The sequence below is a fragment of the Phreatobacter sp. genome (genome assembly GCF_022843985.1).
GTDB lineage: Bacteria > Pseudomonadota > Alphaproteobacteria > Rhizobiales > Phreatobacteraceae > Phreatobacter.
The window spans coordinates 55,070-96,665 of record NZ_JALHMP010000016.1 but is presented as its reverse complement, the minus strand read 5'-3'; the positions used below and the strand labels follow the sequence as shown (position 1 = coordinate 96,665).

41 protein-coding genes and 1 pseudogene are annotated in these 41,596 nt (G+C 64.7%); 13 read left to right on the top strand and 29 right to left on the bottom strand.

Features of this window, described 5'->3' with window-relative positions:
• The coding region (locus tag Q0C57_RS12845) for a hypothetical protein (RefSeq protein WP_296576824.1) at positions 1-214 on the bottom strand (214 nt) is incomplete at its 3' end.
• A 438-nt stretch (positions 215-652) separates the two neighbouring features.
• On the opposite strand from Q0C57_RS12845, the gene Q0C57_RS12840 reads away from it, so the two are divergent.
• Positions 653-949: a hypothetical protein gene (locus Q0C57_RS12840; RefSeq protein WP_296576823.1), complete on the top strand. Its 297-nt coding sequence runs from the start codon at positions 653-655 to the stop codon at positions 947-949.
• A 242-nt stretch (positions 950-1,191) separates the two neighbouring features.
• Positions 1,192-1,530 (top strand): PilZ domain-containing protein, encoded by a 339-nt coding sequence (locus tag Q0C57_RS21135; protein ID WP_366937829.1) that lies wholly within the window; start codon positions 1,192-1,194, stop codon positions 1,528-1,530.
• Here the strand turns inward: Q0C57_RS21135 and Q0C57_RS12835 are convergent.
• Positions 1,525-2,754, bottom strand: coding sequence for a diguanylate cyclase (locus Q0C57_RS12835; protein ID WP_296576822.1), 1,230 nt, complete (start codon positions 2,752-2,754; stop codon positions 1,525-1,527). The two genes, Q0C57_RS21135 and Q0C57_RS12835, sit on opposite strands and share 6 nt — an antisense overlap.
• A 24-nt stretch (positions 2,755-2,778) precedes the next feature.
• On the bottom strand, positions 2,779-3,570 hold the full coding sequence (locus Q0C57_RS12830) for a response regulator (protein ID WP_296576821.1): 792 nt from the start codon (positions 3,568-3,570) through the stop codon (positions 2,779-2,781).
• 126 nt (positions 3,571-3,696) lie between these two features.
• Between Q0C57_RS12830 and Q0C57_RS12825 the strand changes: the two genes are divergently transcribed.
• Positions 3,697-3,942 (top strand): hypothetical protein, encoded by a 246-nt coding sequence (locus tag Q0C57_RS12825; RefSeq protein WP_296576820.1) that lies wholly within the window; start codon positions 3,697-3,699, stop codon positions 3,940-3,942.
• 15 nt (positions 3,943-3,957) lie between these two features.
• Here the strand turns inward: Q0C57_RS12825 and Q0C57_RS12820 are convergent, their stop codons facing one another.
• From Q0C57_RS12820 to Q0C57_RS12790, 7 genes and pseudogenes are all read right to left on the bottom strand, one after another.
• Positions 3,958-4,173 (bottom strand): hypothetical protein, encoded by a 216-nt coding sequence (locus tag Q0C57_RS12820; RefSeq protein WP_296576819.1) that lies wholly within the window; start codon positions 4,171-4,173, stop codon positions 3,958-3,960.
• Between the two features lie 200 nt (positions 4,174-4,373).
• Positions 4,374-4,913 (bottom strand): annotated as a pseudogene (locus Q0C57_RS12815) (transposase); the annotation flags it as partial.
• Between the two features lie 147 nt (positions 4,914-5,060).
• A complete protein-coding gene (locus tag Q0C57_RS12810) occupies positions 5,061-5,372 on the bottom strand; it encodes a hypothetical protein (RefSeq protein WP_296576818.1) in 312 nt (103 codons plus the stop codon).
• 10 nt (positions 5,373-5,382) lie between these two features.
• Complete coding sequence (locus Q0C57_RS12805; protein ID WP_296576817.1) at positions 5,383-7,404, bottom strand: hypothetical protein; 2,022 nt, start codon at positions 7,402-7,404, stop codon at positions 5,383-5,385.
• Positions 7,397-9,259: a hypothetical protein gene (locus Q0C57_RS12800; RefSeq protein ID WP_296576816.1), complete on the bottom strand. Its 1,863-nt coding sequence runs from the start codon at positions 9,257-9,259 to the stop codon at positions 7,397-7,399. Before Q0C57_RS12800 ends, Q0C57_RS12805 begins: the two co-directional genes overlap by 8 nt.
• A gap of 388 nt (positions 9,260-9,647) precedes the next feature.
• On the bottom strand, positions 9,648-10,742 hold the full coding sequence (locus Q0C57_RS12795) for a site-specific integrase (RefSeq protein WP_296576815.1): 1,095 nt from the start codon (positions 10,740-10,742) through the stop codon (positions 9,648-9,650).
• A 266-nt stretch (positions 10,743-11,008) separates the two neighbouring features.
• Positions 11,009-11,341, bottom strand: a complete 333-nt coding sequence (locus Q0C57_RS12790; protein WP_296576814.1) for a L,D-transpeptidase — start codon at positions 11,339-11,341, stop codon at positions 11,009-11,011.
• A gap of 260 nt (positions 11,342-11,601) precedes the next feature.
• On the opposite strand from Q0C57_RS12790, the gene mepA reads away from it, so the two are divergent.
• Complete coding sequence (mepA, locus tag Q0C57_RS12785) at positions 11,602-12,519, top strand: penicillin-insensitive murein endopeptidase (protein WP_296576813.1); 918 nt, start codon at positions 11,602-11,604, stop codon at positions 12,517-12,519.
• A gap of 29 nt (positions 12,520-12,548) precedes the next feature.
• Here the strand turns inward: mepA and Q0C57_RS12780 are convergent, their stop codons facing one another.
• The 5 genes from Q0C57_RS12780 to ppdK all read right to left on the bottom strand — a co-directional run bounded on the left by Q0C57_RS12780 (position 12,549) and on the right by ppdK (position 19,533).
• The gene (locus Q0C57_RS12780; protein ID WP_296576812.1) at positions 12,549-13,790 is read right to left on the bottom strand and encodes an MFS transporter; all 1,242 of its coding nucleotides are present in this window, start codon (positions 13,788-13,790) and stop codon (positions 12,549-12,551) included.
• Between the two features lie 150 nt (positions 13,791-13,940).
• Positions 13,941-15,392, bottom strand: coding sequence for a cell wall hydrolase (locus Q0C57_RS12775; RefSeq protein ID WP_296576811.1), 1,452 nt, complete (start codon positions 15,390-15,392; stop codon positions 13,941-13,943).
• A 153-nt stretch (positions 15,393-15,545) separates the two neighbouring features.
• Entirely contained in the window at positions 15,546-16,475 is a 930-nt protein-coding gene (locus Q0C57_RS12770) for a methylmalonyl Co-A mutase-associated GTPase MeaB (protein ID WP_296576810.1), read from the bottom strand.
• Between the two features lie 5 nt (positions 16,476-16,480).
• On the bottom strand, positions 16,481-16,768 hold the full coding sequence (locus Q0C57_RS12765) for a hypothetical protein (RefSeq protein ID WP_296576809.1): 288 nt from the start codon (positions 16,766-16,768) through the stop codon (positions 16,481-16,483).
• An 86-nt stretch (positions 16,769-16,854) separates the two neighbouring features.
• Positions 16,855-19,533, bottom strand: a complete 2,679-nt coding sequence (gene ppdK / locus Q0C57_RS12760; protein ID WP_296576808.1) for a pyruvate, phosphate dikinase — start codon at positions 19,531-19,533, stop codon at positions 16,855-16,857.
• A 205-nt stretch (positions 19,534-19,738) separates the two neighbouring features.
• Between ppdK and Q0C57_RS12755 the strand changes: the two genes are divergently transcribed.
• From Q0C57_RS12755 to Q0C57_RS12735, 5 genes are all read left to right on the top strand, one after another.
• Positions 19,739-20,323, top strand: a complete 585-nt coding sequence (locus tag Q0C57_RS12755; RefSeq protein ID WP_296576807.1) for a glycosyltransferase — start codon at positions 19,739-19,741, stop codon at positions 20,321-20,323.
• 133 nt (positions 20,324-20,456) lie between these two features.
• A complete protein-coding gene (locus tag Q0C57_RS12750) occupies positions 20,457-21,596 on the top strand; it encodes a DUF2336 domain-containing protein (protein ID WP_296576806.1) in 1,140 nt (379 codons plus the stop codon).
• Positions 21,597-21,685: 89 nt separating this feature from the next.
• On the top strand, positions 21,686-22,060 hold the full coding sequence (locus Q0C57_RS12745) for a DUF423 domain-containing protein (protein ID WP_296576805.1): 375 nt from the start codon (positions 21,686-21,688) through the stop codon (positions 22,058-22,060).
• Between the two features lie 104 nt (positions 22,061-22,164).
• Positions 22,165-23,403 carry an MFS transporter gene (locus Q0C57_RS12740; RefSeq protein WP_296576804.1) on the top strand — a complete coding sequence of 413 codons (1,239 nt, stop codon included), beginning with the start codon at positions 22,165-22,167 and terminating at the stop codon, positions 23,401-23,403.
• A gap of 64 nt (positions 23,404-23,467) precedes the next feature.
• Complete coding sequence (locus Q0C57_RS12735) at positions 23,468-24,070, top strand: hypothetical protein (protein WP_296576803.1); 603 nt, start codon at positions 23,468-23,470, stop codon at positions 24,068-24,070.
• 4 nt (positions 24,071-24,074) lie between these two features.
• Here the strand turns inward: Q0C57_RS12735 and Q0C57_RS12730 are convergent, their stop codons facing one another.
• From Q0C57_RS12730 to Q0C57_RS12680, 11 genes are all read right to left on the bottom strand, one after another.
• Complete coding sequence (locus Q0C57_RS12730; RefSeq protein ID WP_296576802.1) at positions 24,075-25,049, bottom strand: type II secretion system F family protein; 975 nt, start codon at positions 25,047-25,049, stop codon at positions 24,075-24,077.
• 16 nt (positions 25,050-25,065) lie between these two features.
• A complete protein-coding gene (locus tag Q0C57_RS12725) occupies positions 25,066-26,046 on the bottom strand; it encodes a type II secretion system F family protein (RefSeq protein ID WP_296576801.1) in 981 nt (326 codons plus the stop codon).
• 4 nt (positions 26,047-26,050) lie between these two features.
• Complete coding sequence (locus tag Q0C57_RS12720) at positions 26,051-27,517, bottom strand: CpaF family protein (protein ID WP_296576800.1); 1,467 nt, start codon at positions 27,515-27,517, stop codon at positions 26,051-26,053.
• A 27-nt stretch (positions 27,518-27,544) separates the two neighbouring features.
• Positions 27,545-28,813: a P-loop NTPase gene (locus tag Q0C57_RS12715; protein ID WP_296576799.1), complete on the bottom strand. Its 1,269-nt coding sequence runs from the start codon at positions 28,811-28,813 to the stop codon at positions 27,545-27,547.
• A gap of 4 nt (positions 28,814-28,817) precedes the next feature.
• On the bottom strand, positions 28,818-29,258 hold the full coding sequence (locus Q0C57_RS12710) for a CpaD family pilus assembly lipoprotein (protein ID WP_296576798.1): 441 nt from the start codon (positions 29,256-29,258) through the stop codon (positions 28,818-28,820).
• Between the two features lie 28 nt (positions 29,259-29,286).
• The gene (locus tag Q0C57_RS12705; RefSeq protein WP_296576797.1) at positions 29,287-30,783 is read right to left on the bottom strand and encodes a type II and III secretion system protein family protein; all 1,497 of its coding nucleotides are present in this window, start codon (positions 30,781-30,783) and stop codon (positions 29,287-29,289) included.
• Complete coding sequence (cpaB, locus tag Q0C57_RS12700) at positions 30,783-31,628, bottom strand: Flp pilus assembly protein CpaB (protein WP_296576796.1); 846 nt, start codon at positions 31,626-31,628, stop codon at positions 30,783-30,785. Before cpaB ends, Q0C57_RS12705 begins: the two co-directional genes overlap by 1 nt.
• Positions 31,629-31,766: 138 nt before the next feature.
• Positions 31,767-32,273 (bottom strand): prepilin peptidase, encoded by a 507-nt coding sequence (locus Q0C57_RS12695; protein ID WP_296576795.1) that lies wholly within the window; start codon positions 32,271-32,273, stop codon positions 31,767-31,769.
• Between the two features lie 49 nt (positions 32,274-32,322).
• Positions 32,323-32,499 (bottom strand): hypothetical protein, encoded by a 177-nt coding sequence (locus tag Q0C57_RS12690; protein ID WP_296576794.1) that lies wholly within the window; start codon positions 32,497-32,499, stop codon positions 32,323-32,325.
• A gap of 70 nt (positions 32,500-32,569) precedes the next feature.
• Entirely contained in the window at positions 32,570-32,734 is a 165-nt protein-coding gene (locus Q0C57_RS12685) for a Flp family type IVb pilin (protein ID WP_296576793.1), read from the bottom strand.
• Between the two features lie 393 nt (positions 32,735-33,127).
• On the bottom strand, positions 33,128-33,292 hold the full coding sequence (locus tag Q0C57_RS12680; protein ID WP_296576792.1) for a Flp family type IVb pilin: 165 nt from the start codon (positions 33,290-33,292) through the stop codon (positions 33,128-33,130).
• A 291-nt stretch (positions 33,293-33,583) separates the two neighbouring features.
• Between Q0C57_RS12680 and Q0C57_RS12675 the strand changes: the two genes are divergently transcribed.
• The 3 genes from Q0C57_RS12675 to Q0C57_RS12665 all read left to right on the top strand — a co-directional run bounded on the left by Q0C57_RS12675 (position 33,584) and on the right by Q0C57_RS12665 (position 35,714).
• A complete protein-coding gene (locus tag Q0C57_RS12675; protein ID WP_296576791.1) occupies positions 33,584-34,369 on the top strand; it encodes a pilus assembly protein N-terminal domain-containing protein in 786 nt (261 codons plus the stop codon).
• A gap of 131 nt (positions 34,370-34,500) precedes the next feature.
• Entirely contained in the window at positions 34,501-35,094 is a 594-nt protein-coding gene (locus Q0C57_RS12670; protein WP_366937828.1) for a TadE/TadG family type IV pilus assembly protein, read from the top strand.
• 11 nt (positions 35,095-35,105) lie between these two features.
• Entirely contained in the window at positions 35,106-35,714 is a 609-nt protein-coding gene (locus Q0C57_RS12665; protein WP_296576790.1) for a TadE/TadG family type IV pilus assembly protein, read from the top strand.
• Position 35,715: 1 nt separating this feature from the next.
• Here the strand turns inward: Q0C57_RS12665 and Q0C57_RS12660 are convergent, their stop codons facing one another.
• Entirely contained in the window at positions 35,716-36,960 is a 1,245-nt protein-coding gene (locus tag Q0C57_RS12660; protein ID WP_296576789.1) for a TIGR03862 family flavoprotein, read from the bottom strand.
• Positions 36,957-38,456, bottom strand: coding sequence for a glycerol-3-phosphate dehydrogenase (gene glpD / locus Q0C57_RS12655; protein ID WP_296576788.1), 1,500 nt, complete (start codon positions 38,454-38,456; stop codon positions 36,957-36,959). Before glpD ends, Q0C57_RS12660 begins: the two co-directional genes overlap by 4 nt.
• A gap of 126 nt (positions 38,457-38,582) precedes the next feature.
• Between glpD and glpK the strand changes: the two genes are divergently transcribed.
• Complete coding sequence (glpK, locus tag Q0C57_RS12650; RefSeq protein WP_296576787.1) at positions 38,583-40,094, top strand: glycerol kinase GlpK; 1,512 nt, start codon at positions 38,583-38,585, stop codon at positions 40,092-40,094.
• 16 nt (positions 40,095-40,110) lie between these two features.
• Here the strand turns inward: glpK and Q0C57_RS12645 are convergent, their stop codons facing one another.
• Entirely contained in the window at positions 40,111-41,538 is a 1,428-nt protein-coding gene (locus Q0C57_RS12645) for a short-chain fatty acyl-CoA regulator family protein (RefSeq protein ID WP_296576786.1), read from the bottom strand.
• Positions 41,539-41,596 lie beyond the last annotated feature (58 nt).

The window sequence follows — 41,596 nt, the reverse complement described above, 5'->3', positions numbered from 1 at the left end:
GAGCCTGCGCTTGACTGGCACGCGCTCCCGTCAGCGCCAACGCCGATGCGCCGGCCAGAAACGAACGACGGTCCACTCCAGCTTTCAGATTTCCAATCATCACGCCCTCGCATTCGCCGGATTGACGGCACGTTGGCGTACCGAGGTCTCTCAGATATTTCCGCCGGGTAACAAATTGCATCAGGAAACCGACCGTTGACTTGCGCTGGCTCAACCGGCGACGGCCCGCGAGACGCTTCCGGCGTCCGTAACGATGCGATTAAGGCACCATCTCGTGCAGGCTGGCCCAAGCGCGCGGGAAATCGTCGCCAGACCCATGGTCTCGGGCAGACGATAGTCGATGAACACCGTAAGCCGGGAACCGGTGCCTTCCAGAGGGATATCGAACCCCATCCTGTACCAGGCGAGGATCAACAGGCGCGGTGAGCCCGTGGTCTCCCAGACCTTTCGGACCGGCGGAGCGCGCTCCGTAGCGGGAAACTAAGGGCGTGGCTCTTCAAGCGCCTAACGCACAGGGCAAGCAGTTTGCACTCCATTGGATTTGCTTCAGACGACGCGCAAGGTCCTAGAGATTCAGTGGCCAAAGTCTGCTTGGCTGGAACTCTCGCGCTCTGTAACGTAGGAAACACATCTCTATGATGTGAGACGCCCCATGGCCGATGAGTTCAAGCTGATCCCCTTCCCTCGCCTCAACTCCGAAGAGGGAGTAACGAACGCGGAGAAACTGTGGAAGGATCTCGACGGCCTGATGCATGCCGCTGCCCGCGCGGCCCAAACCACTGCCGCGGCTGAGCTCGATCCGAATCTGAAATTTCAAATGGTGAGCAAGCTGCGGAGTGTGGCTCAGGATACCTGCGAGCTGTGTTTGTCGCTGGCCGACGCGGTCGACGCGCCCGAGCAGGTGAAGCGCCGCCTTCAGGAAATCCTTGCCAGTCTTCGGCAGGATTGAAGCCAACGGAGGCCCTCAATTTCCATCGGCGCTAACGCCGGGGAGGAACGTCCAAGCCCCTGGCGGAATTGGGAGGCCTCGCCCGTGAGGTTGCCCGCAGACATGTCCGCCTCGCTTGTTGAAGCTGGCCGTGGCAAAGTGGACTGCGGCAGTGACGCTGCGTCACCTCTGTCACTTGCGGCCAACCCGCGTTGGTGATATGGTTGCCGATGGAAGAGTCAGGAGGCCGAAAGCTGGAGTGAATGACGAGTCAAAAGCGCAGATCACAGCGCAGGAAACTGGGCTATCCCGGCTACATCATGAGCCTCGATCATGCCCTGCTGGGTCCTTGCGCCGTCGTGGACATTTCCGAATCCGGGATGTTGATCACAGTCGATCCGGAGATCGTTCCCGATCAGTTTCTGATGCTTTTCACGGGTCCACGGGGTGGCGTCGTCAGGGCCTGCACACTCGTCCGTCGAGCAGAAACTGCTGTAGGGGTGACGTACCAAGCTGTCCAGGCGGCGGACGCAGTGACCTCCCTGGAAAAGCTCGCGGCCATGACCTCTCGCGTCAAAAACGAGACATGGAAACTGTCATAGATCTCGACCGCGATCGGCTTCATTCATGTGTAGCGTCTGGAGGGGAACGACTCGGAGCCCGGGTCGCGTATCACGGACCAGCGAAATGGGCTCCGCCTCAACGCGATTGCGACCGGCAAGTTTGGCGCGATATAGGCCGCGATCGGCGCGACGGAGAGCATCATTCAGATCCTCTGCCTCCGTTACCATCGTCCATCCAATGCTGCCGGTGACCGGGCGGCCGAGGCCACAATCGGCGGCCTCGATCGCGAGCCGCAGGGATTCGCAGCACACGGCAGCAACGGTGGGATGGCATGCAGGAAGAAGGACGACGAACTCCTCACCGCCCACTCGCGAGACAAAGCCGTTCCTTGGCCGGGCGCCCTCCAGTGCCCGCGAGACAGCCTGGATTGTCCGGTCGCCCGCGTCATGGCCCCACTGATCATTGACTGTCTTGAAGTGGTCGATATCGACAATCGCAAGGGCCAATGGATGCTCGTCGCGCCATCTCTTTTTCTTCGCCTCAAACTCCTGGTGCAAGGAGCGGCGATTGGGAAGTCCCGTGAGTGAATCCCGGAATGCTGCGTCGCGATTCTGCGAAACGACGGTCTGCAAGACATTTATCAGCAGGGTCAGGCCTACCGCGATCAGCAGAGCCCCCGTCGCCGATTGGGAAAGCATCGCATAGCGGCTGCTCAGGTAGTCGCCCGCGGTCAGCCCCGAGCCGAGATATGAGGCCGCGAACGGTTTGAGCAGGAAATGTCCGGCGATGACAGAGAAGATGATGGCCAGCGTGACGTCCAGGGCGGTGCGACGGCCATGGTGAATGACCGTAGCGGCACAAACTGCTGCCGCAATGGCAAAGGGAGTCTGATAGATGAACTCATAGATCAAGTCGTCGCGCCTGCCGCCCCAGATCGCGAGGCGTGCGACAAATCCAACAACCACGACCAGTCCCGCCGCGCGCCACCATGGCTCCTTCTTGTAGAAGATCGACAGCGCGGGGCCGACCAGCACAAGGGCGAGCAGGAAGCTGCCGTAGCTCAAGATCATGAATGCGGTGGGGTCGGCCGCGAGTGGCAGCACCAGCTCGGCCAGCGGGGTGAACATGCCCACCGCGTAGCTCAAGGCCAGCCACCGCACGCGGCGAAAGTCGGGATTGAGCTGTGCGATCATCAGGAAGCTGGCCGTGAACATGCCGGCTACCAGGATGTTCAGAACGATGGGGAGCGCAGCATTGGGCATGGGAAACCGAGGGCGCGTGTTTCCTCACTCTGCAAGCGAGGGGTGCTCCAGACCGTAAAGATCATGGAGCAACACGTCGAGTTCCCGGGGTCCGAAAGGCTTCTGGAGTGTGCGTACCCCGGACAGCTCCGCCAAGGCGGCTGTGTCGCCGGATACCAGCACGATCTTCACCTTGCTGCTGAAGGCCCGGAAAATTCGGGCCGTCGACAAACCGTCGAGGATCCCCATGTTGAGATCGATGAACACGAAGTCAGAGGGCGAGCGGGCGAATTTCTCGATACCGCTTATACCGTCAGGAGCTTCGTCGACCAGCACGCGGAACATCGACCGCTCGAAAATCCGCGTCATCAATCTTCGCGCGGTCCCGCTGTCGTCGATGAGCAGCGCCGTCGACGGGCTGCTGATCCTCTGAAACGCGTCCAGCACGCGGTGAACATCAGAGGTCTGCAGAGGCTTGCCTATGAACTCGTAAGCGCCGAGCGCCTTGGCCTCAGCTCGATCCACTGCCGTCTGGCTACCCGACACGACGACCACAAAGGTTCGCATGCCGCATTCGCGGGCCTGCGCCACCGCTTCGAGGCCGGATGATGTGCCCAGCGCAATGTCCACAAAAGCGATGTCGTACCGGTTAGAACCCAGTTCGGCGATGAGCTGGGAAGCGGTTGAAACCTCGACCACATCGGTCGGAAAGCGGTAGTCCGCGAGCGCGCGGCGCAGGTCGCGGCGACACCCTTCATTGTCTTCGGCAACCAGAACACTCCAATGGCTGTCGACGAACTGGATGTCGTCCAACGACAGGGGGCCTGGATCGGTCATGGCGTTCTGTCCCCAAAAATCACCTGTCAGCTGCCGATCTATAGCGCAACTGTGATTCACGATGCAAAAATGTGGATACGGCGATCGACCTTTTGCCCGCGAACCCATTGGTAACGGCTTCGAGGGATGCTCATCAATCTGCCAGGCTTGGAGCCCTCCCGGATGCAGCACCACTTTGATCAGAGCACGGACGACAACCGCATCCCAGACCAGCGAGCCGATGAGGCGCTGGAGAGAAAGATTGCTGCCGTCATGCAGATCGCAAACTCCTGCGATCGGGACGAACTCGATCCAACGACGAAACGCCAGATCCAGGAGTTGATATCGTTGATCGCATTGGCGTCGAGGGAGAATGATCTCAGGCTGGATTAGAACACCCGCGGAGCCTCAATTGAGTGCGTTACCACGAAGGGCCGCCAATCCGGCAGCAACCATCTCGTCGTGCGTGAGGCGGCCGGCTACGGCCGCGGCGAGGATGGCGAGGGCAATATCTGTTTCCTTATGGATCTGCCCGCTAACGCCAGCGGCGGCTGAGCATTCGGCGGCGGCCTTGCGCATAGCCTCCAATTGCTCGGCGGTAAAATCCCCTTTGAAGAACGGCATCGCGCATTCTCGATTGGTAGCCGCGGCTTCCGACACCACTAGGCTTCTTGGCGGATTGAGAGCGGATCTGCATCAACATTTTTGGGAAGTCACGCTTGACGCATATCCGGGAGAACTCGTCAATGTCCTCCACCGCCTGTTTCCGACTGAACGAATGGCTTCGTGACGCCCAAGCCATGGAGCAACGGGCTATCACGATGCTCAATGCGGTTAAACCTGCAGTCAATCCCTTCCGCCAGCACGTCCCGCCAGACGCGTCTTGCGCCAAAGGTGCGCGCTGAGCCGATGAAGCTCGCCCGTACCTTGGCGCCGATCTCCTCATCCTCCAAGGCTGCGCTGGCTGGGCTTCCGGCTTAGCGAGGGTTGGAAGCCCGACCGCGACACATCCAGCGCTTCGCAAAGCCATGCCGCCGGCCAGATCCCCCGGTGCTTCGCAATGAACGCGGACCTCATGCCACGTCGTTCGCGAAGTAGGCTACGGCCATTGTTGGGATGTCACGCTCCGCCTTGAGATTAGCGACCTCCCGCCACGGTTTCTCGATCTCGAGCTGCTCCGGCTTGATCTGACCATGACCCGGAAAGGCCTGGCAGGGATCGGACGCCAGCTCCCGCACCCACTTGCGCAGCACGTTCTCCTGCACGTCGAGATCGCGCGCTGCCTGAGCGACCGATACACCCCGCTCCTTGATCAGCCGAACCGCCTCAACTTTGAACCCCCGCGAAAACTTTCGTCGTTGCAACTCCCACCTCCGGCTTCATGAAACACCCATTCTCGGGGTCCACGAAACCTGCAGCAGACGAATGGCTCCATCCTACTTGGAAGTTGAAGCATCCGGCAAAACCGGGGCGGCTCACTGCGGCACTCGCGTTGATCCCTTCACCGGTGCTCACAATCCTCCCTTCAGCTCCATCAAGTCAAGCATCAAGCGGCGGGAGGTCTCCACTGCAATATCCCGCTCTTTCCTCATCTGGTCGCGCTCATCCCTGAGTTTTCGAAGCACGTCACTGGTAGAGGATGGCTTTTTGGGGAGACCGTCGGACGATTGAATCTCACGAAGTCTGGCAATAACCGATTCAATCGGAAACTTGTACAGGTAACTCCGAGCGTAGCCTGCTTCCTCCGCAAGCGATGTCATATCGATCTTGACCTGATTTCCCTCTTTAATGCGCCTCTGCACCAAGCGGTTGAGCGCCGTCATGAATATCATTTCAGCGCGCTCTCGTGACGCCGGCTTTTTTTTCCTGATCATCGTCAGCTCCGTTGAACCAGCTTAGCACAAGATCGCATGCCTCGATCCGTCGAGACAGGACGTATCTGAGATGATCATTGGGAAGGCGCCCTTCCTTCGCGTCGATAAGCTCGCTCTTCCTCCGTTCCCAGAATGGAAGGTGATGGGGTGCAACAGCGAAGTTCTTGCACGACCTGCAGAGGTCTGGTGTTCTTCGTCCAAAAGCGGGGGTGATCCGTGCTTCGTGGGCTAGGACGCAGCTCGCACCATCGGTCCGAAATACGCAGAAGCCGAAATGCGACTCGAACAGGCTGAGGCTGGTCCGCTTCGCCATCTCCGCGCAGTACGACCGCTTGCTCGCCTCGTCCAGATTACTGAGGCGTGGCCGGATTGATGCTGCGAGCCTAGACAATGCCTGTTCGACGGGTCCTGCCACGCGGAGCTCCCCGGAAATAACATCAGCGATGAATGAGCCTGCCTGTTCGATAGCCACATTGGTCCATTGATCCAACGTGCCGGGGTTGGGTTTTATGTAAGCTCTTTCCGTCGTTGCCATGGACAAATGCTGGAGGTGATTGCTTAAGGCGGGTAGCAGTTCCGGATTCATCCGGAACATGTACCTGGAAAATGACTTGCGCCACACCTGGGGGGTCACCACTTGTCCCAGGCTCAGATCGGTGCCAAGCGCCTCCTGGACCAAGTTAGCCTGGTGATCCCTCAGCAGGTCAGAATAGACCCCCGTTAAGTCCCACATTCTGTCGATGTGGACGAACAACTCGTCCTTAAAGTGAATGACGCGCCAGCTATGAAACAGTTGAGCAATCAGCGCGACGGCCTCGACCGGCGGCGGATAATAACTAGTGCCCACTGGCCGCAATCCGAAAACCCATTCAGCGGGTTCAGGAACATCCCTGTTCTTATAGATGCGTCCGTGTAGCCTGAAAATTTCGAACATGCCGTCACTGGTCAGAGACGTTGTGACACAGCCCAGCTCAATCGGACTGCAACCTTCAGGATGATCCACTTCAGATGAGTAGCGAAGCCCGGCGAGCTCCGATGGCCTAATCGCGATAAGCGCGTGAATGACGACGGCCGCGGCAGCAACGAGCCTGCTGACATGACCCCGGAAGGCCTTGGCCAGACCAGCATCCAAGCTTGCGCCCTCGCCGTGGAGAAACTCCCGCCAGCCTGCCTCTTCCAGAAGTTCGTCGTAGTCGGACAAACCCTCGGGGTCCCGCCTCTCGACAACGAGGTTCAACAGCTCGACCGTCCTACAAGCGGCCTTCGAGCTAACGAGCGAGTACGCGTGATTGACTACCCTCGCAAAAATAGGGTCGGGAAGTTCGCGCACCGATCCAGGGGCGACAAGCGCCATCCGCTCCGCGAATGTGATCGGTGTTATACCTCCAAACGGATCTTCTTCCGCGGGGGCTGGCAGTCCCACCCCCTCGAGCGCTTGTCTTGCGTGATGGATTACACTGATAATGGATAGGTAGCTAACGATACCCCCTCTCGTCCTTGGGCGCCGATCGTGCTTATAATTCCATTCCTTGCAATTCTTCGTCTCTTCTTGCGCGTCTGATCCTTCGGCCATCCACTCTGTCAGCGACCGTCTGTACAGCGCGATAATCTCAGGGGTGACGCAGGAAAAGTCGCGGTAGCCATTTATATTCATCCACCTGACAAAGAAGAACAATTTATTGTGGATGTTTTTGATAGAATTGTATTTGGGCGCGCTCTTCGACGGCGGCGAAGCTAGCCAGCACCAAATGATCCGCCGGCAGCTATCGAGAAGGTCAACGTTTGCTGGGTCTGTCAGTAACGAACCGTTGCCTATCGGCGCCCGCCAGTCGATGCGGTATGAGGCATTTGCCAGCCCCGGCGTCTCCTGCGGAAAACTCCACCGCAACCCGTTCCACCGACTGCCTCCGGGCAAGCGGGCGTTTTGCAACTCATCGATCGTCCAGTTCTGAAATTGGGTTAGTGCGGTTCGGTTAGTCATGAAGAAAGTCCGCATCAAGGGGTTTTCGAACCGTCCGGATCCTCGACGCCGCAGCGAGCACCTCAATGTGAAAACGCGGCAGCCAGACACTTTCGAGGGCGTCGAGCTGCTGACGCCAAAAAATAACCCGTCGGGGATCGGCGTCCTGGCGACCTATCCAAGTCCTGATCGCATCCGACAACAAAACAAGATCACAGGCAGACGACGGGAGCGAAACGTCGACGCAAGCCTGCGGACAAGTCGGACAGGATCCGTAGGCCGCACACATGCCCGGTAGCTGCAAAAGATCTTCTGGTGGCCGGTACGGATCGAGACACGCGAACCCAGGGGTTGCCCCCGAGAGGGTTGCCATTGGTCGATCCCGCGAGTCTCTTCGCATGTCGGTCCGCGCATCGCGGAGCCTTCGCTCCATCGCTTCGCCGAGCATCTCCTGCCTCGGACCTTTTGTATGGTCCCGGCTATAATCTTCCGTTGTGCCCGAACCACGATGGCCCATAACGCGCTGCACGGTTGGGACATCGTCTCCAGAAACAGCAAACGCGAGATTAGAGAAGCTGGCCCGCATAGTCCGCAAAGTGAGGCCCTCTATGCCGGCTCGTCTCCCGAAGTCCGCAAGCATGCGATTTTCGGCGCCATTCTTCTGTGGGTCGAACGGACGCACACGCCCCTGACCGGCCCCCATCGTCCTTTCAAACAAGAAAAGACTATCCTTGTCCTGAGGGAGGGCCCGTTCTCGTGCCAGGGAAGTGACAAACTCAATCTTCTTCAGAAGCCAAGGCCCCGAAAATGGACTTTCGCTCTTGGCAAATGCAGCGAACGGCTGCCTGATGGAGCGTAGCTTAGTACCGTAGACTTCCACATTGTCTTCAGTTTCGCGGATATCCGAGATCTTCAGAGTGCGAAGAGTGCTTGGGTTAAACCCCGTCCGAAACGCTAAGAGGAGCTCAAATGCCTGCAGATCCTCCACAAACGGGCCCGGGAAGAGTTGTCCTCTATGTTCGCGCCGGGAAATAACCTCATTAATCTCTGCTCTTGCCAAACGCTCAAGGTCTGCCGCCTCCACCGGTGTCAGGCCCTGATCCGCGTTACCCCTCTGATTCCTTCCCGATGTCCACCGTTCCGGCGGCCACGGAATCTTGGACTTCAACACAGGGCCCTGGGCCGCTAAATCCTCGACGAGAGTCAACGTGCGCTTAATGGTTGACCATACTCCGCGCTTAGTGGCTTTCTGTCCATCCCCTGCACTGATACTTTCAGCAATTGCCGCTAAATGCGATCTACTGAGATCGTTCAGGCCTGTGATGTCGGGGTGTGCTTCCAAATACCGGAGCAAAGGCTGGATATTTGTGAGTGCGGCATGGATGGACCCTGGCACCAAACGGGCGGCATCGGAACGGAAAGCGGCTGCGATCTGCTCCTGCAGCGGACCAAGCTGTTCGATCTTATCGATCCTGCGGCCATTCCGCGCGGCCTGGGGTTCAGCTTTAGGGCGATCATCGGAATATGGGATCGAAAACCGGGTCCCGACGGTTTTGCCGTCATATACGGCAAGCTGCATCGCGCCAACCATCAGCCGGTCGGCCAATCGGACGCACTTCCGCCGATACTGCGCTTCGCGCCCCAACTTTTCCAGCTTGTCCTTAAACTCCTTGACCATAATCGAACTGAGCTGGTCAGCATTTTCGAGAAGACTTTCAGGATCAGTCTCTTCGAGATATTTAACAAAGACCCTTATCAGGGGAATATCAAGCACTGGGAATTGGCATTCTCCATTGCTGCATTTTGCTTCGAGCGCGCGCGTTAGATATTGCCCAAACTCGCCGCGCGTTGCCAAACGCTGAAGAGTGGTGGCCACTGCCCCACTCCGGGGGTCATGCAACGGACGACGCATGCCAATAGGTCCAACATCGTAACCATCCGCCCTTGCTAAGTTTTGAGCTAGATTAACGATGGCAACGCACGAATTCCGTCTATGGTCGAGCGTCGTTTGGCTAAGACGAACAGCTCTGATTGATTCGTCGTAAAGCCCCACTAATTCGTCTCCAAGAAACGACGCATCCCGCGATGCGAAGTCCTGGAGCGCCACATACCGGAGGAATGCGAATACCCCGATTCGCATCTTGGCAGGCAGGAAACGAGAATCCGAAGATGGAAGTGAGAGAGCCCTACCGAGGTAAAGGCCGGTCTGACCCTTTTCTGCCAGGCCAAGTTCGCTCAGCAGACTTGAAGCTGATAGGCCCACTTTATTGGCTCCCCGACAAAATACCTTCAATGGCCTCGAACTGCGCGCCCCTCAATCTCACTTCGTCCTCCGCTATTGCGGATCCATAAATCTCTTTTGTCGTAGATACGCTTCCATGACCAAGATTGTCAGCAATGGCGCGCCAGATCTGATCCGATGCCAAGCCGCACGACTTATAGTGTCGGTAAGCCATCATCACGTATGTATGTCTCGTGTGATGAAATGTGTGCTTCGAAACGTCTACAGTAATGGCCTCACCGGTTCGAGAATTGAAACGGACTATTGATCGTGTATGCCCGCACGCCATCTGAGCCACCGCTATCATTTCGCACGCCCGTCGCTGCTGGAACGCCTTCCCTATCGAATGCTTCTTCGCGTTGAAGCCGTTAAGGAACAGGGCGTTCGGCTCTCTGTATCCCGGCACACTGCCACGAGCCGCTTGAACAATCTTCTGTCGCTCGCCGTTTGTGTATGAAATCAACTTTTCTTTAAGGTACGCAGGAATGAAGATTGTTCGACCCGTCGCGTCCGTTCTGCGTCCCTTGGCTCTTGTCAAGACCAGCGCTGCGCCGTCCCCGTCGGGCGCCCATCCCACTACCTGCCGAAACTGCAGACTTAGGATCTCGTCCAACCTTGCCCCCGTAACGAAGCCCATCAATGTGATCAGCCAATTGCGTTTGACAACCGGGTCGCGACTGTTGCCCCGATCGTTCTCCAGATACTTGAGTACGGATGTCATCTCTTCGCGAGAGAACGGAATGACTTTCTGTCGATGCTGACCTCGGGGTCTCGACGACCGAGGCAGGGGTATGCTGAAGGGCTCGGGGCGGGGAAGAGGCGCGCTTAGCCATCGTTCGAAGTGAAGGGCGACGTCGACCCGGCCAATGATAGTCGCACGTGCGAGGGGGCGGCTCGTACGGACTGAAAGGGCCTCGTCCAGCGAACGCCTGTATTTCAGAATCAATCGACCAGGCTGTTCAGCCGCCTGGGCGTCTTTGAACCGCAGCCAGGCGAGTAGCTGTTCGCATCGCGTCAACAGCGTTTTCGCGCTGAGTTGGTTCTGGGCATAGCGGTGAATGAACTGCAGCGCCTCCAAGTGTGGGCTCTGCGAACATGTCTCGACAATGTAGGGGTACGACAGGTTGGTGTCTGTCGCCCGGGGTCCAACTGTCGTGGTCAGCGACGGAGGTAATCGAACGGGACCGGCGATTCTGTATGCCATCGCAGCGTTCCCTGTTCCCGGGCGGCTACGCTAGGGAACGCGTATTTTCGGCGCTATGCAAGCGATTTCAAAGTGATGGTCGATACGTGGGAACAGTGCTGTATAGCGTGCTAGGGTGCCCACTTGCCAACGACTGTTCTCTATTTCGCCCCGATGGCGGGCAAATAATGCCGTTTTACCTCAAGAGGGGACACAATAGGATTGTAGCTCCTAATGGAATAGGGCATGGGGGCCATGCCATATTTGCGCGAATGCCAGCGGCGCTCGAGGCGCTGCGGCCGGTAGGAGCCGTTGGGCGTGTTGTAGCCGGCGCGTCCCGTCGAGACCGCCCAGGTGTGGCGATGCTCGCCGTCGACGATGACGCGCATGGTCTGGGTCGTCTTGTCGACCCGAACGACAATGGAAGCGGAGGCCCCGGTCGTCCACAGGAAAAGGCCGACGAAAAGAGCGGCCAGGCCATGGAATGCACGCATGGATTTCCCCTCCGACGCGAGACCAACAGAGCTTCCCTGACGGGCCGCTTTCCACTGATTCCCAAAGTGCGGCGGCATGTAAAGAGGGGCGACGGCGTCAACCTTAAGGCGGGCTGGCGCGGTTACGTGCATTCCTCTTCGGCAGACCGGTTCCTTTTCCGCAGACCGGGCCGACCTGCGGCAAAGGACCACCGCGGCGCACAGGAATGGTTAATGGCATCGTGACTAGGGTGAGGGCCGACGATTCACGGGACCAGACCATGACCCGCCCCCTTCTCATCACCGCACTGCTGATTGCCGGCATTGCCGGCGCCGGTGCGCAGACGCCAGGCACCGTCAATCCGCGGCCTTTGCCGCCGCTGGCCAATCCCAACGATCCGAACCTGCCCGCGAAGGAACTCTTCGGCCGCGCGACGACCGGTGCGCCGATGCAGGCACGCGCCTTCGGCTTCTATTCGCGCGGCTGCGTCGCCGGCGCCGTCGCGCTGCCCGTCAATGGCGAGACCTGGCAGGTGATGCGGCTGTCACGCAACCGGATGTGGGGACACCCGGACATGATGACCTTCCTCGAGCGTTTCGCCCGCAAAGTGCCACAGGTGTCGCGCTGGCCGGGTATCCTCGTCGGCGACATATCGCAGCCCCGCGGAGGCCCGATGCTGACCGGTCATGCCTCGCATCAGATCGGCCTCGACGCCGACATCTGGCTGACGCCCATGCCACGGCGGCGGCTGACCACCGAGGAGCGCGAGATGACCTCGGCGGTGAACATGGTGCGCGCCGACCGGCGCGACATCGATCCGGCGGTCTGGACGGCCGACCATCTCAACGTGATCAAGGCCGCCGCCCAGGACCCGGTGGTGGAACGGGTGCTGGTCAATGCCGCCATCAAGAAGGCACTGTGCCGCGAGGCGGGAACCGACCGCTCCTGGCTGTCACGGGTCCGGCCGGTGCCCGGCCACAATTTCCACATGCACATCCGGATCCGCTGCCCGACGGGCAGCCCCGGCTGCCGGCCGCAGGACCCGCCACCACCCCATGACGGTTGCGGGGCCGACCTCGACTGGTGGTTTACCGACGCGGTGCTGAACCCGCGCCCGAACCCCGACTGGCGCCCGCCGCCGCCGGTGACCCTGTCGGGACTGCCGGAGGCCTGCCGCGAAGTGCTCGTCGCGCGGTAGGGTCCGGTTTCGACCGGCGCGCGACGGCCCTATTCCGCAGGAACGGGCGCCGGCTGCGCCACCGGACGTTCCTTGATCGGGATGTTGATCAGGCCCGAGCCGATGCAGAACAGGATGCTCAGGTACCACATGACCTCGTAGGAGCCGGTGCGCTCGTACATGACGCCGCCGAGCCAGGCGCCGAGGAAGCCGCCGACCTGATGGGAGAAGAAGACGAAGCCGTAGAGCATCGCCATGTAGCGGGTGCCGAACATCAGCGCGACGAGCCCGGAGGTCGGCGGCACGGTGGAGAGCCAGAGAAGGCCCATCAGCGCGGCGAAGACGAGGGCGAGCGCCGTGCTCGGCGGGAAGACGAAGAGCAGGATCACCGCCGCGCCGCGCGAAAAATAGATCCAGACCAGCAGCCAGCGCTTCGACATGCGCGCGGACAGCCAGCCGGCGCCGAGCGAACCGACGATGTTGAACAGGCCGATCAGCGCCAGGGCGACCCCCGCGACCCAGGCCTCGATGTTCAGGTCCTTCAGATAGGTCGGGTAATGCGTGGTGATGAAGGCGAGCTGGAAGCCGCAGGTGAAGAAGCCGATGACGAGATAGACATAGCTCGGATGGGCGAAGGCCTGTTTCAGCGTCGCGGCGATGCTCATCTCGGCGCCCGTGCCCTGGCCGACGCCCGATGAAGGGCGGGTCGCCAGCGCGAAGGCCAAGGGTATGATCAGCACCGGCACGCAGGAGAAGATGAGCAGCGCCGCCTTCCAGCCGACGAGATCCATGAGGAAGGGCGTCAGCGGCGCAAAGACGAACTGGCCGAAGGAGGAGGCGGCCGTCCCCATGCCCATGGCGGAGGCGCGGCGGCTTTCGGGAAGCAGCTTGGCGAAACAGGCGAGCACGAGATTGAAGGACACGCCGGCAAGGCCGAGGCCGACGAGCGTGCCCGACAGGACATGCATGGCGAGCGGCGGCAAGGGCAAAACCATGCAGGCAAGGCCAAGCCCGTACATGATCGCACCGGCCCAGAAGACCCTGAGCGTGCCGAAGCGGTCGGCAATGGCGCCTGCAAAGGGCTGGCCGACGCCCCACATCAGGTTCTGGATGGCGATGGTCAGCGAGAGGATGTCGCGCGTCCAGCCGTTCTCGGTGGAGACCGGCATGAGGAACATGCCGACGACGGACCGCGGCCCGAAGGAGAGCAAGCCGATCAGACAACCACAGAGGATGATGACGAAGGGCGTCCGCCAGCTATCCGATTGATGGGGTGTAGTCGTTGCGGTCATCGGGGGAGCTCCGGCCCTGCATCGTGCAGGTACACGTCCGGCACTCTAGAGCCGGCGTGGTGCCGACGGTAGCCAAAAGCCGTGATGGCTCCCATACCATTTCCCGATGACGCGGGTATCGGTGGAGGCCGGTCCAGGACGGACGCCGGGTCAACTTTCGCCGGGTGCTGTCCGGGCCAGTTGCGCCTGCGGCCCCGATCCCCAGTTGCGCGGCCGATAGAAGACATGGACCCCGATCTGCTGAAGCCGGTTCATCGAACGCGCCCACCAGGGCCGCACATAGGTGGCGTGGTAATGGGTGGCGTGACCGACGTCGGGCAGCCAGATGCGCCCGGCCATCATGTCCCGGGCGATGGTGGTGGCACGGGTCCAGGGACCCGCCTCGGTCGGTACCAGGCTGCGGCGGCCTTCGCAGGCGAAGGTGAACTGGCAGGCGAGATAGCGATGGGCGTTCTGGTAGACGACGCCGCAGACGTCGCGGGGATAGAAGCCGGAGACAGCGCGGTTCAGAACCACCTGGGCGACCGCCATCTGGCCCCGCTCGGGTTCCGACCGCGCCTCCCAGTAGATCGCTTCGGCCAGGCAGCGCTCGGCGCGGGCATGGGCGGAGCCCGTCAGCGCGAGGGCAAGGGCGGGATGGGTGACGGATCCGCCGCGCGTCGGGACGCGCTCCTCGATGGGCGCGTCGCGGTGCGGTGCGATCGGCTGCGCGAGCAGGCGGGCGAGCAGCGAATCCGGGCGGTCGCCGCGGGTGTCGGTGGCGAAGGGCCCGAGGACGGGATCGAAACCCGGCACGGCGTCGTGGGTTGCGGTGACGCGGAAGGGCGCGCTTTCGAGCGGCATGGAGGGCGCACCGAAACCGGCGCCAGCACGGGCGATCGGCCCCTCCCCGCCAATGGCGATGCCGGCCTTGTCCTCGTCGAGGGTGGCGGCGAAGCGGCGACCCTCGAGCACCTCCTCCTCCACCAGGTCCACGGGCGGCCCCGTCAGTCCGAACCGCGCGGCCGGGGCACGGTCGTCGAGGGTGATGGACGGCGCGACAGCCGCCAGTTGCAGGCCGCCGATGGCGAGCGGCGAATGTTCGGTGTCCGAGCCCTCGCCCGGGAGGACGGGCGTGAAGCGGGCGGTTTCCGAAAGGTCGGCCGGGGGTGCGAGGATGGAGGGATCGTTCTGAAGCGATCCGATGCTCAGCCGCAGCTTCGGGCGCGCGAGCAAAAGGTCACCCTTCGCCTCGCGGTTGGGCATGGGATAGATGACGGCACGGTCCATGCCGGCCCCGAGCGCAGGCCCAGGACGCGGCCCGGCGCGGCGCAGATCGTCCGTCGGCGCCATGGGCAGGCTGGCCATGACGAGGCGCGGCGCTTCAGGCTCGCGGAGGATCGGGCGGCTGAAGACGAAGCCGGCGACGGTCGTCGAGGGACGCACGAGACTGGCGACATGACGACGCCAGGTCTGGTCGACGCCGGCGCGGAGCGCCATGTGGCTGACGAGATCCTGATAGGCGACGGGCTGGGAGGAGAGCAGGAGAAAGGACGCCGCCATGCCCGGAACCAGCACGGCCGCCTTGATCGAGGGCGACGAAGGCCAACGCAACGCACGCATAGGCACGCACTCCACGCAAACGCAACACGAACGCCACAAGGCGGATGCCGACGAGCACACGCCACCCGAACAGGCCGCAACCGCACAGCACGGTCATCGACCGCTAACCTTATCGCCCAGGTAACGTTGAGAGCGGGTTAATGGCGCGCCGATTCAGGCGAGACGCGCCTTCAGGCGGCCGGCGAGCCAATGCTCGCGACCGAAGGGGCCGGAGGCGTGGGGCGCCGCTTCACGGGCGACGAGGGCGAGACCGGCGGTGCCGAAACGCGTCCGCAGCGCCTCCTCGACCCAGAGCCGTTCCTGGGCGGCGCGGCGGGCCGCCAGGCGCCCGGCGTGCTGCCAGGTGCGATGGGCGGCGAGTGCCGACGCAAGGGCATCGAGGCCCTCCCCGGTCGCCGCGGAGACCAGAACCACCGGTGCGTTCCAGGCGCCGGCCTCACGCGCCGCAAGGGTCAGGGCTCCCTCGACATCCGCCTTGGCGCGCTGCGCCGGCGCACCCATGTCTGCCTTGGTGACAACGATCACGTCGGGCAGCTCCATGACGCCGGCCTTCATGAACTGCAGGCTGTCGCCGGACCCCGGCTGGATGCAGAGCACGACAGTGTCGGCCACCATGGCCACGTCGGCCTCCGACTGGCCGATACCGACGCTCTCGACCAGAACCCGGTCGAAGACGGCGCGCATGACGACCATGGCCGCCACCGTCTGGTCGGACAGGCCGCCGAGCCGGTCGCGCGCCGCCATGGAACGCACGAAGACGCCGCGGTCCGACGGATCGGTGGAGATGCGGGCCCGGTCGCCGAGGAGAGCCCCTCCGGTGCGGCGCGAGGAGGGATCAACGGCGATGACGCCGACCGTGTCGCCGGCCCTGCGCCAACCGGAGACAAGGGCATTGGTCAGGGTCGACTTGCCGACGCCGGGCGGGCCGGTGAGCCCCAGGGTCGCGCCGCGGGTCGCGCGGCAGGCTTCGTCGAGGAAGCGCGCGAGTTCCTCGCTGCCCGCATGGGTCTCGATGGCAGCGAGGGCCGCGGCCAGCGCACGCTTGCCGCCGGCCCGCACGGCCTCGACCGAGACGGGAACCATCGCGCTCACCCCAGGAGAGCCGTCGTGGCGACATGGACGAGGCCGCCGGCGACGAACCCGCCAGGCCGCCAAGCCATCGGCAAAGCCCCTTCGACCCGGCCCCGCATGGCGAGGACATTGACGCCGATATCGAAGACCAGGGCCACACCGAGCAGCCACATCAGCCCTGGGATGGCCTGGACCAAGGCCGGTTCGGCCTTGAAGACGAAGGCCAAGACGGCGCCCGCGACCAGCATGACGGCGACGAAGATCAGGCCGGGCAGCGGCAGGTTCGGGCGGGTTGCGTCAGTCATCAGGTCTCGGCGGTATTGCGGCGCGGCAGGCGCAGCCTCGCACAAGGGCAGCGTCCCGCCAACCGCGACGAAGGTGCCGCCCGGCCTCAGGCCTGCCCCGCCGCCGCCTTGCCGAGGGCCGCCTGCGCCGCCGCGAGGCGGGCGATGGGCACGCGGAAGGGCGAACAGGAGACGTAGTCGAGCCCCACCATCTCGCAGAAGTGGATGGAGGCGGGGTCGCCACCATGCTCGCCGCAGATGCCGAGCTTGATGTCGGGCCGCGTCCTGCGGCCACGCTCGGCGGCGATCTGGACGAGCTCGCCAACGCCGTCCTGGTCGAGGGAGACGAAGGGATCGACCGCGATGATGCCCTTGGCGAGATAGGGATTGAGGAAGCTCGCCGCGTCATCGCGGGAAATCCCGAAGGTCGTCTGCGTCAGGTCGTTGGTGCCGAAGGAGAAGAACTCAGCGCTCTCGGCGATCCTGCCGGCCTGGAGGGCGGCACGCGGCAGTTCGATCATGGTGCCGACGATATAGTCGAGGGCGGCGCCCGTCTCCTTGATGACGGCCTCGGCCATGGCCACGATGCGCGCCTTGACCAGGTCGAGTTCGGCCTTGGTGGCGACCAGGGGGACCATCACCTCGGGCACCACGGGCTTGCCGCTCTTCTGTCCGGCAATCACCGCCGCCTCGAAGATGGCGCGCGCCTGCATCTCGGCGATCTCGGGATAGGCGACGGCGAGGCGGCAGCCGCGGAAGCCGAGCATCGGGTTGACCTCCTGCAGATCTTCGGCGCGCGCCTTGAGTTTCTTCGGATCGGCACCCATGGCGGCGGCGACCTCAGCGATCTCGGCGTCGGTATGGGGCAGGAACTCGTGCAGCGGCGGGTCGAGCAGGCGAATCGTGACCGGCAGGCCGGCCATGATCTCGAACAGCTCGACAAAGTCGGAGCGCTGCATCGGCAAGAGCTTGCCGAGCGCGGCGCGACGCCCCTTCTCGTCGTCTGCGAGGATCATCTCGCGCATGGCGACGATCCGCTCCTCATCGAAGAACATGTGCTCGGTGCGGCAGAGACCGATCCCCTCGGCGCCGAACTCCACCGCGGCGCGGGCATCGGCGGGGGTCTCGGCATTGGTGCGCACCTTGAGGCGGCGGAACCCGTCTGCCCAGCCCATCAGCGTGGCGAACTCTCCGGAAAGCTCCGGCTGCAGCATGGCCACCTCACCGAGCAGGACCTGGCCGGTCGAGCCGTCGATGGTGATGACGTCGCCCTTCTTCAGCACCTTGCCGGCGATCGACACGGTCTGCGCAGCATAGTCGACGCGCAAGGTGCCGGCGCCGGAGACGCAGGGCTTGCCCATGCCGCGGGCGACAACGGCCGCATGGCTGGTCATGCCGCCGCGGGTGGTGAGGATGCCCTCGGCCGCATGCATGCCGTGGATATCCTCCGGGCTCGTCTCGACACGCACGAGGATGACCTTGTGGCCGCCGGCCTTCATCGCCTCGGCCTCGTCGGAGTTGAAGACGATCTCACCCTGGGCGGCACCGGGCGAGGCCGGCAGGCCGGTGGCGAGCACCCGGCGCTCGGCCTTGGGATCGATGGTCGGATGCAGCAACTGGTCAAGGGAGCCGGGCTCCACGCGCGAGACCGCTTCCTCACGCGTCAGCACGCCCTCGTTCGCCAGTTCGACGGCAATCCTGAGGCTCGCCTTCGCGGTCCTCTTGCCGTTGCGGGTCTGCAGCATCCAGAGCTTGCCGCGCTCGACGGTGAATTCGAGATCCTGCATGTCGCGGTAATGTTTCTCCAGCGTCGCCGCCACGGCGATGAACTGCTGGTAGACATCCGGCAGGGCCGTCTCCATGGACGGCTTGTCGGAGCCGGCCGCGATCCGCGCGACCTCGGTGATGTTCTGCGGCGTGCGGATGCCGGCGACGACGTCCTCGCCCTGGGCATTGATGAGGAACTCGCCGTAGAGTTCCTTGGCGCCGGTGGAGGGATTGCGGGTGAAGGCGACGCCGGTGGCGGAGGTCTCGCCCATATTGCCGAAGACCATGGCCTGGACATTCACCGCCGTGCCCCAGCTTTCCGGGATCGCATGGAGGCGGCGATAGGTGATGGCACGCTGGTTCATCCAGGACGAGAAGACGGCGCCCACGGCGCCCCAGAGCTGCTCGCGTGGGTCCTGGGGGAAGGGACTGCCGGTCTCCTCCTCGACACGCCGCTTGTATTCACCGACCAGATGCTTCCAGTCCTCGGCGGTGAGGTCGGTGTCGAGGGTCAGGCCCTTGCGCTCCTTGTAGATCTCCAGGATGTCCTCGAAATTGTGGTGGTCTACGTCGAGGACGACGTTCGAATACATCTGGATGAAGCGGCGGTAGCTGTCATAGGCGAAGCGTTCGTCGCCCGAGCCGCGGCCGAGGGCGGCAACGGTCAGGTCGTTGAGGCCGAGGTTGAGGATGGTGTCCATCATGCCCGGCATGGAGGCGCGGGCGCCCGACCGGACGGAGACGAGCAACGGATTGGCAGGATCACCGAAGACCTTGCCGGTGAGGGCGCCGATCTGGGCGAGGCCGGCCTCGACCTGGGCCGGGAGTTCCGCCGGATAGGAACGACCGTTGGCGTAATACCAGATGCAGGCTTCCGTGGTGACGGTGAAGCCGGGGGGAACGGGCAGACCCATATTGGACATTTCCGCGAGATTGGCGCCCTTGCCCCCCAAGAGGTCGCGCATGCTCGACTGACCCTCGGCCTTGCCGTCGCCGAAGGTGAAGACCCATTGCGTCATGGTCGCATTCCCGGACTTGTCATGCGCTGCATCGACACCGGACGGGCCCGATTGCTGCGGCGCGTTTCTTTAGGCGCTTTCACGGCTTCATTTCAACCGCGACCCCATTCATCCGGTCGGAAGGGCGCTTTCATGACGCTGCGATGAAGGCTGGATGAATGCAGTGCGGCACGATTATACTGCATTGCAAGAGGATTGTTGCCCCGTGATCAGCGTCATCATTCCCACCCACAACGACGAACGGCGCCTGGTGCCGACGCTCGCCTGTCTCGTCTCGGGAGCAGCGGACGGACTCATCATCGAGGCAATGATCGCCGATGGCGGCTCGCAGGATGGGACCGAGGCGGTGGCCGATGTCGCAGGGTGCCGGTTCCTGGTCGGTCCGGTCGATCGTGGCGCCCGGCTCGCCGCCGCGTCGGGGATGGCCAGGGCGCCCTGGCTGATGTTCATCCGTCCGGGTGTGGTGCTGGACGAGGGCTGGATCCGCGAAGTTCACGGCTTTCTGGAAATGGTGACCCGCCGCCAGGAAACCGATCGGCGGGCGGCCGCCTTCGCCCTGGGCGTCGATGATTACGGCCTGGCGGCGAAGGCCGGGCTGGCGGGGGCGCAACTGGCCTTTCTCCTTGGCCGCGGGGCCGACCCGCATCAGGGACTGCTCCTGTCGCGCAACCATTATCAGGCACTCGGCGGGCACCGTCCCGGCATGGACAGCGAGAGAGCCCTGAGCCGGCGGCTGGGACGCCGCCGGCTGACCACCTTGCGCTGCCGGGCCACACGCATCGGCGGGTAGCAGGGGCCGTGAAACCGGCCGAATCGACATCGGAATACCGGGTCATCCGCGACGATGCGGACGACCGGCCGTTTACGGTACGTTATCGAAAAGGGAGGCATCCTCTTACCTCTCAGGTTGGTCATCGATAACCATGCTTCCCTCCCTTGAAAATCCCGTCGAACAGGTTCTCGCCGCGGTGGAGCAGCTGCCGCCGGCGGCGCAGCAGGCGCTGGTGACTGGCATCCTCGGCCAGTTCGGGCCTGATCGCCCCCGCCCCTCGGCCAAGGCCCAGGAAAGGCTCGACCGGATCGTCGCCCACCTGCTGCCGCCCATGCCGATCGACCGGCGCGTCTATTTCGCCCGTGCCTTCGGCGCCCTCGATCTGGACATGCCCCGCACCTTTGCGGCCATCGACAGGGACGAGGAACTGGTCGCGGAGATTTCCCTCGGCCATGTCACGCCCGAACCCGCCACCATCCTCAACCTCGGCAAGCAGCGGCGTTTCGTCGACACGCGGATCATGGCGGACCGCGAGGATCTGTGCGGCGAGGCCGCCGAGGCACTGGCCGAGGTGGGGGATGCGCGCACCGTGCGCACGCTCGCGGAAAACCGGTTCGTGACGCTGTCGCCCAAGGCCATGTCGCGAATGGTGACGCGCGCCTCCCACGATCCGCAACTGCAGCAGCAATTGTGCAACCGGCCGGAACTCGGACCTGAGGAGGCACTGCGCCTTGCGCTGGTGGTGCCGGACAACCTCAAGGCCTCGCTGTTCGAGCGGCTGGACTGCGATGCCGTTCGGGAGGCGCAGAAACTCGCCTCCGAGGCGATTATCGCCAAAGTCAGGCGCATTCGCCTGCACGGGGACTGCATGGACAGCGCCGATGAATTGCGCCGGCAGGTCAAGGACGGCAGCAAGTCGCTCGCGGAGGCCTTGACGCTGCTGGCGGCGACCGACCAGGTCATCCCCGCGGTCGAAATGCTCGGCGTCACCCTCGATATCAAGCGGGAGGCGCTGATCAGCGCCCTGGCGCGTGGGCGGATCGAGCCCTTCGAGGCCATGGCCCGCGCCGTCGCCCTCGACGAGAACGTCTTCGCCTCCCTCGTCGGGTCGTTCTGCCGCCGCTGGCGAAAACCGGCGCCCGATCCGCGCGGTCTGCTGCGCCGCTACCGGATGCTGACCGACAAGGAGATCGATGCGGAACTGGGGTTGTTGCGGGGCCATACGCCGAAGCGTCCCCAGGCCCGCGCCCAGACCGCCGAGCGCTTGTCGATCCCCGCCCCGCTCGGCTGACACGCCCGGCGCCGCATTGACGGGCGTGGCAGCGGCCACCATGTCGGCTGGAGGGACGCGCAGGCCAGTCCGCCGCGCGCAGGAACGCCATGACAGCCACACGCCTCCTGATCCTCGCCGCCGGACTGATGGGGGCCACGGGCGTGGCGTTCGCCGCCCTCGCCAGCCACGCCTATGCCGGCACCAGCCTCGCGGTGGCAGCGACCATGCTGTCGCTGCACGCCCCGGCGATCATCGCGGTCGCGATCGGTCGGAAGGCAAACCTCCTCCATGATCCGGTTTCGCGCATCGCCGCCTGGGGGCTCGCAGCGGGGACCGTGCTGTTCAGCGGCGACATCGCCATGCGCGTCTTCGCCGGCACGGGCCTGTTTCCCATGGCGGCACCCCTCGGCGGCATGGCGATGATCGCCGCCTGGGCCGGGGTGGCCCTGGCTGGAGCGCTGGGCGGCCGGCGGGCGGTCTGAACCGACGGCGCCTGCGGCCGCTGCACGGATGCCCAGCGCCGCTGCCGCTGTTTTGTGCAGAACGCCAATGCTAGCCTCGGGCTTCCTCCGGCAGGCAGGCGCCCGTGCAGCAGCTTTCCCACGACCGTTCCCGCTCTCCCGCCTCCGACATCGACGGACGGGCGGCCTGGATCCGCCTCGCCGTGGCCCTGGCTCTCGGCACGATCGGCGGCGTCGGCATGTGGTCCGTCGTCGTGGTCATGCCCGCCGTCCAGGCGGATTTCGGGGTCGGCCGGGGCGAGGCCGCCCTGCCCTACACGCTGGCCATGCTGGGCTTTGCCGGCGGCGGCGTGCTGATGGGCCGGATCTCCGACCGCTTCGGCATCATGATACCGGTCATTGGCGGCAGCTTCCTGCTCGGGGCGGGCTATGCTGTCGCGGCCATCGCCCCTTCGATCATCGTCTTCGCCCTCGTCCACGGCGTACTGATCGGGCTCGGATCGGCGGCGGTCTTCGGACCCCTCCTTGCCCATGTCTCGTTCTGGTTCGACCGGCGGCGCGGCATTGCCGTGGCCATTGCCGCCTCAGGCAATTATCTCGCCGGCGCCGTCTGGCCGCAGATCGTGCGGTTCACTCTCGACAGCGTCGGCTGGCGCACGACGCATCTCATCATCGCCGTCACCGTCATCGTGCTCATGGTGCCTTTGGCGCTTCTGCTCCGCCGCAAGCCGCCGGTTGCCGAGATCGGGACGGTCAGCCTGGCGCGCTCGGCGAGCCCCGCAGCCCTCGGGCTCTCGCCCAACATGCTGATGGTCCTGCTCGCCATCGCCGGCATTTCCTGCTGCGTGGCCATGGCCATGCCGCAGGTCCATATCGTCGCCTATTGCGCCGATCTCGGCTACGGCGTGGCACGCGGCTCGGAAATGCTGTCACTGATGCTCGCCTTCGGCATTATCAGCCGCGTCGCCTCGGGCTTCGTCGCGGACCGCATCGGCGGGCTGGCGACGCTGCTCCTCGGCTCGACCCTGCAGGGGCTCGCCCTCGTCCTGTTCCTGACCTCGGACGGCCTGACGTCGCTCTACATCTTCTCGATCCTGTTCGGCCTGTTCCAGGGTGGGATCGTGCCGAGCTACGCCATCATCGTCCGGGAATATTTCGCGCCGAGCGAGGCGGGGACCCGCGTCGGCATCGCGTTGATGGCGACCTTGCTGGGCATGGCCTTCGGCGGCTGGATCTCGGGTGTCATCTTCGACATCACCCAGTCCTATCAGGCCGCGTTCATCAACGGCATCCTGTGGAACCTGGTGAACCTCGCAATCGTCGGTTGGCTCCTGCTGCGACGTGAAAGGCTGGCGCGGGCCTGAGGTTGTCGACGCGCGCCTGTCGACGCGGCATCCTGCAGCGCCGGTCATGTCCGAAGAGGCTTGGATGAGCAAACAGACCCGCATCGCGCTCGACGTCCGGGATGTCGAGCAGTTGTTCTCGACCTTCGATCCCTCGCCTTTCCACGAATTCAGCCTCAATGCGACCGCCGCCCAGTACATCGCGTCGCAGGCCTGGTACGCGCCGCGACGCGGAACTTTCGTGATCGTCCTCAGCATCCGCGGCGAGCCTGCGCCGGTACGCCAGGTCGCCAAGCTGGAGGAGGTGGTGAGGGTTCATTTCAACCGGATGGCCAACGGCGAGCACCAGAACCTCCGCCAGCTCATCCGCACCGGCCTCATCTCGCTTGCCATCGGCCTGTGCGTCCTCGCCTTCTGCACAGTTCTGTCGCGCGCCGTCGACAATTCCGCTCTCCCGGGGGGCTGGCGCGAGGGGCTGCGCGACGGCATTTCCGTTTTCGGTTGGGTGGCAAACTGGCGTCCGGCGCAAATCCTCTTCTACGACTGGTGGCCGGTGCGCCGCACCCGTAACCTATACCGCCGGCTGGCAACCGCGACTGTCGAGGCCGGATATCCTGGCGAGCGGACGGCCGCGGCAGACGAGGTCGCGCCTCTCGACACCATGCCGATCGCGGCCGACCGGATCTAGACTGTCAATTGGCGCCGGTCAGACGGATCGCTGCCGGACCCATGATGACGACGAACAGACAGGGCAGGAAGAAGACGATCATCGGCACGGTGAGCTTGGGCGGCAGGGATGCCGCCTTCTTCTCGGCCTCCGACATGCGCATGTCGCGGTTTTCCTGCGCCATCACGCGCAGCGTGTTGGCCAGTGGCGTGCCGTAGCGCTCGGCCTGGATGAGCGCCATCGTGACGGCCCTGACACCGTCGAGATCGGTGCGCTTGGCGAGGTTCTCATAGGCCATGCGACGGTCCTGCAGGTAGCTCAGTTCGGCCGTCGTAAGGGTAAGCTCCTCCGCCAGCGCGATCGACTGGGTTCCCACCTCGACGCTGACCCGCTTGAACGCCATCTCGATCGACATGCCGCTCTCGACGCAGATCAGCAGGAGGTCGAGGGAATCGGGGAAGGCCCGGCGGATCGAGGTTTTGCGATGCTCGATCTTGTTCTTGAGATAGAGCATCGGCAGTTGCAGGCCGATATAGGCCGCAAAGAACGTGAGCAGGATGCGCACGATGGCCGGCTGGCCGAGGTCATTGACGGCAAAGAGATAGACCAGCGCCGCCAGCGCCGTCACGATCGGCACGATCAGGCGAAACAGCAGGAAGACAATATAGGGCGCCTGGCCGCGATAGCCGGCCTGGATGAGCTTGTCGCGCGCCTCTTCCTGTGCGAGGTGCTTGCCGAGCTGCAGGCGGTCGACGATGAACTTCACCCAGGCCTTCGGCGTGCGCCGCACCGTGACGCGGTCGCCATTGGCCAGCCTCGCCCGCTCGCGCTCGCGGATCTTGTTGCGCTCCACCGACACGGCCTTCATGCGGCGGCCGAGATTGTCGCCCGCCAGAAGCGGCATGGCGAAGGTCAGGACCGTGGCGCAGACCGCAATAGCGATCAGCGCCTGGATCATGAAATCGGGATCGTGGAGCTTCTCGATGATGAGCTTCAGCATGGTGTCCGTCGCCCCATCAGAAATCGAAATTGATCATCTTGCGCATGACCATCACGCCCGTGAACATCCAGAACAGGCAGGCGGCCATCAGCAGCCGACCCATGTCGGTGGTCCACAGCAGCGAGATGTATTGCGGCGTCGACAGGTAGACGAAGAACATCACCGCCGGAGGAAGGCAGGCGATGATCGCCGCCGAAGACTTGGCTTCCTGCGACAGCGCGACGATCTTCGCCTTCATCTTCTTGCGGTCACGCAGCACCTTGGCGAGGTTGCCGAGGGTCTCTGACAGATTGCCACCGGCCTTCTGCTGGATCGACACGACGATGCAGAAGAAGTTCGCCTCGGCGACAGGCATGCGGTCGAACAGCTTCATCACCGCCTCATGCAGCGGAATGCCAAGCGTCGTCTGTTCGATGATATGGCGGAATTCGGTGCGGACCGGCTCCTGGGACTCGGTCGCGACGATGCGGATGCAGTCGCCGAGCGGCAGACCAGCCTTGACGCCGCGGACGATGACGTCGACGGCATTGGCGAGTTCGTTGAGGAAGGCCGTCATGCGGCGCTTCTTCAGGTGGTTCAGGATCCATTGCGGCACGCCGAGGCCGAAGACGACGACCGCCGCGAGAATGGCCAATGGCGGCATGCCCATGACCAGGGTGGCGAGGCCGGCGCCGATCGCGAGGGCGCCGGAGATGATGTAGAACTGGCGAAGCGTCCAGGTGAGCCCGGCCTGGGCGATCCGGACCTGGAGCGGAGGCTTTGAGGACTTCTGCTGCTTGCGCTCGATCTCCTTCAGCGTGTCCTCGATGCTGACGCGCTTGGCGGAGGCTTCCTCGACCTTGGTGCGCACCGGCCGCGGGGTGATCTGCGCCACCGCCTCGCGGCGCTGCTCGGCTTTCACCTCGCCGGAGAGAAGCGGATAAATCAGCGCATAGGCAAGGCCGCCGGCACAGATGATGGCGAGGCCGATGATGGCGAGTGTGTCGAGTTCCGGCATGGGCTCACCTCATCGGCTCGCCGACTTCCGCCGCATCCAGTGCGGCGGCCAGGCGCTTGTCCTCGTTGTAGTAGCGGGCACGGTCCCAGAATTTCGGCCGGCCGATGCCCGTCGAGCGATGGCGGCCGACGATCTTGCCGTCCTCGTCCTCGCCGACCATCTCGTAGACGAAAAGGTCCTGGGTGATGGGCGTTTCGCCTTCCAGACCCAGCACTTCGGTGATGTGAGTGATGCGACGCGAGCCGTCACGCAGACGGGCGGCCTGAACGATGATGTCGACGGAACCGACGATGATCTCGCGCACGGTCTTGGCCGGCAGCGAAAAGCCGCCCATGGCGATCATCGATTCCATGCGCGACAGGCACTCGCGCGGCGAGTTGGCGTGGATGGTGCCCATCGAGCCGTCATGGCCCGTGTTCATCGCCTGCAACAGGTCGAAGACCTCGGGTCCGCGAACCTCGCCGACGATGATGCGTTCGGGGCGCATACGCAGGCAGTTCTTGACGAGGTCGGTCATGGTGACGCGGCCCTCGCCCTCAAGGTTCGGCGGGCGCGTTTCGAGGCGGACGACATGCGGCTGCTGCAGCTGCAGTTCGGCCGCGTCCTCACAGGTGATGATGCGCTCGTCGGAATCGATGTAGCGTGTGAGGCAGTTGAGCAGCGTCGTCTTGCCGGAGCCGGTGCCGCCGGACACGACGACGTTGCAGCGGACACGGCCGATGATCCTGAGGATCTCGGCACCCTCGGGCGAGATCGAGCCATATTTGACGAGCTGCTCGAGGGTCAGCTTGTCCTTCTTGAACTTGCGGATGGTGAGGGCCGCGCCGTCGATCGCCAGCGGTGGCGCGATGACATTGACGCGGGAGCCATCGGGCAGGCGGGCGTCGCAGATCGGCGAGGATTCGTCGACGCGACGGCCGACCTGGCTGACGATGCGCTGGCAGATATTCATCAGCTGCGCCGCGTCTCGGAAGCGGACGCCCGTCTTGGAGATCTTGCCGGAGACTTCGATGTAGACGGTGTTCGGACCGTTGACCATGATGTCCGCGATGTCGTCGCGGGCCAGAAGCGGCTCAAGCGGCCCGTAGCCGAGGACGTCGTTGCAGATGTCCTCAAGCAGGTCCTCCTGCTCGGCGATCGACATCACGATGTTCTTGATCGTGATGATCTCGTTGACGATGTCGCGGATTTCCTCGCGCGCCGACTGGGCGTCGAGCTTGGCAAGCTGCGACAGATCAATGGCTTCGATCAGGGCACCGAAGACCTGGCTCTTGGTCTCGTAGAAGGAGGACGAGCGCTGGCGATCCTCGACCTGTGCCGCAACCGGCGCGATCGGCGGCGAGGCGATGGCGGCGCGCGGGGGCTCAGGCGCACGCGCCGCTGCGGGCGACGGAGCGCGTTCGAGCGTGCCAACGCCCGGCGGGGGTTGCCGTCCGATGCCAGATCCGGAATTGCCGCGCTTGCCGAACATGCTGCCTCAGATGATTGCGACCGACCCTCAGGCCTTCTTGCGGAACTGGGAGAGTTTCTCGAGGAGGGGCGACAGGGGGCCGAGAAGCCCGGGGCGCGCCCGCCTCGTGTCGTGACGACCGGTCAGCGCCAAGGCGAGATCGGTGAACTGCTGGGCGATCCGGTGACCCGGCTCCATTTCCGCGATCATCTGACCGTTGTTGGCGGCGGTGCCGAAGAGCTGCGGCTCGAAGGCAATCACGGCAATGGGTTCGGCTTCGAGTGCCTTGGCGAAGTCGGCTGGCTTGATCTCGGGGCGCTTGGCAAGGCCGGCCTGGTTGAGGATGTAGCGCGGCGGCGTGTCGTTCGGCCGCGAGGCGCGCAGGAGATCCATCAGGTTCTTGGCATTGCGCAAGTTGGCAAGGTCCGGAGCCGCGACAACGAGGATGTCGTCAGCCTGGATGAGGCAGCGGCGGGTCCAGCCGGTCCAGGTATGCGGCAGGTCCATGACGATGGAGGGTACTGTCGCCTTGAGGATGTCGAAAAGCGGATCGAAGGCCTCGGGGCCGAGATCGCTGACCCGCTCGAGGGTCGCCGGCGCGGCGAGCAACGATAGTTTGTCAGAGCAGCGCGACAGCAAGCGGTCGATGAAAGCGGTGTCGACACGGTCCGGCGAGAAGATCGCATCGGCGATGCCCTGCGGCGGATCCTGGTTGAAGTCGAGGCCGCCGGTGCCGAAGGCAAGATCCATGTCGGCGATGCAGGTATCGGTGCCGATGTCGCGCGAAATGGCCCAGGCGAGGTTGTGGGCGATGGTCGACGCACCGACACCGCCCTTAGCACCGATGACGGCGATGGTCCGCCCGACCGGCTTGGCACCCTCGTTCGCATAGAGACCCGACACGGTGCGGATCACGTCGAGGACGCCGGGCGCGCCGATGATGTACTCGCTGACGCCGCGGGCCATCAGCTCGCGGTAGAGAACGATGTCGTTGACCTGGCCGATGACGATGACCTTGGTCGTGGCATCACACACCTCGGCGAGCTCGTCGAGATGACCGATGATCTCGCCCTTGCGGCCAAGGGTCTCGAGAATGACGACGTTCGGGGTCGGCGCCGAGCGATAGGCCTCGACGGCACCCGGGGCGCCGCCCATCTGGACGCGCACATGGGCCTTGTCCATGCGCCGGTCCTCGGCCGCATCGGCAATGACGGAGGCGAGTTCCGGTGTTTCGCAGAAGGCCTGCAGCGAAATGCGCGGAACTGCGGCGATCTGCTCGCCGCCGCCGTCGGCAGTCTGGTTGGCTTCGTCTGTCACGGGCTCAGCCTCCGCCCTGCACGGCGCTCTTGATGTCGGTGAGCGGCTGGATGGGGGTATGAATGGTATGGGGCCCGGGTGCATCGCCGCGGCGGTAGCGGCCGATGACCGTCTGGCGACGGGCGGCATCGAGCCCGCCCTCGGCGCGTGGCTGCAGGAGGTCGTTGGGATTGGCGACGATGGCGGCCAGATTGTGCTGGGTGGCGCAACCGTGGTTCCAGTTCGGCCGGTTGAGCGCACTGACATTGCCCGGGCCGACGCCAAGGTCCTCCGGCCACTGGCCACACTGGGACGTGACATAGGCGCCCTGCGGTCCGACAACGATCGGATGGCGCATCCGATAGTCGTGCGGATAGGGGTCGTGCATCGTCGCGACCGATTTGCAGCCGCCGAGCGCAAGCGCCAGACCGACCAGGGTCAGCTTCGCAGTGGTGCCGAACGACATGGTCCTATCCTTCTTGATACACGCGCGGTCAGTCACGGATGAACCCCACCGGTCCGTTGAAGCGTCCACCGGCGGCCGGCGGCTGACCGGAGCCGTAGATGCGGTTGAGGCGGCCGATGAGGATTCCGGCCGGATCGGAAGCGTCCTGGAGATTGTCGTCGGGACGGGCGAGCTGGTTGGCCGAGGTCGGCCGTACGATATAGGGCGTGACCATGACGACGAGTTCGGTCTGGCCGCGCTGATAGTCGCGCGAGCGGAACAGGGCCCCGAGGACGGGCATGTTGAGAAGGCCCGGCGTGCCGGAGATGTTCTGGCGGGTCTGTTCCTGCAGCAGGCCGGCCATGACCATGGTGCCGCCGGACGGCAGTTCGATCGTGGTGTCGGCGCGGCGGGTGCGCAGGCCGCGGACGGTGACGTTGGAGAGCTGGACGGTGAGCTGGTTGTCGATCTCGCTGACCTCGACGCCGACACGCAGGCTGATGCGGCCTTCCGACAGGACAACAGGCGTGAAGGCGAGGCCGATACCGAAAGGCTTGAACTCGATGGTCACGTTGCCGGTCATGTCGCGGCCGGTCGGGACCGGGAATTCGCCACCGGCGAGAAACTTCGCCTGTTCGCCGGAAATGGCAGTCAGTGTCGGCTCGGCGAGGGTCCGCACGAGACCGTGCTCCTCAAAGGCCTGGATCGTGCTGTTGAAGACATTGTTGCCGACCCGGGTGCCGATAACGGCGGTGTTGGACGGGGCGGTTCCGGTGGCGTTGTAGCGGCCGGCGGTGAGCAGGCCGTAGACGAAGCCGCCGGCATTGCCGAGGTTGCCCGACGCCCCCGTCAGGGTGGATGTCGGATCAAAGGCGGCAAGATTGACGCCGAGCTGCTTGATGGCGGTGCGCTGGACTTCCGAGACGGTGACCTTGAGGTGGACCTGATCGCGGCCGCGGATGGAAATGGCGTTGACCACCTTCTTCTCGTCGCCGACCAGCTTGGTGGCGATATCGATGGCCTGCTGCGCCTCGAGCGGCGTCATGACCTGGCCGGACACGACGACGGCATCGGCGACCGAGCGCACCTCGATACCGGCATGAGGCAGCGCTGAACGCAGGGTCTGGCGCAGGCCGACGAGGTCGCGGCCGACCTCGATGTCGTAGGAGGCGATCTGGCGCCCCTCGGCATCGAGGAAGAAGACATTGGTCTGCCCGACCGCCACGCCGATCAGGAAAGCGCGGCGGGCGGAACGCACGACGGCATTGGCGATGGCCGGATTGGCGACGATCACGTCACGGGCGTCGCGCGGCAGCTCGACAGGCAGTGACTTGCCGACGCCGAGCGTGATGGTGTTGCTGGCGGCGGGGCGCTGCTGGCGCTGCACGGTGCTCTGCTGCGCGACCGCGGGAGGCACCGCGAGCCCCAGGATGGCAAGGGAGGCCAGTGCGAAAGCCAGGTGACGGCCGGACATCATCGTGCAGCGCAACCGGGCGAACATGAGGGCCTCTTTCAGAACGGTGGGCGTGGGACGGCGCTGCGTCATCATTCCGGTCCCTGGCTGCCGACGACGGAGCGCACGCCGTGGCGGACAATGGCGATGCGGCCCTCCTGGCCGAACAGCGCATCGCCAGTGCCGGCGCCTTCGCCTGCCAGGTTGGAAACGGACGCGTCGGCAAGGCTGCGCAGCGACAGGGACAGGGTCCCCAGTTCGCGGGCGAGGGCGAGGGTCTCGGCCTGGGGCGGGGTGAGTTCGAGCGTCGCCGTGCGGCCGACGATCGTCTTTTCGCCGCCACGCTCCTCGACCGTCTGGTCGACAGCGAGAACCCGTACATTGCGAAGGACGGTGGCTGTGGTGTGAGTCAGGCCCTCGGCCGTGGCGGCCGCGTTGCTGTTGCGGCGGGCGAGGATGACGTCGACGCGGTCGTTCGGCAGGATGAAGGCTCCGGCGCCGCGGGAGGGGTCGTCGATCGGGGCGGCGATCGCGCGCATGCCGGGGGTGAGGATCGCCGACATGAAGCCGCGATTGCCCTTCACCAGCCGGTTGGGCCGGATGGGCTCGCCCGGGACGAAGGTGGTCCGCACGATGGAACCAATGACCTCGTCGAGGGCGGCGGCGCCGCTGTCGCCCGTGCGGCGGACGACGAAGCTGCCGGTCCCGGCCTCTTCGGGCCAACGGCGCCAGGTGACGTCGTTGGGCAGGATGATCTTGCCGAGCGGCAGGTCGGCATTGGCGACCAGGACCTCGACGGTCGGGATCTGCGGCGCGGGCGCAGCGGCCTGCTGCGGCGCCGGGACGGCCGTCTGGCGGCTCCCCATCATCATCGCCGCAAGACCGCCCGCTCCGAGCGCCACGGCGATGACCACGATCTGTGCAGGCTTCAAACGCATCCCACGAACCCTCGGCGCGACCAGGCGCAACTCGCCTCGTCTCGAACCGGATTCGATCAGGGAAAGGTCAACTTATGGTTAACTGCCGGTGAGCAAATTGACTTAACGATCGATGACCTGCCCCAAGGTCACCGATTTTTAGCGCAGGGCGGCGGTCATCCAGAAGCTCTGGGGATAGAGCATGAGGCCCGCAGCGGCCAGAGCGATCCCATAGGGGATGCCGGTCTTGGCATCGGTCATGCGGGCATACCAGCCTTCGCGCAGCAGGAAAGGGGGATGGAGGGGCGCCCCTCGCAGGACGAGGAGCCCGATGGTCAGGAGGCCTCCGAACAGCGAGGCGTAGACCGCGTAATCCAGAAGCTGGCTCCAGCCGAGCCAGAGTGCCGTAGAGGCTGCGAGCTTGGCGTCGCCACCGCCCATCCAGCCGAGGGCGAAGCAGACAAAACAGATGCTCAGGACGAGGAATCCGGCCGCCAGGTGCATGCCGATGGCGGGCCAGCTCATACCGGTGAGGAAGGCCAGCACCAGGAACCCCGCCACCAGGATCAGCGAGACACGGTTCGAGATTGTCATGGTGAAGAGGTCACTGGCCGCCGCAAAGGCCATCATCGCCGGGAAGATGAGAAGAATGGCGAACTCGAACATGGCATCCCTTCCGGTCAGGTCATGATCCGACGATAGGACAGGCCCGGTTTCAGGACAGTGAATGAACGAGGCCGATCAGGCCGGTCGTGATGGCGACGAGCAGGACGGCGATCACCATGCGGGTGTCGCGGCGTGACTCTTGACGCAGGGTGCCGAAGGCGTTCCTGTCGAGGGCGTTCCGATGGTCCGGTCGGCTGGTCGCGGCGTGTCCCGTCAGGACGTGCATGGATCGGACTTTCGGAAAACCGATGGCCCGCCGGGGGGCGGGCCATCGTATTGGCGAAGAGGCGCTGCGATCACTTCAGGTTGTTGTTGATGCCGACGAAAGTGGTGTTGACCTTGCTGCCGAGGTTGTAGACGGCGGTGATGACGACGGCGGCGATGCCGGCGGCGATCAGGCCGTATTCGATGGCGGTGGCGCCCGAATTGTCACGGGCGAAACGCGCGAAGAGGTTCTTCATGGCTGACTCCTAGATGTCCACGACGCGCCGGAAGCGCGCTGTTCGCCCGTCAAGTTGCGATGAACGGTTCGAACTGACTGGACCCTATCGAGAAGCCCTTGCCCCTTCGTTAAGTCAAAGCTTCGCAAAATTTCAATCGAAGCATGCATCACAGTTCAGTTAAAATCGTATTGAGGATCAGTTTCATTCGCATTACTCCGCTTAATTCTTATGTTTAGTTTAGTTAATATTTTATTTTTTGGATTTCTATCAACGTTTTTAATATTTTGACTGCGGAAATCCCGCATCATTTTGCGATGCTGACACGAGGCAGCTTTCAAAAAGACAACGCCGGCCCGCCACTCATCTGTGGAGGGCCGGCGTTCAGGCCGCCGGAAGTATGGCGTGAGACTGTTATTTCAGGTTGTTGTTGATGCCGACGAAAGTGTCGTTGACCTTGCTGCCGAGGTTGTAGACGGCGGTGATGACGACGGCAGCGATACCGGCGGCGATCAGGCCGTATTCGATAGCGGTGGCGCCCGAGTTGTCACGGGCGAAGCGAGCGAAGAGGTTCTTCATGGCTGACTCCTGGTTGTCCACGATGCGCCGAAAGAGCGCTGTTCGCCGGTCAAGTTGTTATGATCCGTTCGAACTGCGCTCACGTTAGCGACCACCCGTTGCCGCATCGTTAAATCCAAATCGTCAATACATGAATTTCCGTAACGTATTTTATGTGGTTAAATAGTCATTTAATCGGAATATAAAATAAATTTTCGGCTAATTCATAGCGAAAATTATAATATTTACATAGATTTGTTTATTTTTTCACGAGTTGAACGTTTTTATTGACGTTTTACATAAGTATCTCGCATGATAAGCTCCCGCGACTCCTGGACAACCGACTTTCATTGTTTTTTCGCCGCCGGTGAATCGCAACCGCAGCCGTGGATACGACAAGAAACAGGTCGCAGGACATTTGGGCAGACCCGGCGCGGCAGGGGCACGGTGCACTGCGACAGTTCGGCGTCCGGGCCATTGGCAATTCGTTCACCATTTTCTGTTTTTCTGCAGGAACACGTTGGACCGCCCCGAACGAGAGCTTCGATGAAAACGATGGTCAGGCTCACCGACTCGATCCCTCTTTACGCGCGCAGCGTCGTGATGGCGGCTGCGGCCCTGATGGTACTGATCCCCGCTGGGACCGCGCGGGCAGCGGAAACCCCGCTCGCCGGTGCCCTCTCCGCGGATCTTGCCGGCGTCGTTGCACAGGGCATGACCGTAACGATGGATCAGGCGCGCGTGCTCCGCCTGCCGGCCAATGTATCGACCCTCGTCATCGGCAATCCGCTGATCGCCGACGCCTCCGTTCAGCGCGGCGGCTTGATGGTTCTGACCGGCAAGAGCGTCGGCGCGACCAATCTCATCGCCCTTGACGGGCGCGGCGAACCGCTTCTGACCATTCAGATTCGCGTGCGCGTGCAGCATGACTCGGTGGTTCAGGTCTATCGCGGCGTCGATCGCGAGACCTATTCCTGCGCGCCCACCTGCGAGCGGACCATCGCGGTCGGTGATTCCAAGGCGTTCTTTGAAACGGCGCTTGGCAATGCGCGGACGCGCGACGGGGCGGCCTCGGCCGGGGGCGCCGCGCCGCGCTGACGCGGCAAGGCGATTGGTCGCACCTTCGCGACAAAGTCCGTCGGTCAGGGCAAGGGTTCATCAACAGGTTTCCGCTAAGACAGGCTTCCGGGGACGTCCATTCGGCGTCCAGGACCCTTGGAGGTTGGGGCATGTCTGCTGCGTGGGAAAGCTCTCGGCGCGTCGGGTCGCGCTATTCCGGCTTCCGGGGGATGCTGCGCGCCGCGATGACAAAGCCGCGCATCGTGCGCCGGTTCCAGCGCGACAAGGACGGCGTCGCAGCGGTGGAATTCGCCCTCGTTGCCGGTCCGTTCCTGTTCCTGCTCTTCGCCATCATCGAACTGGCGATGGTGTTCTTTGCCGGCCAGGTCCTGGAAACCGCTACGTCCAATGCATCGCGCCTCATCATGACTGGTCAGGCACAGTCCCAGAACTTCAATCAGGCCGCGTTCAAGAACGAGATCTGCAACAAGACCAATGCTCTGATGAACTGTGCGGGGATTGCAGTGGACGTCCGCACCTACACGAATTTCGGGAGCGGCGGCACGAGCTCGCCCGTCAGTGGCGGGGCGGTCAACTATGCCGGCATGACCTATTCCCAGGGCAACGGCGGCGACATCGTGGTGGTTCGGGCCGTCTATGAATGGCCCGTGCTGATGCCGACCTTCGGCCTGACCGTGGGCAATCTGTCCAACGGCAAGCGCCTGCTGATGGCGACGGCCGCCTTCCGCAACGAGCCGTTCTGAGAGGAGCCGACATGAGCGCCGTCACGTCCCTCCGCCGCGCCCGCGCCATGATCCGGCGCGCGGTCCGCGCCGTGAGCACCCTGCGCCGCGACAGCCGGGGGGTCTCGGCCGTCGAGTTCGCCCTCGTCCTGCCATTGATGGTGACCCTGTTCCTCGCCACGGTGGAGACCACCCAGGGGCTGCAGGCCGACCGCAAGGTCTCGCTCGCCTCGCGCGCCCTCTCTGACCTGGCGTCCCAGGCAACCGTGATCTCGAACACGGAGATGAGCAACATCATGGATGCGACGGCGGATATCATCGCTCCCTTCGCCATCGCCAATGCGCAGATCATCGTGACCGGAATCCAGACCGATATTCTCGGCGTGTCGCGGGCCGTGTGGAGCGATGCACGCAACGCCTCACGCTATACCTGCGGCCAGACGATGACCGTCCCCGCCGAGCTGAAACCGGCCATCGGCACGACCGGGTTCCTTGTCCTCGCTGAGGTGAAATACACCTATACGCCGACGGTGGCCTATCTCATCTCGGGCTCGATCCTTCTCTCCGACCGGCTCTATACCCGTCCACGCATCGGCGAGTCGGTGAGCCGGGCGCCAAGCCAGGGCGCCGGCTGCATCTGACCTACCAGCCTTCTGAATCGCGGACCGGCGGCGGCAGACCGAGCCGTGTCGCCATGGCGGCGGCCGCGGCGGCGGCAGTGGCGAAAGTTGCCTGCAGCAGATAGCCGCCGGTGGGCGCCTCCCAGTCGAGCATCTCGCCGGCGACGAAGATGCCGGGCAGGCGCGCAAGCTCGAACCCCTCCCGCAGCGCATCGAAACGCACCCCGCCCGCCGTCGAGATCGCCCGATCGAGCGGCCGCACGCCCGTCACCGGCAGGGCGACGTCCTTGATCCGGGCGGCGAGCGCGACGGGATCGCGCGGCAGCGGGCCGCCCGCCGCTTCGCGCAGCAGCGCGACCGCCTGGGCGCTGAGGGAGAGCGACTTTCGCAAGGTCGCGGACAGCGAATCCTTCGGTCGCGCGCCGGCGAGACGCCGGGCGATCGCAGCGCCGTCGAGGTCCGGCTTGAGGTCGAGGCAAAGCCTTGCCGAACCCTGCGCCGCGAGGCTCTCGCGGATGACGGCCGACAGCGCGTAGATCGCCCCCCCTTCGAGCCCCTGCGCGGTGATCATCACCTCGCCGTGTGCGCTGCGGCCATCGATGTGGAGGGCGACGGACTTGAGCGGCTGACCGGCGAAGCGCCGGGCGAAATCCGCCGTCCATGCCATTTCGATGCCCATATTGGACGGGCGCAGGGCGGTGAGCGCGATGCCGCGCGCCTCCAGCAGCGACGTCCAGCTGCCATCCGAGCCCATGCGCGGCCAGCTGGCGCCGCCGAGCGCCAGAAGTGCCGCATCGCAGGGCATGTCGACCCGCCCCTGCGGCCCTTCGAAGGTGAGGCCGCCCGCCGCTGCAATCCCGACGAGGCGATGGCGCATCACCAGGCTGACGCCAAGGCGGGCGAGACGCGCGAGCCAGGCGCGCACGAGCGGCGAGGCCTTGAAGGCCTGGGGGAAGACGCGCCCGGAGGTACCGACGAAGGTGTGCTCCCCGAGCCCGGCCGCCCAGGCGCGCAGGGCCGACGGCGGAAAAGCGTCCAGCGCCGCCGCCAGATGTGGCGGCAGGGTCGCGTAGCGGGCGCGAAAGGCCGCGCGCGGCTCGGAATGGGTGAGGTTGAGGCCGCCGCGGCCAGCGAGGAGCAGCTTGCGGGCAGGTGACGGCATCCGGTCACAGACCGTCACCACCGCTCCCGCTGCTGCCAGACGCTCGGCAGCAAAGAGCCCGGCCGGACCGGCCCCGACGACGATGACGGCTGGCGGCCGGGTCATTCGCCGCAATGGGCCGCCACAGCCGCCCGCTGCGCGGCATCGAGCCGCAGCCCGAGCTTGGAGCGGCGCCACAGCACGTCGTCGGCGGTCAGGGCCCATTCCTCGCGCCTGAGATAGGCGATCTCGGCCTCGGTGAGACCGGCGCCGAAGTCGCGACCGAGATCGGTCATCGCGGTTGCGCCCGCGAGGATGACCGCGGCCCGGGTCCCGTACGCCGCGGCGAGACGGGTGGCGACCTGGGGATCGAGGAAGGGATGGGAACGGCGCAGGCTCTCGGCAAGGCTGACCGGCGCATCGGGGGCGATGTCGCCGCCGGGCAGTGCGGCCTTCGCCGTCCAGCCGATACCCCCGCCCAGCGCCGGCAGGTCGGCGACAAGTTCGTCAAGGGCGCTGATCGCCAGCCGGCGATAGGTCGTGATCTTGCCGCCGAAAATGGAGAGAAGCGGCGGGACCGCGCCGCCGCCGTCCTTGTGCAGCACGTAGTCGCGCGTCGCCTCCTGGGCGGCGCTGGCGCCGTCGTCATAGAGCGGGCGGACGCCGGAATAGGTCCAGACGACGTCCGCCGGCGTCACCGGATCGCGGAAATACTCACTCGCCGCCGCACAGAGATAGGCGATCTCGGCCGCGCTGGCGGTCACCGCCGCGGGGTCGCCGCCATAGTCCTGGTCGGTCGTGCCGATCAGGGTGAAGTCGCGCTCATAGGGGATGGCGAAGACGATGCGGGCATCGGCGTTCTGGAAGATATAGGCCCGGTCGTGATCGAAGAGCTTGGGCACGACGATGTGCGAGCCCTGGACCAACCGGACCCGCGCCGGCGTGGGTGCCTTCGCGACCCCGGTGAGGAAGCTCTCGACCCAGGGGCCGGCGGCATTGACCAGTGCCCTGGCCGAGACCGTTTCGGTGGCACCGCTGATCCGGTCTATGAGCGTGACATGCCAGAGACCGTCCACCCGTGTCGCCGCGACGGCCCGCGTCCGCGTGCGGATGACGGCGCCACGATCGGCGGCGTCGCGGGCGTTGAGGACGACGAGGCGCGAATCGTCGACGCGGCAGTCGGAATATTCGAAGGCCTTGCCAAAGCCGGCCTTCAGGGGCTTGCCGGCAGCGTCAGTCGCCAGGTCGAGCGTGCGGGTCGCCCACAGACGCTTGCGGCCGCCGAGATGGTCGTAGAGGAACAGGCCGAGGCGCAGCAGCCAGGCCGGCCGCAGGCCCGCGTGATGCGGCAGAACGAAGCGCAGTGGCCGGATGATGTGCGGCGCGATGCCCCAGAGCACCTCGCGCTCGATCAGGGCCTCCCGCACCAGGCGGAACTCGTAGTGCTCAAGGTAGCGCAGGCCGCCGTGAATCAACTTGGTCGACCAGGATGAGGTGGCGCTGGCGAGATCGTCCTGCTCGACCAGCATGACGGAGACGCCGCGGCCGGCGGCATCGCGCGCGATGCCGGCTCCGTTGATTCCTCCGCCGACCACCAGAAGGTCGACCGTCGTCCCGGACATGCTATTCCCCAAGTGCCGCGTCAGCCCTCCGTCTGACGCCTTTTGGCTTCCGCCGCAAGGCTGCACGGTGGCACAGTGGACCCAATCCGGCAGCGGCCGAGCCGCGCCTTGCATGAGGAAACGCGCATGCCCTCCGACCGGCACCCGCCCGTGATCGTCGCGATCGACCAGGGCACCACGTCCTCCCGTGCCATCGTCTTCAGCCAGCGGCTGGAGGTGGTCGCCGTCGCCCAGCGGGAGTTCACCCAGCACTTCCCTGCCTCGGGCTGGGTCGAGCACGATCCGGAGGAGATCTGGTCCGGCGTGGTTGAGACGACGCGCGAGGCGCTGGCGAAGGCTGGCGTCACCGCCGCCGCCGTCGCCGGCATCGGCATCACCAACCAGCGGGAGACCGTCGTGGTCTGGGACCGGGCCACTGGCGAGCCGATCCATCGCGCCATCGTCTGGCAGGACCGGCGCACGGCGGCTGTCTGCGCCCGCCTCCGCGGCGAAGGCCACGAGGCGCTGGTGCAGGCCCGCTCCGGCCTCGTCATCGATCCCTATTTTTCCGGCACCAAGCTCGCCTGGATCCTTGACCATGTCCCTGGCGCGCGGGGGCGGGCGGAACGCGGCGAACTCGCCTTCGGCACCATCGATTCCTTCCTGCTCTGGCGGCTGACCGGCGGCACGGTTCACGCGACGGATGCGACCAACGCCGCGCGCACCATGCTGTTCGACATCCACCGCGGCGTCTGGGACGCCGATCTTTGCCGGCTTCTGGACGTGCCGATGGCCCTGCTGCCGACGGTGATGGACTGCGCCGCCGCCTTCGGCACGACGGAGCCCGGCCTGTTCGGCGGCGCCATCGCCATCGGCGGCATGGCCGGCGACCAGCAGGCGGCGACGGTCGGCCAGGCCTGTTTCGCACCGGGCATGATGAAGTCCACCTACGGCACCGGCTGCTTCGCCCTGCTCAATACGGGCACCGAGGCCGTCGTCTCCCGCAACAAGCTGCTCACCACCATTGCCTATCAGCTCGACGGCCGGCGCACCTATGCGCTCGAGGGCTCCATCTTCGTCGCGGGGGCGGCGGTGCAATGGCTGCGCGACGGACTGGGACTCGTCAGGTTGGCCGGCGAGACGGGGGCGCTCGCCGCTGCCTCCGATCCAAATCAGGAGGTCATCCTCGTCCCGGCTTTCGTCGGCCTCGGCGCGCCCTATTGGGACGCCGATTGCCGCGGTGCCATCTTCGGCCTGACACGGGCGACCGGCCCGAAGGAAATGGCGCGGGCGGCCCTTGAGAGCGTCTGTTTCCAGACCGCCGACCTGCTCGGCGCCATGAAGGCGGACTGGCCGGGCGCGTGCGCCTCGGGCACGGTGCTGCGCGTCGACGGCGGCATGGTCGCCTCCGACTGGACCATGCAGCGCCTCGCCGATCTACTCGACGCGCCGGTCGACCGGCCGAAGATACCTGAGACGACGGCACTCGGCGCCGCCTATCTGGCCGGCCTGTCCCGGAGTGTCTGTCCGCCGCCCACCGACTTCGCCCGCAGCTGGGCCCTGGAGCGTCGCTTCACGCCCGCCATGGATGCAACGGTCCGGCAGGACAAGCTCGCCCGTTGGAAGGATGCCGTGGCGCGCACGCTAACGCGGCGGTGACGGGCCACGCCGCGCCTCAGCTGAGATCGAAGGGGACCACTTTGCGCCGGTCGGTCGGCACGCGAATCTCGCGGTCGATGGGCGGGACCGCCCGCTGGTGGCAGTTGGTACGCTCGCAGATCCGGCAGGAGACGCCGATCTTGGCGACATTGGCCTCGGCCTTCAGGTCGATTCCCTCGGAATAGACGATCTCGCCAGCATAGGAGATCTCGCAGCCAAGACCGAAGGCGTAGCGCCTGACCGGCGCCCGCCAATGGGCGGCGCCCTTGGTGACGGCGCGGGCGAGCGAGAGATAGCGCGTACCGTCGGGCATCTCGGCGACCTGGACGAAGGTGCGCCCCGCCTGTTCGAAGGCCTCGTGGACGTTCCAGAGCGGACAGGCGCCACCGAACCGCGCGAACTGGAAGCGCGTCGCGGAATGGCGCTTGATGACATTGCCGGCGCGGTCGACCTTGACGAAGTAGAAGGGGATGCCGCGCTGGCCGGCGCGCTGCAGCGTCGACAGGCGATGGCAGACCTGTTCGAGGCTCGCCCCGAACATGCGGCCGAGCCAGTCGAGATCGTGGCGCGTCTCCTTGGCGGCGGCGAGGAAGCGGCGATAGGGCAGCAGCAGCGCCCCGGCGAAGTAATTTGCGAGCGCGACGCGCCCGATATCCGCCGCGGCGCGGGAGCGGAAACCCGATGCCGAGACGATCGCGGACATGGTGTCCGCCTGTTCCAGCCGGGCGATGCGGTTGGCGAGCAGGAAGGCCCGCGTGGAGGGATCGAGCGAGCCGTCGAGGGCGACGACATTGGGGCCCGCCTCATAGCGCTCGAGGGTATCGTCCCCGAGACTGGCATTGGCGTCGACATTGAGCCCATGGCGGGCGGCGAGATAGCCGGCGAGCACCTGCAAGCGGTCGCTGGCGGCGGCGAGCCCGAGCCGCTCCGCGAGGTCCTCGGCGGCTCGGTCGAGATCATCGACATAATTGTCGACGTAGTGGAAATAGTCCCGCACTTCCTCATAGGGCAGCAGGGCGCCGGCCGTCTCCACCCCCGACGGCGGCAGGATCGGCGTGTCCCCGGCCGCCTGCAGGCGTTCGCCAAGCCGCCGTGCGGTCTGGTGCATCCTCAGGAAGGCCCGCGCGAAGGCGGGACTGTCGGAAGCGACGCGCTTGAGATCCTGCAGGCTGGGCGTGGTATCGGCGAGAAGGGGGTCGGCGGCAGCCTCGCGCAGGTCGGTGACGAGGCGGTCGGTGTCGTCGGTAGCGAAGGTCGCGAGGTCGACGCCGAAGGTCTGGCCGAGCGCGACGAGGACACTCGCCGTCACCGGCCGCTGGTTGTTCTCGATCTGGTTGAGATAGCTGACGGACAGGCCGAGCCGCTGGGAGAAGGCGGTTTGCGTGAGGCGGGTCTCCTCGCGCAATCTGCGCAGCGCCGGACCGACAAAGACTTTCCGCGACATGAGCCCACCCGGGAGGACTGATCTTTCGGCTTAGCCTAAACCACATTGGCCATTAGGT

Bases quoted from the DNA above. Each gene is read 5' to 3' on its own strand.
- Q0C57_RS12840 (WP_296576823.1), top strand. From the start codon at position 653: ATGGCCGATGAGTTCAAGCTGATCCCCTTCCCTCGCCTCAACTCCGAA.
- Q0C57_RS21135 (WP_366937829.1), top strand. From the start codon at position 1,192: ATGACGAGTCAAAAGCGCAGATCACAGCGCAGGAAACTGGGCTATCCC.
- Q0C57_RS12835 (WP_296576822.1), bottom strand. From the start codon at position 2,754: ATGCCCAATGCTGCGCTCCCCATCGTTCTGAACATCCTGGTAGCCGGC.
- Q0C57_RS12830 (WP_296576821.1), bottom strand. From the start codon at position 3,570: ATGACCGATCCAGGCCCCCTGTCGTTGGACGACATCCAGTTCGTCGAC.
- Q0C57_RS12825 (WP_296576820.1), top strand. From the start codon at position 3,697: ATGCTCATCAATCTGCCAGGCTTGGAGCCCTCCCGGATGCAGCACCAC.
- Q0C57_RS12820 (WP_296576819.1), bottom strand. From the start codon at position 4,173: ATGCCGTTCTTCAAAGGGGATTTTACCGCCGAGCAATTGGAGGCTATG.
- Q0C57_RS12810 (WP_296576818.1), bottom strand. From the start codon at position 5,372: ATGACGGCGCTCAACCGCTTGGTGCAGAGGCGCATTAAAGAGGGAAAT.
- Q0C57_RS12805 (WP_296576817.1), bottom strand. From the start codon at position 7,404: ATGACTAACCGAACCGCACTAACCCAATTTCAGAACTGGACGATCGAT.
- Q0C57_RS12790 (WP_296576814.1), bottom strand. From the start codon at position 11,341: ATGCGTGCATTCCATGGCCTGGCCGCTCTTTTCGTCGGCCTTTTCCTG.
- mepA (WP_296576813.1), top strand. From the start codon at position 11,602: ATGACCCGCCCCCTTCTCATCACCGCACTGCTGATTGCCGGCATTGCC.
- Q0C57_RS12780 (WP_296576812.1), bottom strand. From the start codon at position 13,790: ATGACCGCAACGACTACACCCCATCAATCGGATAGCTGGCGGACGCCC.
- Q0C57_RS12775 (WP_296576811.1), bottom strand. From the start codon at position 15,392: ATGCGTGCGTTGCGTTGGCCTTCGTCGCCCTCGATCAAGGCGGCCGTG.
- Q0C57_RS12770 (WP_296576810.1), bottom strand. From the start codon at position 16,475: ATGGTTCCCGTCTCGGTCGAGGCCGTGCGGGCCGGCGGCAAGCGTGCG.
- Q0C57_RS12765 (WP_296576809.1), bottom strand. From the start codon at position 16,768: ATGACTGACGCAACCCGCCCGAACCTGCCGCTGCCCGGCCTGATCTTC.
- ppdK (WP_296576808.1), bottom strand. From the start codon at position 19,533: ATGACGCAATGGGTCTTCACCTTCGGCGACGGCAAGGCCGAGGGTCAG.
- Q0C57_RS12750 (WP_296576806.1), top strand. From the start codon at position 20,457: ATGCTTCCCTCCCTTGAAAATCCCGTCGAACAGGTTCTCGCCGCGGTG.
- Q0C57_RS12745 (WP_296576805.1), top strand. From the start codon at position 21,686: ATGACAGCCACACGCCTCCTGATCCTCGCCGCCGGACTGATGGGGGCC.
- Q0C57_RS12735 (WP_296576803.1), top strand. From the start codon at position 23,468: ATGAGCAAACAGACCCGCATCGCGCTCGACGTCCGGGATGTCGAGCAG.
- Q0C57_RS12730 (WP_296576802.1), bottom strand. From the start codon at position 25,049: ATGCTGAAGCTCATCATCGAGAAGCTCCACGATCCCGATTTCATGATC.
- Q0C57_RS12725 (WP_296576801.1), bottom strand. From the start codon at position 26,046: ATGCCGGAACTCGACACACTCGCCATCATCGGCCTCGCCATCATCTGT.
- Q0C57_RS12720 (WP_296576800.1), bottom strand. From the start codon at position 27,517: ATGTTCGGCAAGCGCGGCAATTCCGGATCTGGCATCGGACGGCAACCC.
- Q0C57_RS12710 (WP_296576798.1), bottom strand. From the start codon at position 29,258: ATGTCGTTCGGCACCACTGCGAAGCTGACCCTGGTCGGTCTGGCGCTT.
- Q0C57_RS12705 (WP_296576797.1), bottom strand. From the start codon at position 30,783: ATGACGCAGCGCCGTCCCACGCCCACCGTTCTGAAAGAGGCCCTCATG.
- cpaB (WP_296576796.1), bottom strand. From the start codon at position 31,628: ATGCGTTTGAAGCCTGCACAGATCGTGGTCATCGCCGTGGCGCTCGGA.
- Q0C57_RS12695 (WP_296576795.1), bottom strand. From the start codon at position 32,273: ATGTTCGAGTTCGCCATTCTTCTCATCTTCCCGGCGATGATGGCCTTT.
- Q0C57_RS12690 (WP_296576794.1), bottom strand. From the start codon at position 32,499: ATGCACGTCCTGACGGGACACGCCGCGACCAGCCGACCGGACCATCGG.
- Q0C57_RS12685 (WP_296576793.1), bottom strand. From the start codon at position 32,734: ATGAAGAACCTCTTCGCGCGTTTCGCCCGTGACAATTCGGGCGCCACC.
- Q0C57_RS12680 (WP_296576792.1), bottom strand. From the start codon at position 33,292: ATGAAGAACCTCTTCGCTCGCTTCGCCCGTGACAACTCGGGCGCCACC.
- Q0C57_RS12675 (WP_296576791.1), top strand. From the start codon at position 33,584: ATGATAAGCTCCCGCGACTCCTGGACAACCGACTTTCATTGTTTTTTC.
- Q0C57_RS12670 (WP_366937828.1), top strand. From the start codon at position 34,501: ATGTCTGCTGCGTGGGAAAGCTCTCGGCGCGTCGGGTCGCGCTATTCC.
- Q0C57_RS12665 (WP_296576790.1), top strand. From the start codon at position 35,106: ATGAGCGCCGTCACGTCCCTCCGCCGCGCCCGCGCCATGATCCGGCGC.
- Q0C57_RS12660 (WP_296576789.1), bottom strand. From the start codon at position 36,960: ATGACCCGGCCGCCAGCCGTCATCGTCGTCGGGGCCGGTCCGGCCGGG.
- glpD (WP_296576788.1), bottom strand. From the start codon at position 38,456: ATGTCCGGGACGACGGTCGACCTTCTGGTGGTCGGCGGAGGAATCAAC.
- glpK (WP_296576787.1), top strand. From the start codon at position 38,583: ATGCCCTCCGACCGGCACCCGCCCGTGATCGTCGCGATCGACCAGGGC.
- Q0C57_RS12645 (WP_296576786.1), bottom strand. From the start codon at position 41,538: ATGTCGCGGAAAGTCTTTGTCGGTCCGGCGCTGCGCAGATTGCGCGAG.